Genomic DNA, 47248 nt, shown 5'->3' with positions numbered 1-47248 from the left:
AGCTCTCGGCCACACCACCCGACTACGACGCAACTCCCCCGAAGCCCGGACACCGGACGGCAAACTGATCTGGATCGAGGCCGCACGAGCACTGTTCCGTGAGGCGAACACCCACCGGGCACAAGCCGCCGCTGACCATGAACGTGACCGCAGACGTGCCGCCGGTGACCTGTTCGACTGGGGCCGGTTCACCAACCGCTGGCTGGTAAAGTACGCCGCCGCCTACTAACCCACGAACACCGGACTCTGCGTCACACCCGGGGCTCGACACGACAATCAACGCGCGCCCTTGAAGTCACTAACCCAAAGTCCACGACCGGTGGCGAGTCCGGCGGGAATGGACGCGACATGGGCGACGTGGTGGCTCTACGCGTACGAGCCGGACACAGGCAGGCATTCCTGCGTAACGAAGGAGATCCTGCGCGTCTTTCTTCACGAGGCCCGCCCATGCCGCACTTCGCATCAGCAACGGCAGCAACCCTGCCGCGACCGAGCAACAAGCCGATCTTCAACCACTATTCCGGCGACACGTTCTCAAGCCGCGATCCGCGTGCACCGTCAGGATTGCGGGACTTGGTCATCGTGGGGCCTGGGGTACCCGAGTAGGGCCATCGCCGCCTGGTTGTCGATCCGCGACCAGAAGAGCTGGTGCAACTCGGTGCGCATTTCGTCCCGATAGCTGCCGGTACGACCTCGGCGGAAGAACAGGTCGTCGTGCCCTCGTAGCTCGTCCAGAGACGGAACAGCAGCCTCCGCCCGCAGACCAAGCACGGGGGCCACCGTGGCGATGATCGGAGCTACCGTCGCATGCGGGTCACGGATCAGGTCCTCGTACCGCAGGACGACACGGTGCGGCACCGACGGCCGCACCCAGCTGAGAACGCTGGTTCCCCAACTGCCGGTCCCGCCCGCACTCACTCGCAGGATCTTTGACCGTAGTTCGTCCTCATAGGTGTTCGGGTCTTCCTCGCTCGCTTGGCGAGCCCACGAGACCAGGGCGTCACGGCCGTCTCGCACCAGGCATCTCGCACGATCTTCCTCGTCGACCTCGACATCTCGCTGCCGGTGGGTCTTGACGAAGTGCGGCTCGTCTGCGGCACGCATCTCGGGAAGGCTTCCCGGACGATCAGTGAACCCGATCAGATCTTTTCCGAGACGCTCAGCAACACCGTCGACGTCATAGACAGTCGAGGTTCTGACGCCATACAGCCGATGAAGAACGATCCGCAGAAAGGTGTTGCCAGAACGAGGAAACGACGCCACCACACGGTCATCTCCGAACCGTAGCCAGCAGCAAACCGTATGAGCCAGCCAACGCGTTACCGGCATCCTCATCTGCCGCCGACCGCGCTCGGCGCACCCGGCTGACTGTTACGCTGCGTCCACGGAGCAGCGGGCGCGGACATGTCGAATTGAGTGCATCGAGTCACGGCGTCGCCGCGGGGTTAGTCAGGGCCGACGACCCGGCCGATTCAGGATTGCGTGCGAATCGCCTTTTGGGGCGGGGGCTCGGATGCTGTACCGACTTGTTGTACCACTCGAGCAGCCCCTCCCGCTCGTGCGGCGCCGCCGCGCAGGTCGCATCGTCACCTCGAGTGTTGGTAACGAGCGGAAAGGTAGCGGGAGCCTCTCCGCTCCTGTGACCTGATGCATCTGTTGCTCTGGGGATTGCACATCCGATTGCTTTCGGTCGGTCTACGACTCACTGAGGTAAGGGCGCCGGCTGTCGCACGGCATGCTAAGGGTTGGCAGTTGTCTGGATGAACGACAAGACCCGTGGTAGGACGTGACAGAACTCGCCGCCGCCCCATGCGTCCACGAGGCCACCGGCTCGTTCCATTGCGTCCCAGAACGGCTCGGTCGATCGAATGATGTCCTCCGCGGTGGCCGTATCGACGTCGATGGCGGCGCACACGGCTGCTGTCAGCTCTTTGCGGGATTCGGCAGGCATGTCTTCCAACGGATCACGATGCATTCGCACAAGCTACTCGCCAGACGTGCACGTTCATGGCCGCGATCCGCGCGCCTGGCGAGACACTCCAGCTGGGCAGCTTCGAAGCTGAGTTCAGCGATGCGGCCACAGCACCCTCGTCGACCGGCCAAGGTCTGCGACAATTCCGTCATGTCACACCTTTATCGTGTCGGTGGCGTCGTCGCAGTTTGCGTGATCGCGGGCGGTGCCGGGGTGGTGGCGTCCCGGCAGGATGAGCCGGTCAGCGTGTCTGCTCCCGCCGAGGTGACTTCTGCGCCCCCGGCCGAGGCGTTGACCCGTCTCGACGACGGCCTCGGGATCACCGGCGGCCACGAGGGCCTGCAGGCTCTGGTCAGGGGCGCGGTGCAGCTCGTCGACGGGTGTTTCCTGCTCGCTGGGGACGTTGTCATCTGGCCTCATGGCACGCACGCGACGGGCGACGAGATCACGCTGCCGGACGGCGCCACGCTCAAGGTGGGCGACACCGTGCAGGGCGCGGGTGGCTACTACCAGGCCGACTATCAGGACCTGCGCCTGGTGTCGGATTCCCCGACGGTTCACCGCGTGGTGAGCTGCTCCCGGCGGACGAATGCGCGTTCGGTGGCGGTCTTCAACTCCTACTCCTACGGCCCGATCCGTCGTGACGAAGAGTGACCTGCGGCAGGGTATGTGTGTTGTGCTCAGACATGTCTGGCCTGCGCTTGACGGCCGCCGCCGCGAAAAGTTGCGGCATCCAGGCTCCCGGGGCAACATCTGATGGCCCGCCGCTGCTCCGGTAGCGGCGCCGCTACCGACCGCTTTAGGGTCTGCGTTATGAGACTCCATCCCGGTGAGCCTGAGGTCGTCGACTGGCGGGTGGTGCCGGTGGCCGAGGTCGTCCAGCGGCTCCGTGACGCGTCACCGGGCGTGACCGGACGGCCGCGGGTGATCGCGATCGACGGGCGGGGCGGCGCGGGCAAGACGACCCTGGCCGAGCGGCTGCGGCAGGTGGTGCCGGGCTCGGCTGTCGTACACACCGATGATGTTGCTTGGAATCAGGCGTACTTCGACTGGGGTGGGCTGCTCGCGGAGCACATCCTGCGACCCCTGCACCGGGGTGAGGCCGTGGACTTCCGCCCGGCGGCCTGGAGCGCCCACAGTCGACTCGGCTCGATCGTCGTCCCCGCCGGCACCGGCATCGTCTGGGTCGAGGGCACCGGCGTCATCCGCGAGGAGCTCGCCTCCTGGCTGGACGCCTCGGTGTGGATCCAGGGTGACCTCGACGAGCAGGAACGCCTGCTGGTCGCGCGCGACGGTGACTCTCCCGAGCAGCGGGAGCATGTGGCGAACTGGTTGAAGGACGAGCTGCCGTTCCTGCTCCGGGAACAACCCTGGGCCCACGCGACCCTGATCGTCGCCGGCCCCGCGCAGCTCGCCCACGATCCCGGCACCGAGCTGGTGGTCGCGCGCTGAGGGGCATACAGGCTGTATCTGCCTGCCCGGCGTCGAGCCGTATTCACTGGTTCTCGACGGTTTGCCGGAGAAAGGTACGTGAGGTCATGAATTCATTGAAGCCGCTGGACGGCCGGGTTGCTGTTGTCACCGGGGCCTCCTCGGGGATCGGTGCCGCCACGGCGGTGCGCCTGGCCGCTGACGGGGCCCGCGTCGCGTTGCTGGCCCGCCGGACCGACCGGATCGAGGCGCTGGCCGCGACCATCGGGGATGCCGCGCTGGCCCTGACCGTTGACGTCACCGATCCGGGGGAGCTGGATGCCGCCGCGCGGACCGTGACGTCGACGTTCGGGCCGGTGGATCTCGTCGTCGCGAACGCCGGTGTCATGCTGATCGCGCCGTTCGCCGAGGGGCGCCGGGACGAGTGGCAGCAGATGCTGTCGCTGAACGTGATGGGGGTGCTCGACACCGTACGCGCGTTCCTGCCCGGCCTGCTGGAGAACGCCGCCGCCGGCCGCACCGCGGACCTGGTGATCGTGTCGTCGCTGGGCGCGCGCCAGTTCTCCCCGGGGTTCGGCGTCTACTCGGTGACGAAGGCGGGTGTCAGTGCCCTGGCCGCCAGTCTGCGCGCGGAGTTCGCCGGGCAGGGCCTGCGGGTCACCAACGTCGAGCCCGGCGTGACCGACAGCGAACTCGGCTCGAAGATCTTGCACGACGAGTGGCGAGAGATGCTCGCCGCCCGCAAGGCCGGAATGAACCCGCTGGCAGCCGAGGACATCGCTGACGCCATCGCCGACGCCGTCGCGCGCGGGCGCAACGTGCACATCCGTGAGCTCATCGTTCACCCGACGAGCTGATCCGGATCCCGCCCGGCCGGCGCATCGGGGGCGGCGGGGAGGAAGACCAGGTACTGGTCGCGTTCGGGGATGTCCGTCACCTCGCAGGTGAGCGTGGCCTGCCCGATCCGCACCTCGGTCACCTCGACTGCGGTGTCCCGCAGGAAACCGACCGGGGCCTCCTGCCACATCTGCTCGAACCGTTCACTGCGGTCGCGCAGTTCATCGACGAGGTCCCGGGTGGTGAGGTCGTCTGGGTAGCGGGCTCGGGCGCTGCGCAGCCGGGCCGCAGCGAACCGCGACAGGGCGTTCAGTCCCGGTGAGCCCCAGACGTCGTCGTGGTCCGGCGGCAGGAAGTGCCGCCGGGCCAGGTTGCGGTCGGCCGCCCGGCCGGCGGCGAAGTCCTCGAGAAGCTCGACGGACGCCCGGTTCTGGCCGATGACGTCGAGGCGGGCGCTGCACACCAGCACGGGAACGGGCAAGCTCTCGATCAGCTGACGCGTACGCCCGCTGAGCTCCATGGCCGGCTCGGCGGGCCGCGGCGGTGCCTGCTCGGCGAGGTCGAAGAGATGCTGCGTCTCGCCCGTGGTGAACCGCAGCACCCGGGCAACCGCGCCCAGCACGTCGGGTGAGGGCTGGGAACCCCGGGCCTGCTCGATCTGGGTGTAGTGGATCTCGGAGATGTTCGCGAGCTCGGCGACTTCCGACCGGCGCAGCCCCGGTGTCCGCCGGTTCCTGAGCGGCAGGCCCAGCTCGGCGGGGTCGGTGCGCTCCCGCCGCGACCGCAGAAATTGGCCGAGTGCTTCGCGGTGCATGGCCGCATCGTGTCACACCACCGATCAACCCCCTCAATGTGGGAGATAACGCAGTGGCGCGCCCACCACCAGGCCCGCTTCGGCTGCTGCCGCGACGGCCTCCTGCAGGACGAGGCGTTCGGGGCGGCCCTGGGAGCGGGCGAGGGTGGCGACGTCCTCGAATTCGGGCATGACCTGCACCAGCACGCCGTCCCGATGGCCTGTCTTCACGGCGACGTGGCCGGTGCCGACCTTGACCGGCACGAACGCGCGCTCCAGTGCGGTCTTGTCGCGCGGGCTGCGCCGCACGCCGAGGGTGGTCGTGTCGTGGAAGATGCGGTCGGTCAGGGGCTCGGCGAGCTCAGGTGGGCAGAGGACGCTGAGGGTGTGTGCCGGGCGGCCCTTCTTCATCAGGATCGGGACCAGCCAGGCGTCCGAGGCGCCGAGGTCGAGCAGGCTGGAGAGGATGCCGGGCCACAACCGTGGGTCGAGGTCGTCGACGTTGGCTTCGAGCAGCACCGCCGGTTCGGCGATCGATGACGAGCGGGTGCCGATCAGGACGCGGACGACGTTGGCCCGCCCGGCAGGATCCCGGCCGCCCGCGCCGATCCCGACACCATCCAGCGTCAGCGGCGGCAAGGGTTCGCACGTGCCGGCCCAGGTCCGTAGCAGCGCCATCCCGGTCGGCGTCGCAAGCTCTCCATCACCACCGGCCAGGACCTGCCACCCCTTGGCCAGTTCGGCGACCGCGGGCGCGGGAACAGGCAACACCCCATGACGGGTACGCACAGAGCCCGACCCGACCGCCACCGCCCCGGCCGACACGCTCGTGATTCCCAGGTCCTCCAGCGCCGCACAGCACCCGACCACATCGGCGATCGCGTCCAGCGCCCCCACCTCATGGAAGTGCACCTCGTCTACGCCCACCCCGTGCACGTGCGCCTCCGCCTCGGCCAGCCGCTCGAACACCGCGTGTGCCGTCCCGGTCACCAGGGTGCGGATCTCCCGCCAGGTGCGCCGGGCCGGATCGGTGTCCTCCACCTCGACCTCGGCTTTCCAAGCGCGCAACCCACCCCGGCGCACCTCCCGCCCGCTGATGCGTACAGCCCCGCCGACCACCGCCGCAACCGCCTCCTGCACCACGCTCAACCGGGCACCCGCGTCGAGCAACGCCCCGAGCAGCATGTCCCCGGCTACCCCCGCCGACGCGTCGATCCAGGCATGCCGGCTCATGCCGCCCCCGCGACACAATCCGCGCGCCTGAGACCGCCGCTGCAGATCGAAGCCGCGCGTCTCATGCCGGCACCGGGGCGGCGATCTGGGCGGCGAGGTGGCCCGCGCCGTAGCCGTTGTCGATGTTGACCACGGCGACCCCCGGGGCGCACGCGTTGAGCATGGTCAGCAGTGGGGCGAGCCCCTCGAACGCGGCGCCGTACCCCACCGATGTCGGCACCGCGACCACGGGAGCGGCGATCAGCCCGGCCACGACCCCCGGCAGCGCGCCGTCCATGCCCGCGACAACGACGACCACCCGGGCCCGGCGCATGGGTTCCACGTACGACAGCACCCGGTGCAGCCCCGCCACGCCGACATCCACCACGAGGTCGGTGGTGCGGCCGAGATACCGGGCGGTCAGCGTCGCCTCCCACGCCACCGGCAGGTCGGAGGTGCCCGCCGCGATGACCATGACCGTCCCGCCGGTCGGCTTCGGCTCGGCGGCCGGCCAGGCGAGCATTCCCGCCATCGAGTCGTGGAAAGCGTCCGGCAGCACCCGCAGGACCGCCGCGGCATGCTCCGGCCCCGCCCGGGTGAACAGGGCGACAGCGTCAGCCCGGTCCCGCAGAGCCTCGGCGATCCCCGCCACCTGATCCGGCGTCTTCCCCGCGCAGTAGACAGCTTCGGGATAGCCGCGCCGCTGCACACGATCAAAATCCAGCTTTGCGTACGCCCCCAGCTCACTCACCGGCGACCGCGCCCGAGATCGCCGCGTGGGTGAAGGCGCCGGACTGGATGCCACCCAGGTCGAGCGTGACGAATTGGAACCCCGCACCCGTCACCGCGGCGTGGATCTGCGAGCGCAGCGGATCGGCGACCGCCCGTGCCACATCGGCGGCGGGTAGCTCGAGGCGGGCGATGTCGCCGTGGTGGCGTACCCGTAGGTCCTGGAAGCCGAGCCGGCGCAGCGCGGCCTCGGCCCGCTCCACCTGGCTGAGTTTGAGCGGGCTGACGATGGAGAAGTGCGGGATCCGGGAGGCGAGGCAGGGCGCGGCGGGCTTGTCGGCGCAGGGCAGCGCGAACGCCCGCGCGATCCGGCGGACGGCGGCCTTGTCGAGCCCGGCGGTCACCAGCGGGGTCAGCACGCGATGGGCGAGCGCGGCCTGCGCACCGGGCCGGTCGTTGCGGCGTACGTCATCGGTGTTCTCGCCGTAAGCGATCGCGTCCAGTCCGTGCGCGACCACCACCTCGTCGCCGATCCGGGTGAACAGCTCGTCCTTGCAGTGGAAGCAGCGGTCCGGCCCGTTCGCCTGGTACGCGGGACGGTCACCCTCGTAGGTCCGGAGCTCGGCGACGGCGACCCCGATGTGCCGCGCGACCGCGTGGGCGGCGGCCCGTTCGTCGGCGGCGAGGCTGGGGGAGACGCCGAGGATCGCCAGCACGCGGCCGGGGCCGAGGGCGCGGGCCGCCAGGGCGAGCAGCACCGACGAGTCGACGCCGCCGGAGAATGCCACGCCGAGCCGGTGGACCGTGGCCAGCTGGTGTTCGACGTCGGTGACGGCCCGCCCGGCCTCGTCCTGCTCGAAGGGGTTCATCACGTCATTGCACGCCGCGGGACCCGGCCGGTGGCAAGTGGTTGCCAGATGTTGCGGCGGTGGACCGGCGTGAGATGAGGCGGACCGGGAGGACGAGGGGGGCACCGCTGGTGTGGGCGCCCTGGGCGATCGCGATGCAGTTCTGCACGCCGGTGAAGCCCATCCGGTAGAGCGGTGAGGCGATCGTGGTCAGCGCCGGTTCGACGAGTTCGTCGAACATGATGTTGTCGAAGCCGACGACGCTGATCTGGGCGGGGACGCTCAGGCCCAGTTTGCCGAGGCCTTTCATCACACCGATGGCCAGGGGATCGTTGTACGCGAGCAGCGCCGTCGCCCCGGTGCGGGTGACCCGGCGGGCCGCGCTGAGCCCGGCGAGGACCGTCGGCTCGTACGGGCCAATGCGCCGGACGTCCAGCTCGAGGCCGGCCGTCGTCTCCTGCAGGGCCCGCCAGCGCATGCCGTCGGACCAGCTGGTCTCGGGGCCTGCCACGTAGAGGATGCGGCGGTGGCCCAGCGCGGCGAGGTGTTCCGTGGCGAGGCGTACGCCGCGGTGGATGTCCGTCACGACGCAGCTGGCCTCGGGGATGATCCGGTTGAGCAGGACGACCGGCTTCTGCTTGGCCACCATGCGCAGCGCGGAGTCCGTCATCCGCGAGCTGGCGATGACGAGGCCGTCCACATGGCCCAGCTCGCGTTCGATCGAGGAGCGTTCGACCTCGGGCGACTCGTTGGTGTGGGTGAGGATCAGGTGGTAGTCGGCCTCGCGGGCGGCCTGGTACGCGCCCTTGATGATGTCGCCGTAGAACGGGTTGGTGACGTCCGCGATGACCAGGCCGACGGCCTTGTGGGCGACACGGCCCGCGGGCTGGGTGTCGCCGGCGCGGCTCGGGCGGTAACCGATCAGCTCCGCGGCCCGGAAGATGCGCTGGGCGGTCTCGGCGTTGACCCGGCCGGGACGCGCGTAGGCCCGCGAGACGGTCGACGCGGCGACGCTCGCCTCCCGCGCGACGTCGTAGATGGTGGGCCGCGGGGGAGTCGTCATGGCGGATCTCCGATCGGGCCCGCCGGGCCTGCCCGCGGTGGGGCGGGAAGGTCCGGCGGGCCACAGCGTCAGCAGGCGTCGTACACGTACGTGCTGCTGCCGGGGGCGGTGACCGCCACGTCCCGGCGTACGACCGAGATTGTCGCCCCGACCGCACTGCAGGCCTTGGTGAAGGCCGACTTGGTGTATTCGATGTCGATCACGTGGGTGCCGTACACGTCGGTGTAGCCGTCACATTCGGTGTAGCGGCCGCACTCCTCGGCGATGGCGAAGTCGAGACCGGCGGACTTGCCCGCCGTACCCAGATCGGTGGTGTTCTTCTGCCCGATCGCCAGGCTCCTGGCGTGCGCCCGGGTCGCGAGCAGCTGCAGGTAGGAGACGGCGCCGGCCTTGGTCAGCAGGCCCTCGGAGCGGTCGTACGAGTCGATGTTGTCCGGCTCGACGGCCTTGAACCCGGCGGTCGCACAGCCGTCGATCCAGCCGCCGACGACCCCGGTCAGCGCGGTCCGCTTGGCGGCGGTGGACGTGTCGAGCAGGATCTCGTTCCAGTCGCCGTCCACGACGTACTCACCGCTGGAATCCTTGAGCAGCAGGTCGTCATGGTTCTGCTGCCACCAGGTGACCTCGTCGGGCTGCACCTGGAACGCGTTGACGTAACAGATGTTGTAGATCCCGGCTGCCGGAGTCGCCTTGCGGTCCCGGCTGACCACCGTCACCCCCGAGGGCGGGGTGTACGCCGCGCCGATCTGGTAGTCGAACTTGGCGTTGACCGGGGGCAGCGTGACCGCCGCCGCCGCCGTCCTGTCTGTCGTCGTCACCGCCGCGTCCGATGAGGAGGCGAGTGCGACGCCTCCGGCCAGGGCGGCGGATACCGCTACGGCGCTGATGACGAACTTTCTCGTGCGGAATGCCATGTTGGTTCTCCATGGTCTCAACGGTCTGCCCCGCCTCGGAGAACGGCCGCTGCCGTCGTCCTGGCGATCCGATGCCGGGCTGGTGATACCGGCTGGGTTCGACCGCATTCATCGACAAACTAACATATTTAGGCGCCGGTAATGAGGCGCTGCGCGAGGTTCGGGTCGAACGTGCCCGCCGGGGTCGCCGGCGCTGTGCCGCAGGTGCCGTCGGAGTTTCCGGGGTTCTTGATCCAGAGTTCGAGCGCGTCCGGGTTCGCCGTCGACCGCGTGCCGATCCGTGGCCCGGCGGGGTTGCACCACTCGCCGTTGTAGCCGTCACCGTTGCGGCTGGTGTCGACGAGATATCCGGCGGAGGTGCCCAGCGCCGCCCTGATCTTCGTGGCGTAGTCCTTGGAGCGGGTGGTGTTCACGAAGTTGGAGACGTTGACGGAGAAGCCGCGTACCCGCGTCACACCGGAGGCCTTGAGCCGCGCGGCCATCGTCGCGGGCGCACCCCAGTTCGCGTTGCCCGCGTCGAGGTAGGCCCACGTGTTCGGGGCCTTCTCGGCGAACATCCGCGTGGCGAAGTTCAGCAGCGTGGTCCGGGTGGCGATCTGCGCCGCCGTCATGCATGCGAAGTCGCCGAGCGAGTCCGGCTCGATGACGACGATCGCCGGGCTGCTGCCGATCGCCGCCGCGAACGTCGAGATCCACGACTGGTACGCCGCCACCGTGGCAGCACCGCCCGCGGACTCGGCACCGCAGGCATCGCGGCCGGGCAGGTTGTAGGCCACGAGCACGGGCAGCTTGTTGCCGGCCGACTTCGCGGTGCCGGTGTACTTCGCGACGGCCGCGCCGATGTCGGGGTCACTGGTGCCGGTGAACCAGTGGGCCATCGGCCGGGTCGCGATGTTCGCCCTGATCGTGGCCGCACGCCCGTCCGTGGGGTGCGCTGTCACCCACTTCATGGCGGGGAGCTTCGGATCGGCGAAGCCGCCGGTGGTCTGCGCGAGCGGGGATGCCGTTGCCGCGTCCGCCGACAGCAGCGGTACGGCGGCGACGCAGGCGGCTGCCACGGCGGCTACCAGCGACACGGTGATCGATTTACGCATCGGGGGAATCTTTCAGGTATGAGGAGACCCAGGACAGGGCCGAGTTCCAGTTGATGGTCAGTTCGTTGGTGGCGTAGGAGTTGATGTCGTCGAGGTAGCAGAACTGCGGGAGGCAACCGGCGAGCCGGCGGGCGGAGAGGGGATCCTGCAGCCCGGAGTTCGGGCCCCCGGCGAGGGTTCCGGCGGGCGGGTTCGGCAGGCGGGGGTCGAGCTGGTGGGCGTACATGCGGCTCTGCTGGTTCTTGGCGAAGACGGTGCCGTAACCGGTGACGTAGGAGATGTTCAGGGCGTCGCGGCCGAAGAGGAAGTCGGCGCCGGTGAGCACGGCGTCGTGGTAGCGGCGGGCACCGGTGAGCTCCGCGGCGGTGGCCAGCACGACGATGTTGTTGAGGATGTTGCCGTTCGAGCCCCACGCCCACTTGCCGCTCGCGGGTGCGTAGGGCTGGCCGTAGGGCTGCTTGCGCTGCAGGGCGATGAGGCGTTCGGCGGCGGCGATCACGGAGAGCTTCGCTAGCGGGTCGTGGGCCTCGGTCGCCAGGTCGAGCCGGCCGAGCGCTGCCACGGAGCCCCAGTAGAAGCCGTCGGGGTCAAAAGCACCGGGGCGCAGGTGCGGGGGCGGCCGCCGGGTGGTGATCGAGAGCTCGGCGGCGGCCCAGTAGAACTCGTCGGTGACGTCGGTGTCCGCGTACGCGCCGCCGCCCGAGGTGTCCGCGGCCGGCGCGTAGAGGGCGGGGTTTGCCTGTGCCGCGGTGTAGGCGATCTCGGCGGCATCGAGGAGGCGGGCGGCGTACGCGGGATCGCTCTTCCGGAAGACCCGGGCGCCCTGTGCGGCGGCAGCGGCGAGGTTGAGGGTCGCCGCGGTGGACGGGCGGTGCAGGGCCCGGGGTTTCGCGTCGGCCGCCGGGTCCAGGGGCAGCCCGGTCCAGCTCGTGTCGGTGATCTTGTGGTACGCCATCCCGGCCAGGGGCTGCCCGTCCGGGACCTGCATCTTCAGCAGGAAGTCGAGCTCCCAGCGGATCTCGTCGAGCAGGTTCGGGGCGGTGTTGCCGTGCTCTGCCTCGGACAGCAGCTGGGCGACGGCGATCCCGCCGTTGACGACGTATTTGCCGTGGTCCGCGGCGTCGTACCAGCCGCCCGTCACGTCCCGGGTGTAGCCCGCCGGGCAGGTCCAGTTGTCCGCGAACGCCGCCGGGGGCAGGCAGGGCACCGCCGTGTCGCCCTGGTTGGGGGCGACGCCGATGTGGCCCGCGGCCCGGCCGTAACCGGGGGTGACCGAGTCGAGGATCGGTGTCCCGCTGCGCTGCGTGTAGAACAACGTTTTGCTGTCGCGGGCCAGCTCGTCGTAGATGCCGGCGCGGATCGGGAACGGATAGCTGGTGGCGCCGTCGGCGCTGATCCGATAGCCGTCGCTTTCTGAATGAAAGCTGGTGAAATCGAGGGTCTGCACGTTCTGGCCAGACGTCGGGTCGACGCCGCGCGGTGTGGTGCGGCCGGTCCGGACGACGCGGCCGGCGGCGTCGGTGAGCCGCCAGGGCAGGGGACCGGTCGCGTCGGTGACCAGGGTCGCGCCCTTCGGGCCGCCCGGCAGATAACCGACCTGGTTGACCCGCATCCGGGGGCCGGTGTCCGGAACGTACGGCGGGAGCGGCTCGCCACCGGTGAGGCTGACGTCGTCGATGCAGAACGTCGTCTGCGCCTGGCCGCCGAACTGGAACCCCAGCTGCCCGTCGAGGAACTCGCCCTTCCCGGTCCCGGTCAGCGTGTACGTCGTCAGCGTGCCCGGCACGGTGATGCTCGACGCCAGCACGGTCGAGTACGCGGGCGAGTTCTGCTGGAACACCACGGACACCGGGATCGGTACGGTCGTCCGCGCCGAGAATGTGAGTGTGTAGCCGACGCCGTTCTGGATGCGAAGGAACGGCAGCGCGAGCATGGAGTCCCACGGGTTGATCGTGCCGGTCCCGGTGTCCACGCACGCCTGCCCGTCGACAGCGCGCAGCTTCCCGGAGGCGCCTCCGTACGCGACCCACGGCGTGGTCGCCGTGTCAAAAGTGCCGTTGGTGACCTGGTCGTACGGCGCGGCGGCCGGGGTGTCGAGCGGTGCGGCAGCGTCGTACGGCGCGGCGGCCAGGGTCAGGCTCAGCAGGACGACTCGAAGCATGACCTGTTGGTAAAGGAACCTTGCCACTGAGCGCCACGACCTGATCGGGCCCGATCGGAAACGATCAGAAGTGATCAGTGCCGGCTGAGCGACGACTGGCGCACGATCAGATCGGGCACGAGCAGCAGCCGGTTCGCCGGTCGCCGATCACCCTCACCCAGCCGCGACACGACCATCTCCACCGCCATCCGCCCGATCTGCCCCTTCGCCGGCCGCACCGCGGTCAGCGGCGGTTCCCCCAGGTGCGCCGTCTCGTCGTCATAGGAGATCAGAGCCAGATCATCAGGAATATGTACGCCGTGAGCGGCCGCCGCCCGGCTCAGCGCGATGGCGTCCGGGTCGCTGTGCACGATCAGGGCCGTGGTCCGCGTCAACCGGCACAGCCGCAGCACCTCGACAGCGAGCGCGGTGTCCGTACGCAGCGAATCCCGGATCCTGATCTCCGCACTGAGCCCCGCGACCGGGCACCCGAGCTCGAAAGCGTGCTCGATCAACTCGGCGTTCGGGCTCAGCGGCGTGGCGATCAGCCCGACCCGGCGGTGCCCCTGCGCGGCGAGGTGCCGCAGCGCGACCTCCACCCCGGCGTCGTGATCGTTGCGCACCGACTCCAGCGGCCGCGGGTTCGGCCCCCAGGCCGGCGCCGCCCGCTCCACCAGCACGCACGGCACGGGCAGCGCGCCGATCCCGCTCAGGTCGTCGCGCATGTCCGGGGCGACCAGCAGGCCGTCGAGGCGCTCGGCATCCATCAGCTGGGCGATCTGCCGCCGATCCTCGGCCGGGTCGTAGCTCGAGCCCCGCAACCGCAGGTCGACACCGAGCATCGCGGCGGCGGTCCGGGCGCCCGTGATGACCTGCGGCCAGAAGAAGTCCAGACTGGGCACGATCATCCCCAGCGTCAGCCGCTGGACGGGCTGGGGGCTGCGCGCCGCGTCCAGAGGCAGCATGGCGCCGCCGTGCACCCTGGTCAGCCGCTTCTCCCTCGCGAGGGTGGCGATGTCGCGCCGGATCGTGATCGGGCTGACCCGCAGCAGGACGGCCAGCTCCGTCACGCGTACGGCGCCGTGCTTGTGCAACTCCGCGAGGAGCCGCTCGCGCCGCTGCACGTTGAGGAAGTTCGCCGTGTTCACGTTTGATCCGATCTGATCGAGATTGACCACTTCATTGGCCACCCCACGCATTCCTGTTCATCGTTGTCATCCCTGCTTAACACGGGAGAAGCCATGATGAAACGTGCCCTCACCCTCGCTCTCGCCGCTCTCCTCACCGTGACTGCCGCTCCTGACCCCGCTTTCGCAGCTGCGGACCCGCTCGGCGCCACCAACGGCTTCCTCGTCGACCCGGACTCCGTCCCCAACACCTGGGTGAAGGCGAACCCGTCAGACTCGCGAGCCGCGACCATCAAAGCCCAGATCGGGAACTATCCCATCGCGAAATGGTTCACGAACTCCTCCGGCAGCATCGGCACGGCGGTCGGCGCCTACGTCGGCCGCGGCGCCAACGCGGGCAAACTCCCCATCCTGGTCGCCTACAACCTGCCCGGCCGCGACGCCTGCGGCGGCCACTCCGGAGGCGGCGCCGGCTCCGACGCCGCCTACCGCACCTGGATCGCCGCCTTCGCCGACTCCATCGGCACCCGCCCGGCAATCGTCATCATCGAACCCGACGCGTTCGGCGACTACTCCTGCATGACGTCCGCCCAGATCACTGCCCGCAACGCCCTGCTGAACTTCGCCGCCAACCAGTTCGCCACCCGCTCCACGAACACCTGGGCCTACCTCGACGCGGGCAACGCGGGCTGGGTCGCGCCGGCCACCATGGCGACCTATCTGCGCAATGCCGGCGTGTCGGCCCTGCGCGGCTTCGCGGTCAACGTCTCCAACTACTACACAACCGCGTCGTCCATCACCTACGCCAACAACGTCAACGCCGCCCTCGGCTCAGCAAAACCCTTCATCATCGACTCGAGCCGCAACGGCAACGGCAGCAACGGGGTCTGGTGCAACCCGGCCGGCCGCAAACTCGGCACCCACCCCCAGGTGGGCGGCGGCGCCGAAATGCTGTTGTGGATCAAAACCGTCGGCACCTCGGACGGCCTCTGCGGCACCGCCCCCACCATCCCCGCCGGCACCTTCAGCCCGGACCTCGCCATGCGCCTGATCTCCGGCCCGTGAAACGCGGCGGCCGTTCGGTGTGGGGTGTGGTCTGTTCGGGCCACTTGTTTCCCCTGGCTCAGCACTAATGTGAGGCTCCCTGCACCACAATTGCGCGGGAGTCCTGAATGGATTCGACACCGGTGCTCAGCGATGCCGTGATTTCGGTGCTGCGGCTCGCCGCCGGCCGGCAACCTGCCGGTCTTCCGCTGAGCACCGCGGCGGTATTCGCGGCGCTGCCCGATGTGGATCACCGGGCGAGCTGGGAACGGCTCTGGCTGCACACCGGTGAGCCGCGCGCCCTCGACCTCGCGCATTACCCGGATGATGATTCGCGGGCGGCGACCCATTGGGAAAACATTTCCGTGACCGCGGAGCTGGCCGATGCGCTCGCTTTTCTCGAGTCGGTAAGACGGGCCTACGACCTGCCGCCTGCATCGACGGGCCTGCTCGCCGTCGCGCTCGTCGCCGCCCCGGGCTGTGGCGCGACCCGGGGGCTGACCCGGCACGGGCTGACCCCGGACGCGCTGCTGGAACTCGTGCAGTCGGAGATCCTGGGCACCACCCTCGAGGCTCTGCCCGCGCTGACCGCCCGGGAAGATCCCAAGGCTCCTCCCGAGCCAGTGCCCGAGCCAGTGCCCGAGTCAGTGCCCGAGTCAGTGCCCGAGGCGGTTCAGGGCGGGTCGGGGCGGCGCCGGGCCGCGTGGATCGCACTGAGCGTGGTGTCGCTGCTCGGCATCGGGCTGGCGATCCGGACGTCGCCGGGCTTCAACGCCGCCCCGCCGCCGGCTCCGGAAGTGCCCTTCCGCCCGCCTGCCCTGGCCTCGCGGATGCTGACCACCGCCGACGTGACATCGGCGCTGGGCACCGACATGATCGCCCTGCAGGATCGGCCGCCCGATTCGAAGATGTGGACCAGTAACGGTCCTCTCGTCGCCGACACCCGTAATGCCGCGATCGTCGCGGGATGGCAGCGGGAATGGGTCAGCACGGATCAGGCGCGTTATGTGCTCCTGCGTTCCGTCGAGGTGACCCGGCCCCGCTATCACCGGATGTTTCACGAGAACTGCGGGATCGAGACACCCGTTCCCGTTCCCGCCGCCCTGGCGGCTGCCAGCGCCGGATTCGTCGATAAAGGGGATAATCATGCCGCATTCTGCATGCTGTCCGAGAAAGGCAACATCGGCATTCTGGTCTCGGTGAGAATGCGTGGCGCGAGCGCCGCCGAAATGGTGCCGCAGGTGGCGCAGCGGCTGATGACCCGGCAACTGAGCCTCGTCGGCGGATATGTGCCCGCACCGCCGGTGGTCAATTCCCAGCACTATGCCAAGGCCAGCATCGACCGCTGGTTGCTGCTGACCGCTCTGATCCTGCCGCTGGTGCTCGCGCTCCCGCTCGCCCTGGTCGATCGGGCGACCTGGCGGCGGCTGCGCCGGCGGTTCCGGCGGCGGGAAGCGGGCGACCCCTACCTGGTCTCCGTCGACCCGGCAGCCCGGCTCGCGCTGTCCGAGAGCACCGCGCTGACCCTGTTCAAGCTCGCGGTCTACGTGTGGCTCCTACGGTGGATCGAAGCCCTCCCCATCGGCCTGTACGCGACCGCGGCGCTGCTCCTGGCGGCGTTCTGCCTGATGACCGTGGCCGAGTCGCGGATCCTGCACGGCACCCGGGGGCGTTACACACCGCGCCCGTTCCGGGGGCTCAGCCGGCTGTTCGCCGTCGGCGGACTGGTCGTCACGGCAGCCTTCGTCGCGGGGGCGTTCCTGATCGCCGGCGTGTCGCTCGCGTACGCCGGGCTCGGCCTGAACCCGGCCGGACCCGACTATCAGATCGCGAGGATCGCGTCCCTGGGAATCGTGGCCGCGCTCGCTGTCCTGGCCGGCGCTGTCATCCCCCTGATGTTCGTGCGGCGCCTCGCGATGCGCCGGGTCAGCCAGGAGGCGCAGAGCTCGCCCGGCCGGCACATCGTGCTGTTACGTTCCTTCGCCGACGACAAGCGACGGGTCCGCGCCCGGCGCCTCGACCGGGCCTCCATCGTCGACCGGATCTGCCTGCGCCGCTGGGAGCGTTTCGAGGAGATCATCGCCACGGCACTGTCGACGATCGGCCCGGTCATCGCGCTCAGCCGCCCCGGCGAACGCCTTCCCCCGGCCCTCGGCGCGGTGCGTCAGCAGTTTCCGATGGACGGCTGGCGGGCGGGCGTGCGCGACCTGATCAGGGACTCTGCCCTGGTGTGCATGGTCGTGGGCCGCACCGAGTCACTGGTCATCGAGCTGCGCGAGGTGCAGGCGCTCGGTGCGCTGCACAAGGCCTTGTTCCTGGTCCCTCCATGCGGCCGGCGTGAGCAACGCCGTCGCCTGGCCCTGCTCTCCCGCGAACTCGGCATCCCCTGGGACCGGATGCTGCGGGCGACCCGCGGCACCGATGTGCTGCTCATCATGCAGAACGCCGGCCCGGAACGAGCGGTGATCTTCACCGCGCGGGCGCCGGACGACGTCGGGTACGAGGCGGCCGTGCACGCCGCGGTGCTGCTGACCGGTCAGCCGGCCCCGGCGACCGCGGTGGTCCGCGAGATCATGGCCGGGTTCCGGCACCGGGCGGCGGGCGACCGGCCGGTGCCGTCGGCCGGCCCCACGCCACCGCCGGCGGTCGAGGTCTACGCGCCGGGCCGCGCCCCGGTCTACGTGCCCGTGTACCGCAGGTGGACGGTCATGCCCTGGCTGCTCTCCTCGGTGCTGACCGCCGTCGTGCTGCTCGTGACGACGTTCGTCACCGGGATCAACACGCACGACTTCCCCGTCGTGACGACGGGGCAGGGCACCGCCACCTGGCTGGCGGAGGACGACGTCACCGGCGAGCTCTACGCGGTCATCGACCGGTTCGGGATCGTCAAGGTCGATCCGGCGGAGAAGGAGGTGAAGCTCCTCGGTACGTCGAACGACGCCGTCGACGATCTCATCGTGCACGACGGGGTGGCGTACGGGGAATCCCCTGTCACCGGCGTCGTGACAGCGGTGAGCCTGTCCACCCACCGCCCGCTCTGGACGGCGAGGCTCCTCCCGGGGTTGCGGGGCCTGGCGCTGGCCGGGGACCTTCTGGTGACCACCGTGCCGGGCCGGCGTGAGGTGATCGCGGTGTCGGCCCGCGACGGCAGGCAGGTCGGCAAGCGGACGGTCGCGGGCATCCCCTGGGGCGTGACGGTCTCCGGCGACCGTTTCGTGGTGCCGCTCGTCGACCGCGGCAAGATCGTGTCCCTGAGCACGCGGGACCTGACGCCGGCCGGCACGGTGGCGACGGTCACCGGCCCGCAGCAGGTGGTCGCCCAGGGCCCCGTGCTGTGGGTGCTCGCCCCCACACAGGACCGGGTCGTGCGGCATCAGTCGGGCACGGTCGCGCCGGGTGGCCAGCTCCTGCTGTCCGACCCCGGGGCCCTGGTCGCCGCGAGCAACGGCTGGTTCGCGGTGCAGGGACACGAACGGGTGACCCTGGTGTCCGCGACGGGCCTGCTCGTGCGGGTGCCGCTGCCGTACACCGGCGTCACGTCGATGTGTGTCACCCGGGCCGGGCATCTCTTCGTCGGCGTGGAGGGAAGCGTCGCCCAGCTGCACTGAGCCACCCGGACGAGCCACGGAACAGGGAGACGGATGCGCAAGGCACTGATCGTCGGCATCGACCACTACACGCACCTCCCCAGGCTGACCGGCTGTGTCAACGACGCGCGGGCGGTGAGTGCGGCACTCGGACGCCACGCGGACGGCAGCGTGAACTTCGCCGATCCGCGGGTCCTCACCAGCTCGTCACCGTCGGGCCGGGTCCTGCGGGCCGGGCTGCGGGATGCGGTGCGCCGGCTCTTCAGCGGCGACGCCGAGATCGCGCTGTTCTACTTCGCGGGCCACGGCTCGGTGGACGACGCCGGTGGCTTCCTCTGCGGCAGCGACAGCAGGGACGGCAACGACGGGCTCGCGCTCGCCGAGGTGATGACGTTCGCGAACAGGTCCGCGGCGACCAACCGGGTGATCATCCTCGACAGTTGCCGCAGCGGGATCGCCGCCGACCACCCGCTCACCCGGGGTCTGGCGGAGGTCACCAGCGGGATGACGGTGCTCACGGCCTCGACCGAGGACCAGTTCGCCGAGGAGACGCCCGGTGGCGGGGCGGGCGTCTTCACCAGCCTGCTCGTCGATGCTCTCCACGGTGCGGCCGCCAATCTGGTCGGCGACATCACCCCGGGCAGTGTCTACGCGCACATCGACCAGTCGCTCGGCCCGTGGATGCAACGGCCCGTCTTCAAGACGAACGTCCGGCGGTTCGTCTCACTCCGGACGGTGCCACCGCCGCTCGCGTCCGACGAACTGCGCGCCCTGACGACCCACTTTCCCGAACCCGGCCACGACTTCGCACTCGATCCCTCGTACGAACCGGAGCGTTCGGCGGAGCAGGCAGCCGACCCGGCGATCCCGCCGCCCGATCCGACGCACACGGCGACCTTCCGGGTCCTGCAGAACTATGTGAAAGTCAACCTGTTGCTTCCCGTCGGCGCCCCGCACATGTGGCACGCGGCCATGCTGAGCAAGTCGTGCCGCCTGACCCCGCTCGGGCGGCACTACTGGCGCCTCGTCGACAAAGGACTGCTGTAGATGACCGGACCGGACGTGGTCGAGATCCTCGCGGCGATGGAACACGAGCGATGGTCGCACTGGCAGCGTTACCTGCACTCCCGCTGCGCCCGGACCGCGGACGGCTCACTGGTGATCCCGGCCGAGCTGGTCGCGCGATGGGAGCGGCAGATCGCCACGCCGTACGCCGACCTGACCGAACCGGAGAAGGACAGCGACCGCGAGCAGGTCATGCGCTACCTTCCGATCATCGAAGCCGCCTGGGGAAGCGCTGGGTGAGGCGGGCAGCGCGGCCGGTGGGTGGTAACTCAGGCCCGTTACTGGACGCCGTCCCGGGCGTCCGGCAGGCATGGTGGAGCTGCAGTCCGGGATCTATGCGATCGGCGAGCAGGGCGAGATCGGGATGAAGCGCCTTCTGCCCGGTGAAGTGCCACCGGAGAGGGCCGTTGCGCAGGCCGAGAGCTTTCCTGCAGGGCCCGGGTCGGTAGAAGATCTCGCGCTGTTCTTCTACGACTGAACAGCGGACCGGTCGAGCACGCAGCCAGGCAAGCCACTCACTCCGCGCGAGTGGGAGAAGATCACCTTTGATCTACGCATCGTGGTCGCGTTGGGCCCACGTGTAATGGACTACAGTTAGTGAGGCTGAATATTGCGTCGAAACTTGAATTGGCACAACTTCTGATGGTGTCTGATGTCAACAATGCGGCAATTATTGTTCAGCGCATGACATACACAATCTGGCCGCGGTGACGGGTCGTGATGATCGCGGTGTCGGGCGCGCCGTGACCGGCTTGCTGTGCGAAGCCGGTCACCGCCGAGGTTGCCGAGGACATCAGCGCCGCCGCCTATCTGGAGCCGATAGCTCAGGCGTGCCGCGCTACATGGACGGCGAACGGTCCAGGCCGACCTCGGCCCGCCGCTGATCCATGCCACCAGCCACGCCCTGCGGGCTGCCTCCTGGCCGACGAGTTCCTCGGTGGCCACCCGTGTTCGTCGAGGATCTCGGCCAGCCGGTCGCCGTTGCGGACGGTGATCCGCCGATGGGCCAGCTGCGCGGCGAAGTCGTCGCTGAGGGCGCCGGGCTGCAGGCGCCGGTCCTCGTCGGTCATGTTGATCAGTTCCTGCGCGAGCGCGTCATAGAGCAGGCATGTACTGCCAGGGCATGGTTACGGCTGTTCCGCAGCGCGACCCTTTGAGGAAATACCCCTCATCGAGGAGCAGTTGTGGAACAAGTGCAGGATCTGCGGCAGAAGCTCGTGGTGGTGACCGGCGGCAGTGACGGTGTCGGGTTCGCGCTGGCGGGGCGGCTGGCGCAGGCTGGTGCCGAGGTGGTGCTTCCGGTGCGTAACCCGGTGAAGGGCGCGGCGGCCGCCGAACGGCTGAGGTCGCAGGTCCCCGGGGCGCGGATCCGGTTGGAGACGCTCGATCTGGCGTCGCTCGAGTCGGTGGCCGGGTTCGCGACGACCATGAACGGCGAGGGCCGGCCGATCGACATCCTCGTCAACAACGCCGGGGTGATGGCGCCGCCCGTGCGGCACACGACCAGCGACGGGTTCGAGCTGCAGTTCGGGACCAACGTTATCGGTCACTTCGCTCTCACCGGGCGGTTGTTGCCGTTGCTGCGGGCCGGGCACGCGCGGGTCACCACGCTGACGAGCAGCGCGGCGCGGCAGGGGCGGATCGACTACGACGATCTGCAGGGCTTGGGGAAATATGGGCCTGTCCGGGCGTACGGTCAATCCAAGCTCGGGAATTTGATCTTTGCTCTGGAGCTTGACCGGCGCAGCAATCTGGCGGGCTGGGGCATCGTGAGCAACGCGGCCCACCCGGGCACGACCCTGACCAATTTGTACGCGTCCGGCCCGAACCTGGGCCGCGCCAAGCCCTCGCCGCACGACGCGATCATGCGCCGCCTGGCCGGGTGGGGCCTCCTCGCCCAGACCGTGGATCGCGGCGTCCTGCCCGTCCTCTACGCCGCGACCAGCCCCGAAGCCCACGGCGGCCGCCTCTACGGCCCCGACGGCCTCGGCCAGTTCACCGGCGCCCCGACCGAACTCAAGGTCTACCCCTCCGCCCAGCGACCCGGCGACCAGGAAAGGCTCTGGCAGGTGCTGGAGGACTTGAGCGGCACCACGTCAGGAGAATGGCAACGCGGCGATCCGATCAGGTAGCTCCGCCAGGGAGTCGATCCGAAGCGTCGGTAGCCTGGCGGAGTCGGCGTCGTCCTGCTGGATCGTCGCCCACGGTCCCCGCCGGATCAGCGCCGTCCTGAAGCCCGCCAGCGCCGCCGGCCGGATGTCGTTGTCCAGGCGGTCGCCCACGTACAGCGTCTCGTCCGCAGCGGCCGGCACTTCCCTGGCCAACGCTTCGAAGAAGCCCGGATCAGGCTTCGCGACACCCCAGTCGTCCGAGGTCGCGATCAAGTCGCAGGGGAGTGCCAAGGACCGCAGCAGGCCACCCGACGTCGAACACCACCGCGCGGATCATGCGCCGAGCCTAACCTGAGGGTCTCGGCGGTCGGCGGACGAGAGGAAGGTGACCAGCATGGACCGGGCCAGGCTCGCGGAGTTTCTGCGTAGTCGTCGCGAGGCGTTGCAGCCGGAGGATGTCGGCCTGCCGCGCGGGCAGCGGCGCCGCACGGGTGGGTTGCGCCGGGAGGAGGTTGCGGTGCTGTCGGACATGTCGATCGACTACTACAACCGGCTCGAGCAGAAGCGGGGGCCGCATCCGTCGGAGCAGATGCTGGCCGCCCTGGCGCGGGGGCTGCGGTTGTCGCTGGAGGAGCGCGACCACCTGTTCCAGCTCGGCGGGTATGCGGTGCCGCAGCGGGGGCGCCGGGCCGATCATGTGAATCCGGGCATGATGCGGATCATGGATGGGCTCGACGGGGCGGCGGCGCAGGTGGTCAGCCATGTGGGGGAGACGTTGCGGCAGACGCGGCTCGCGGTGGCGTTGCTCGGCGATGACAGCGTCCACACGGGATTGGCGCGGAGTCAGCATTATCGGTGGTTCACCGATCCCGCTGCCAGGGCGATCTTTCCCGTGGAGGATCACGCTGCGCAGAGCCGGGCGGTCGCGGCTCATCTGCATGCGGCGTACACCAGGGACGGGTCCGGGTCGCAGGCAGCCGCGCTGGCGGAAGCGCTGCTGGCGCGCAGTCCGGAGTTCGCCGAGCTGTGGCGGGGGCACCCGGTGTCCGGGCCGTACTGCGCGCCGAAGCGGCTCCTGCATCCGCAGGTCGGGCTGCTGGAGCTGCACTGTCAGATGCTGGTCGACCCGGATCAGTCGCAGTCGCTCGTCGTCTACACGGCGACGCCGGGCAGCGAGAGCTACGACAGGCTGGAGCTGCTCTCCGTGGTCGGGGCGGCGACCTCGCGCTGAGCTTCCGGGGCGTGGCGGAGGGCGTCGCGGGCGAGGACCTGCTGGGAGGTGATGACGGCTTCCGAGCGGCCGCGGCCCAGGAAGCTGACCGCCCAGCGCAGCAGGACCGTCACGCGGTTGCGCATGCGGGGCAGGTAGAAGAGGTGGACGGCGAGCCAGCCGAGCCAGCCGATGAGCCCGGTCAGGCGTACGGGTCCCAGGTCGGCGATGGCGTAGAAGCGGGACACCGCGGCCATGTTGCCCTTGTCGAAGTAGGAGAACGGCTTGGTGGTGGACCGGCCGGTGAGGCGGCGGGCGACGGTGCGGCCGGCGTACGTGCCGCCCTGCATCGCGACCTGGGCGACGCCGGGCAGGTCGCGCAGGCTCATGGCCTCGCCCAGCACGAAGATCTCCGGGTGGCCGGGGACGGTGAGGTCGGGACCGACGAGGATGCGCCCGGCCCGGTCGGTCTCGGCGCCGACCGACGCGGCCAGCCGCCGGGCCAGGGTGGTGCCCGCCACGCCCGCGGCCCAGATCTTCGTCAAGGCCTCGATCCGTTCGGTGCCCTGCGCGGACTCCACCTTGACCCCGGTCTCGTCGAGGTCGACGACCTTCTCGCCGAGGCGGACCTCGACGCCGATCTTGCGAAGCTTCTCCAGGACGTGTTGTGACAGGCGCGCGTCGAAGGTCGGCAGGACCCGGTCGACGGCGTCGATGAGCACGACGCGAGCGGTGCGCGGGTCGATGCGGCGGTAGCGGCCGGGCAGGGTGCGGTGGGCGATCTCGGCGATCTGCCCGGCCATCTCCACGCCCGTCGGCCCGGCACCGACGATCACGAACGTCAGCAGGCGCTGGACCTGCCGGGGGTCGGTTGCGAGCTCGGCCTCCTCGAACGCTCCGAAGATGCGGGCGCGGATCTCGAGGGCGTCGTCCATGGTCTTCAGGCTCGGGGCCCACTGGCCGTACCCGTCGTGGCCGAAGTAGGACTGGGTGGCGCCGGCCGCCAGCACCAGGGTGTCGTACGGCACCTGGTAGCGGGTGCCGTCGGGCCCTGCCGCGGTGACCGTGCGCCCCTCGGCGTCGATGTCGGTCGCCCAGCCGACGAGCACCTCGGTGTTCTTCTGGTGCCTGAGTGCCTCGCGGATCGGGACGGCGACCTCACCGGGGGAGAGGACACCGGCGGCTACCTGGTAGATCAGCGGCTCGAAGATGTGGTGGTTGGTCGCGTTGATCACCGTGACGTCGACCGGTGCCTTCCGCAGCGCCCGGGCGGCGTTGAGACCCCCGAAGCCCGCCCCGATGATGACGACCCGGTGCCGGTGGTTCTCCGTCATGTCACACGCTCCCTGTTTCCCAGTGGTTCCACCTACAGGACCGCGTAGCCCCCCGAAACGTGACAGCTGCCGGTGATATCGCTCTGACCAGGGGTATCCCGCCGGGCATGGACCTGACTGAGCCGCTCGCCCCCGATGCACCGGCGGCGCCGCACAGTGCGAGCGGCGAACGCATGGAACTCCACGATCTGGCCGGGATCGCCCCACCGGCCCGCGCGGCCGGTCCGGGGCGGCGGTGGATGCCGCGGCGGGTGGTGGCGACGCCGGCGGCGTACGACCACCCGCACGGGTTGCGGATCATGCGGCGGCTCGCCGAGCGGGGCCTCGAGGTCGAACGGCTGAGCGGGAACAGGCTGACCGGGGTGCGCGGCGAAACAGACCGCGAGACGTACGCCCGGGCGAAGTCGACACTCGCGATCGTGGTGAGCCCGCCGTCGCGCCGCACCCTGCAGCCGATCGCGCCGAGCGCGGACTGGCGGGTCGACCTCGCGGAGGGCTGCCCGGCCCACTGCCAGTACTGCTATCTGGCGGGGTCACTGAGCGGACCACCCGTGACCAGGGTGTACGCCGACCTCGACGACATCCTGGAAGGCCTCACGGCGTACGCCGGAACCGCGAAACGCCGCCCCGAGGAAGGCACCACCTTCGAGGCGTCCTGCTACACCGACCCGCTCGCCCTCGACCACCTGACCGGCAGCTGGCAGCGCGCCGTCGAGTTCTTCGGCGCGTGGGACGAGAACGTGCAGCTGCGGTGGACCACCAAGTTCGCCGGTGTCGACGACTTCCTCGCGCTACCGCACGCGGGCCGCACCCGGGTCCGCTTCAGCGTCAACTGCCTCTCGGTGACGACAAGATTCGAAGGCGGCACCGTACGCCTGGAGGACCGGCTCGCCGCCCTGCGCCGCCTCGCACTCGCGGGTTACCCGGTGGGCCTGACGATAGCGCCGATCATGGCGTTACCGGACTGGCAGGAGCACTACGGCCTGCTGCTCGACGAGGTGGCGCACGCGGTGGACGGCGTGCCGGGGCTCGACCTGACCGCCGAGCTGATCACCCATCGCTTCACCCCCGGCAGCAAGGACGTCCTCACGAGCTGGTACCCACGCACCCAGCTGGAGATGGACGAGAGCAGCCGGGACCGCAAACACGGCAAATTCGGAGCGGTGAAGTACGTCTACCCGCGCGCGACCATGACCGCCCTGCGCACCTGGTTCGAGCAGGAACTGGCCACCCGCATCCCGTCCTGCCGCATCCTCTACTGGACCTAGATCGGCAGCGTGACGGTGAACAGGGTGCCGTGATCCGGCTCGCTCTCGACGGCGATGGTGCCGCCGTGGGCTTCGGCGATCTTGCGGGCGATGGCCAGGCCGAGGCCGCTGCCGCCGGTGGCTCTGCTGCGGGACTCGTCGGCGCGCCAGAACCGGTCGAAGATCTTCGGGAGGTTCTCGGGGGCGATGCCGATGCCGGTGTCGCGTACGGTGATCGTCCCCTGATGGGCCGCGACCGTGACCGTGCCGCCGGGTGGGGTGTGGCGGATCGCGTTCGACACGAGGTTGCCGATCAGCTGGCGCAGGCGGACGGCGTCGGCGGGCAGCACCGGGTCGCCGCGGACCAGGGAGACCAGCTCCACCCCGGCCGCGTGCGCCGTGCCCCGGTGACTCTCGACCGCCTGCGTGAGGACGTCACGGATCGGGGTCGGCTCGGGGTGGATCCGCAGCGTGCCCGCGTCCGCGGCGGCCAGGTCGCTCAGGTCGTCGATGATGTGCTGCAGGAGCAGGGCCTCCTCGTGCAGCAGGCCGAGCAGCTGGGCGTCGGTCGGGGCGAGGTCGTCCTGGGCGGCCTCCAGCCAGCTGCGGATGTTGGTCAGCGGGGTACGCAGCTCGTGCGCCACGTCGCTGACCATCGCCCGCCGCTGGGCCTCCGCCCGGTCCCGGCGGCTCGCCGAGTCGTTGAGGGCGCGCGCGAGCCGGCCGATCTCGTCGTGCGTCGACACCGGGGCGGTGGTCTGCCCGTCGGCGGCCACGGTGAGGGCGCGCAGCGGCCGGACCAGCCGGCGGCCGGCGAGGACCGTGGCGAGGATCGTGGCGAGCAGGACGGCGCCGGTCACCCCGATGACCCGGGTCCGGTTCTCGCCGGACAGGGTGAACGTGGTCTGGTCGGTGCCGGTGGCCGGGTTCGTCACGAACAGCAGTGCGGGCGGTGCGACGTACGGCCGGAGTTGAGCCTGCCGCGACTTCTCCACACAGCCGCTGACCCGGCCGGTGGCGCCCACGTCCAGCAGCTCCTGGGCAGCGGCGATCTGGGTTCTCGGCAGGTCGCGCTGCGGGACCTTGTACATGTACGTGGTGAAGTCGGGCCGGATCCCCACCCCCACCATGTTCTGCACGCCGAGGCAACGGGCCACGGACTGCCCGAGCGTGGTCAGCGCCTTGTCCTCGGACTTGGTCGTGGCTTCGGCCAGTTCCTGCCGGCACCGGGAGGCCACGCCGTCGGGGTCCGGCGTGGTGAGAGTGGTCGTGGGACGGCCGCTCGGCAGCCGCACCACCTTGGCGTCCAGGCTCACCTTGCGCAGGCAGTTCAGCTGATCGGCGGCCATCTTGTCCAGTACGTTCCGGTCGGCGGGCGCGACCTTGAACGGCCCGACGACGCGGGCGTCGATGCGTTCGGTGCCCCCGGTCAGGCCGAGGTCCAGGTCGAGCGGGTCGACCTCGGCCGACGGGCGGGCGCCGCGCAGCGACGGGCCACCGGGGCCGCTGTCGGCGATGACCGCCCGGTCACCGGTCATCAGGGTGATCCGCCGGCCCAGCTTCGCCGCCCGCGCGTCGATCAGCGCCGGGGCGCCGGACCAGTCCGCGTGGGTCGCCGCGTAGCCGATGAGCATGTCGTAGACGCCCTTGTCGTCGGTGAGCGACTGGCCCCGTTCCTGGGTGATCGCCCGGGTCGCCGTGGTGGTGGCGAGCCAGGCGGTCGCCGCGATGGCCGCGACCGCGATCAGAACCGACGTCACCAGCAGCCGCGTCACGAGGCTGTGCCGCAACGGCACCCGCTTGGGCATCAGGACAGGCCGCTGGTGAGCCGGTAGCCGACGCCGAAGACAGTGAGCAGCTGGGCGGGGCGCTGCGGGTCGGTCTCGATCTTCCGGCGCAGGTTCATCACGTGGACGTCGATCGTGCGCTCGGTCGAGCTGCGATCGATCCCGCGGGTGTGGTGCAGCAGCTGTGCGCGGGTGAAGACGCGCTCGGGCTGCTCGGCCATGGCGGCCAGGATCGCGAACTCACCCCGGGTGCATTCGACGGGTACGCCGTCCACGGTCACCTGGTGCCGAGCGGGGTCGAGACCGATCCGCCCGATCCGGCGTACGCCCAGCACGGCCTGCTCGGGTGCCCCGCGCGACGCCCGCCGCAGCAGGGTCCGGACCCGGGCCATCAGCTCCCGCGGGCTGTACGGCTTGGTCAGGTAGTCGTCGGCGCCGAGCTCCAGCCCGAGCAGCAGGTCCTCCTCGCTGGTCCGCGCGGTCAGCATCAGCACCAGGACGTCCGACTCCGCCCGCAGCGTCCGGCACACGTGCAGCCCGTCGAGCTTCGGCATCATCACGTCCAGCACCACGAGGTCGGGGCGCAGCCGGCGGGCCTGGTCGAGGGCCTCGCGCCCGTCGTGCACCACGACGGCCGTGTGACCCTCGGCGGTCAGGTAGCGGCGCACCACCTCGGCCTGGCGGGGATCGTCATCGGCTACCAGGACCTGAGCACCCATGGCGGCGATGATAGGCCCGCCCCGCCCGCGCGAGATCATTCCCGGCGTTACCTGACATCTTTCTAACGAGTCCCGGCCAGTCTCGTCGGCATGCCTCCGTTGCCAGACGCCGTCACCGAGCTCATCCCGATCGTCACCGAACCGCCTCCGCGGCGGCGGGGCAGGCTCGGCCGGTGGCTGATCGCGGGTCTCGTCGTGGTGGCGCTGACGGTCGGGGCGGTCGTGCTCGTGAGCCGGCACCGGGCCGCCACGGCACCCCGGCCGGAGCAGACCGTGGCGGCCTCGACGGCGCAGCTCGAACGCAAGGACCTGTCCACGACGATGTCGCTGCCCGGCACCCTCGGCTACGGCACGCCACGGCCCCTCGCCGGGCACAAGGAAGCCACGGTGACGTGGCTGCCGCAGGTCGGTGCCACGATCAAGCGGGGCAAGCAGCTGTTCCGCGCGGACGACCGGCCCGTGACGCTGTTCTACGGGAGCATGCCGCTCTACCGCGACATCACCGGCACGAACCTCGTCGGCCGCGACGTGAAGATCATCGCCACGAACCTGTCGGCGCTCGGCTACTCGATCGGCCACCAACCGTCGGAGGGCGCCTGGGTCTCCGTGCCCCAGCCCACGGCAGCCACCCCGCCGAGTACGCCGCCCACTCCGCCGCCCACCAAGCCGGTGGAGGTGAAGGATGGCGAGGGCGTGCTGACCGCGTCGTTGAAGAATGCGATCAAGAGCTGGCAGGACGACGCCGGCCTACCTCAGACCGGGACGATCACGGTCGGTGACGTCGAGGTGCTCAGCGGCGCGGTCCGGGTCGACGGCGTGGCCGTGCAGCCCGGCTCCCCGGCGAACGTGGACCTGATGACGGTGACCCCGACCCGCAAGGTCATCACCGTGGCCGCACAGCTGACCGAGGCCGGCTCGATCAAGCAGGGCGCGAAGGTCACGGTGGTCCTGCCCGACGAGAAGACGGTCAAGGCCCGGGTCACCGCCGTCGGCCGCAAACTGGCCACCGAGGGTGACGCCGGCACCGGCCCGCCGACGCTGACCGTGACGGTCACCGCCGACCAGCCGAAGGACCTCGACAAACTCGACGCCGCCGACGTGAACGTGACCTTCCCCGGGCGTTCGGCGAAGGGCGTGCTCGCTGCCCCGGTCGAGGCGCTCGTGGCGCTCACCGAGGGCGGCTACGCCGTGCAGGGCCCGGCCGGCCTGATCGCGGTGCAGACCGGCATGTTCGCCGACGGCTGGGTCGAGCTGACCGGCGACGGGCTCACCGAGGGCATGCCCGTGGTGGTCTCCTCATGACCGAAGGACCCGTCCTGGAAGTACGCGACGTGAGCATGATCTATCCCGGCGGCGTCACCGCCCTCGCCGGCGCCACCCTCGACATCGCCGCCGGGGAACTCGTCGCGATCGTCGGCCCGTCCGGGTCGGGCAAGTCGACCCTGCTCAACATCATCGGCACCCTCGACCGGCCGACCTCGGGCACCGTACGCATCTCCGGTCACGACGTCGCGAAGCTCAGCGACCGGCAGCTGTCCGCCCTGCGCGCCCGCGAGATCGGCTTCGTCTTCCAGCAGTTCCACCTCGCCGACGGGCTCAGCGCCACGGACAACGTCGCCGCGGGCCTGCTCTACGCCGGGGTTCCCCGCCGGCAGCGCCGGGAACTCGCCCGGCAGTCCCTGGCCCGGGTCGGTCTCGCCCACCGCACCGGCCACCGCCCGCAGCAGCTGTCGGGCGGCGAGAAACAACGCGTCGCGATCGCGCGGGCTCTGGTCAACGAGCCGTCGCTGGTGCTGGCCGACGAGCCCACCGGCGCGCTCGACACCGTGACCGGGCAGGCGGTGCTGGGGCTCCTGCGCCGGCTCAACGAGGAGGGCACCACCATCGTGCTGATCACCCACGACCGGGACATCGCCGCGTCGCTGCCCCGCCAGATCGAGATCCGCGACGGCCGCCTGGTCCGCGACGGCAAGCCCCTGGTGAACAAGTGAGCGCTCAGGTGCGTACGGTCAGGCTGGCGCCCTTGGATCTTCTGGGTCTGGGTCTGATCGGCCTGCGGACCCGGCCGGCGCGGGCGATCCTGTCGGCGCTGGGCATCGCGGTCGGCATCGCGACGATGGTCGTGGTGACCGGCATCCCCGCGTCCAGCCAGGCGAAACTGCTCGAAACCCTCACCGCGCTGGGCACGAACACGCTGCAGGCCACGGCCGTGCAGGATCAGGACCCCCCGGCTCAACTGCCGGAATCGGCCATGGGAATGGTCCGGCGCATCGGCCCGGTCACGGCGGTGAGCGGGGTCGGCAACACCCACACACGGGTACGCCGTAACGACCGCACCGACGAGACCGACGGGAGCGGGCTGACCGTACTCGCCGGGCAGATCGACCTGCTCCCCGCGATCAACGCGCGGGTCCGTTCCGGGAAGTGGCTGAGCCCGGCCACTGCCGCGTTCCCCACCGTCGTGCTCGGCTCGGTCGCCGCCACCCGCCTCGGCATCACCGAGGTCACCGGCCGGACCCCCGGACCCCAGGTGATGATCGCGGACCGCCTGTTCACCGTGATCGGCATCCTCGCCACCACGCCCCTGTCGCCGGACATCGACCGCTCGGTGCTGGTCGGCTGGGACACGGCCCGCACCGAGCTGCGCTTCGACGGCCACCCGACCGTCCTCTACATCGCGTGCGAGGAGTCGCAGCTCGAGGCCGTCCGCGGCGTCCTGGCCGAGACGATCTCCCCGGAACGCCCGGGCCAGGTCGTGGTCACCCGCCCGTCGGACGCGCTCGCCGCCAAACGCGCCACCGAGAGCAGCCTGTCGGTGCTGTTCCTCGCCCTCGCCGGGGTCGCGCTCGTCGTCGGCGGCATCGGAGTGGCCAACACGATGGTCGTGTCCGTCCTCGAACGCCGCTCCGAGATCGGCCTGCGCCGCGCCCTCGGCGCCACCCGCGGCCAGATCCGCGGCCAGTTCCTCACCGAATCGGTCGTCCTCGCCACGATCGGCGGCCTGGCCGGCACGCTGCTCGGCCTGCTCGCCACCGTCGGCTACGCGAGCTGGCAGCGGTGGCCGATCGTGATCCCCGCGTCGTCCCTCGTCGCCGGGGTCGCCGGGGCGGTGGCCGTCGGCGTGCTCGCGGGCGTCTACCCCTGCGTGCGCGCTGCCCGCATGACACCGACGCAGGCCCTCGCCACGGTATGACAGACACAGAAGCGGCGGCCGGGTTCCGGCCGCCGCTTCTGCGCGTGGTCACTTCTTGGCGGCTACCTCGCGCTCGCAGTCCGGCGCGAGATCCATGCCCTTGCTGATCGACTCGGGGTCGTTCTGGTCGCCGCCGAGCGCATAGCTGAGGCCGTCATCGGCGACCTCCACGTACTTGACGCCCTTGCCTTTCAGGCACTTCACCACGGCGACCGCGAAGTCCCGGGCCTCCGGATTCGCGGGGTCCTTCTCCCACGGGGGCAACGGGAAGTACTGCGGCTCGCAGATCTTGCTCGCCGCCGTCAACTTCTCCTCCTCGGCCGAGGTCGCGGGCCGGGCCGCCGCGTCCTGGGCCAGTTTCCGCTTCTCCATCGTGTCGACGCCGTGCTCCTTCATGCACTTGTTGTACGGCGCGAGCAGGGCCTCGTACTCCTCGCTCGTGGTGTCGAGGCGTTCCCGGGGCCGCTGCGACGTGGGCGACGGCTTCGCCGAGGGGGCAGCGCTGACCAGGGTGGCGACCTTGGCATCGTTCTTGGCAGGGGCTTCGGCCTGCTGCGGCGATCCGCACCCCGTCAACGCCGCCACCGCGATCGCGGCCACCAGTACGTGACTCCTGCGCATGCAACTGCCTCCCGGTCGGGTCCGGCCCGGGGCATTCCCGGGCCGGCGGCCAGCCTCTCGACCGGAAGTCAGAATCGTGTGAGGTTCTGTCCTACTTCTTCGCGGCGGCCGCCTCGCGCTCGCATTCCGGCTCGAGCCGCATGGCCTGGACGATCGACGCCTCGTCGTCCTGGCCGGCACCGAGCGAATAGCTGAGGCCGTCGTCGGTCGGTTCGAGGTGCTTGACGCCCTTGGCCTTGAGGCACTTCATCACGGCGAGGTTGAAGTCGCGGGCCTCCGGGTTGGCGGGGTCCTTCTCCCAGGGCGGCAACGGTGCGTACAGCGGTTCGCAGAAGCGGAACGCCGTCACCGCGGTGGTGTCCCCCTTGGACGTCGCGGGCCGCTGCGCCGCGTCACTGGCTTTCTTGAGCGTCACGGTGTTGTTTCTGGGGTTGTCGATGCCGTGTTCCTCGAGGCACTTGTACAGGGGATCGAACAGCGCCTTGAACTCCTCGTCCGTCTCGTCGAGGCGATGCCGGGGCCGCTGCGACGTGGGCGACGGGCTCGCCGAGGGGGCAGCGCTGACCAGGGTCGCGACCTTCGGTGGGGCTTCGGCCTGCTTCGGCGATCCACACCCCGTCAACGCGGTCAGCGCGAACGCGGCTACCAGTATGTGACTCCTGCGCATTGCGGTTGCTCCCTGTCCGGCCCGGGACGTCCCCGGGTCCGTCGGAAAGCCTCCCGGCGGGAAGTCAGGTCTTTGTCAGATCGCCCTGCCACTGCAGCAGCAGGATGGTGGCGTCGTCCTGCAGGCAGTCCTGCTGGTATTCGAGGATGGCGTGCACGAGCCGCCGCGCGGTCTCGGCAGCGGGCAGGGCGTCGGCCACGGCGCGGGTGGCGAAGTCGATCAGCCGGTCGATGCCGAACGGGTCGCCGTCCTTGCCGCGGGCCTCGGTGATGCCGTCGGTGTAGAGCAGCACCTGGTCGCCCGGCTCGAGGGCCTCCTGGATCACCACCGGGGGCCGGCGGTCACCGAGGGTCACGGGCAGCGCGGTCGGGGTCGGCAGCACGGTGACGACCCGGCCGCCGCGCAGCACGATGCCGCTGGGGTGCCCGGCCGAGATGACCCGCAGGATCCCGGTGTCCTGGTCGAGCTCGGCGAGCACGGCGGTGATCATGCCGGTGCGGTCGTGGTCGCGGACGGCATCGTCGAGATGGTGGTACGTCGCGGTCAGATCCAGACCACCCCGGCGGGCATTTCGGTACGCGGCCAGCGCGATCGACGCCAGGATGACGGCGCGCATCCCCCCGGCGGAGCCGTGCCCGACGGCGTCGAACAGCGCCAGGTGGGCGGTGTCCTCGTTGACCGCGTAATCGAAGGCGTCCCCGCCGACGTCGTAACACGGCTCGAGGATGCCGGCGATCACGACGCGGCTCGTCGCGAACGTCAGCGGGGGCAGCTGGGCGCGCAGCATCTCGGCGGCCAGCCGCATCGGCTCGCGCCGGCGCAGCCGCTCGATCGTGTCGCTGTAGAGGTCGCACGTCACCACCAGCTCACCGACCAGCGCGGCGACGGTCGCGTAGTCGTCGACCGCCTGCTCGTCCAGCGGGCCGCCGGTGACGACCTGCAGGACACCCATCCGCTCGCTGCCGTCCAGCAGCGGGATCCATACCACGTGACCGCCGTCGCCGGCCTCGACGACCTGCGGCGTCCCCGTGGTGTACGCGCGGCCCGCGACGGTGCCGTCGACTGCGACGGGCTCCGGTTGCGGCTCCCGGTCGCCGGGCAGCGGCAGCAGCTCCCGTTGCCGATGATCGACGACGTAGATGACCAGCGCGGTGACACCGAGCAGGCCGGCCGCCTGCATGGCCATGGCGGAAAGATCCTCGGGGCGGGCCTGGTAGCCCTGCCGGATCAGTTGCCGGAGCGCCGCGAGAGTGCTCACCGGGACCTCCTCCTCCGGCAGCGAACCGGCTGGGCTGCGGACTGACTTCCTCCGGCAGCGAACCGGCTCGTTCCCGAGTGAACCAGACGGTGATCGGAACGCGAAATGAGCCGTCGTCACCCGTCGATATGGTGGCCAGTGGGGACTTTTGTCCATTAGCGTGGTGGGGTGCCCGATTTTCCCCGAGCGCGGGTCGCCGCCTGTGGTGGCCTGGTCGCTTTCGTGCTCATCATCGGCGCCGGTGCCCTGGCCATCAACCGGGCGGCCGGCCGGGACGGCGTCATGGCGCAGGCCGATCCCGTCGTCACCCCGCAGGCCGCCGTGGTGCGGACGGTCCCGCCGCTGCGGGCAGCGCCCGCCCCCGCCGGGCTGCCGAAGATCGACTACTGGGGTGCCGCGGCCGGCTTCCCCGCGGACCGGGCCGCGTCGTCGGTGCAGACGGTCCTCGAGGGACTCAGCCCGGACCGGAACCTGGTCGTCTATGACGCCGAGGGTGGGCGGCCCCGGGCCGTGCTGCCACCGAAGATCAGCGGGATGCCGGTGGTCGTCCCGATCGTGGAACGCGCCAACGGCTGGGTCGGGGTGCTGCTGCCGACGCTCAACCGGCGGGTCGGCTGGATCCCCGACGGCGGCTGGACCCCGTCCGCGCTGCGCGATCAGCTGATCATGAAGCTCAGCACCCACCGCCTGACCTGGCTGCGGGACGGTGTGCGGCAGGCGGAGTGGAAGGTCGCCACGGGCACCGAGCGGACACCGACACCCCTCGGCCGTACGTTCGTGCTGGGCCGGACCGGGACGGACGGGGCGGCGTACGCGCAGCTCGATGCCCTTGTCCTCGGCTCGATCCCGGAGCACCCCGCGGCGCTGGCACCCAGCCTGCGCGACGGCCACACCGCGATCCACGCCTGGTACCGCCCCTCGGCCCTGGGCCGCAGCACCTCGAACGGGTGCATCCGCATGTCGCCCGCCGCCCAGCGAACCGTGTTGCAGCAGGTCAAGCCCGGTGTCGTCGTACATGTCATCAACTGACCGTGTCGCCGGGGACGACGGTGTGCTAGCTTGGGCCCGTTGCAGTTTTGGTTTCCTTAGACGTTCTCAACGCCTGGTGGGTTACTCAACCCGCCGGGCCATCGGTGTTTCGTCGCTTTCAGGGTTCCCCGGACAGCAGCGCGGGTTCCGCACAGTGCGGAAGCCACCAGTTGGCAGGAGAAGGTTATGGCTACAGGCACCGTAAAGTGGTTCAACGGCGACAAGGGCTTCGGCTTCATCACCCAGGACGATGGGGGCTCTGACGTGTTCGCGCACTTCTCCGCCATCCAGTCCTCCGGTTTCCGGAGCCTCGAGGAGAACCAGCGCGTCGAGTTCGACGTCGCCCAGGGCGCCAAGGGCCTCCAGGCGGAGAACATTCGCCCGCTCTGATGTAATGCAGCCCAGTGACCCCCGCAACGGGGACATCGGGTGTGGTGGCGGCCGGTCGCCCCAGGTTGAGATCCGCGTTCTGCGCGTGATCTCCCAGGGGAGATCGGCCGTCTCCTTTCTCCGGCTCTGAACCATCGCTGTGCCCCGAAGGTGGTAACCCGATCCTTGGTGCGGGCGGACTGAAGGTGCCGACCTGAGCGAGCGGCCATCACCGATGTCCCGCCGGGTCGATGTATCCAGGACATCGTTTCCTTCGGCCCCGGGACGTCACCATGCCGCTCTGGATGAGGAGCCTCCTCCGCCTGCTGTTCCAGGCGATGCTGGCGGCAGCCCTACTGGCGGCGTGTCTGGACAATGTCATGGCCGTTGTCCCGGAGCGCATACGGTGGCAGGTCCGGCTCGGACTCGTCGTGGTCGCGCTGCTCGGGCTCGGGGAAACGATCCGTCGCTGGCTGCGCCGGCTGACGCAGCAGATGCCGGCCGCCGCCGCCCCGGATCCCTCCGGCGCGTGCGGGCCATCTCGCCGCGACATCCTGACCAGCGCCAACCTTGTACTGGACCGGTACGAATCGGCGGAGCGGTACGCGACCGGAGAGCGTCCGGACGAGGACCCCTCGCCGATCTACCTGTTCGCACGGCTCCTGGTCGAGTTGACGCACCTTGCGCGGGTCTCCGAGGACGTGCGGCTCAGCGGCGACCTGATGGCCATCGACGTCACCGTGGAGGTGTCGATCGACGCCTTGCGTCACGAGCCGGATGAACCGGGCCGGGGGCTGAAACTCGACGGCAAGATCGTCGTCCCGATCCTGCGGCGCAAGGACCTGGTCCTGGAGACCTTCGAGGCTCGCGACAGCGCCGACAACAAGCTGACGCCACTGCCGCAGCGCCTGACCGACGGCCTGCTCGCCTGGACGGTCAAGAGTCTCTACGAGCTGACCTACGGCGAGGACCTGAGCCCCGAGGACCTGAAGAAGATCTACAAGCTGACGGCGCTGTTCTGCCGGACCGACATCGTCGACCCCGACGTCTTCGCCCGCGAGTACGACGCGATCGTGGGTGCGGCCGGCGAACAAGGTGGGCTCGACCTGCTGCGGTCGGTGCGCGGGTACTTCGCCGTGAACACGGTGTCCGCGTTCGAGGTCGACGTGGCGGAGGCCGACCTGATGGTCGTCCGGTACCGCTATCTGGCGACGGCGGACCGGATCACCACCGCGCACGACCGGTACCGGACCAGGCTGGGGCTCCGGCCGTACCGGTATGTCGTCCCGATCAGCCTCGCCTACCAGGCGCACAGCTACGACCTGCGGATCACCGGCCCGGATTCACATTTTGTCTATCGCCATCTGCTGCGAGAGGCAGGCACCACCGGCAAGCGGACGTGTACGCCCGCCGAGCTCGCCCCGACCGCCGGAATGGGTGTCCGGCTCGACGCGGACCACGGCGCCCCGTACGCCGGGGTGCACACCAGGGGCCTGAATCGAGCGGAGCAGGTCCGCAACGTGGAGTGCGCGGTGGAGTTCGAGGAGATCCCTCCCGGAGCGCTGCGGAGGTCCCTGGTCATTTCAGCGGTAGGAAGCCTGGTTCTGATCGCCTTCGCCTTCGCCGTGCCGGCCGCGGTTCAGGACTCCCGGGGCACCGACCTGGCGGCGTTGCTCCTCGCCGCGCCCGGTCTGGTGGCGACGCTTGTCGGCTTCTCGACCGATCGGGTACAGCAGTCGTCGCTGACGGCCTTCGGGGGGCTTGTGGTCTCGGCCGTGCTCTCGTTCACCGCGTCCGTGCTGTATTTGCTGCAGACCCTGGTCTGGCCCGGCTCGCCGACGGTACGGCTCTCCCTGCTCTACCTGGTGCGGTTGCCCGCCGCTGATGCGATCTGGATCGGTCTGGCGTTCGTCTCCCTCAGCACGACACTGTTCCTGGCGTTGCAGGGGGTCCACCGGATGCGGCGTTACCTCTTCACCCTGCGGCGCCGTTCCGCCGTCGGCCGCACCACCTAGCACGCTTGTCCGAAATGGAACGCAGACCCGATGGAAGGATCCCCGTGACCGGAAGATTACGTTACGTTGGCGGCATGGCAGCGAGTGGCGAGACTGCAGAGTCCGGCACGGCCTTCGTGCACAAGGGTGAGCCGTCCGCTACCGACATGGCCCAGTTGAGACGCGGGCTTACCACCGAGCAGAAGACGACCTTGCAGGGGATCATCTCGCGCAGCATTCGCCGGGGTTTCGGCGCTGATGCGCGTGCCGAGAGCGAAGCCTGAGAGCGGTTCACCCGCCCGGCGTATCCGTCTCGCAGAGAGAATTCCTGCTTTCGTGACCCACGATCAACCCGACCCCGCGCCGCATCCGTACGTGCCGCGCCACCTCCGCCCGGACGACGCGCCCGCCCAGCGGAAGTCGTTCCCGTTCTTGAAACAGCGGCGCCGCGACGGCAAGCGTTACCCGTCCCACCCCGACGACACCGGCGACACGGGCGACATCATGGAATGAGCCCTCTCGGCATCGGCGTTTTCGCAGGTGAGGGCGGTTCGGAGCCGGTAGTGTCCGGCTGATGATCACCGTGCCTGCGGGGAGCAGTCTCACCCTGCGTTGCCCCGGTACGCAGGACCGCGTACTCGTCACGCTGGCCGAGGTGCGGGCCGACTTCATCGCGGAGCTCCCGCCGATCCCGGTGCTGAGCCTCGACGGTCCCGGCGTACGCAGGTTCGGCATCCTCGAGCTCGTCACCACCGCCGGGCTGACCTGGGTCGAGGGCGAGCTGCGCGACGACCAGTTCCGGGTGATCGGTGACGCGCCGACGGACATCGTGCAGCGCCGCTCGGCACCCCGGCGCTCGGGCGCGCTGCCCGCCGTCGGGACCGCGCAGATCCAGACCGCGGACGGGCGTCGCCTGGTCCCCCTGACCGGTCGCGTGGAGGACATCTCGACGGTCGGGCTGCTGCTACGTGCCATGCCGTCCCTGCCGCCGGATATCGAGCGCACGATGGTGCACGTCGCGATGCCGTGGGGGGAGCTGACCGCCACGGTCAGCACCGTCGCGCAACGTGCCGACCTGTTGCGCGGCACCTACGAGTGGATCGGCTCCTCCGACGCGGTGGAGCTGGCCGGTTTCTGCGCCCGCTGATTCTTCTGGGCCGGCAGGTTCTCTCGCAGGGCCGCGGCTATTTCTCCCGCGGCGGTGAGCTGCTCCGGCGTGAGCGCGTCGACGAACAACTCCCGCACCGCCCGCAGATGCGGCACCGTCGCCGCCTGGAACGCCTCCGCGCCCGCGGCTGCCAGGCTGATCTCCGCGCCCCGGCTGTCGGCAGGCGTCTTCTCCCGGCGGATCAACCCCCGCCGTTCCATCCGCCCGAGGTGGTGCGACAGCCGGCTGCGTTCCCACCCGAGCGTCGCGGCCAGCTCCGACGACCGCATCCGGGTCCCCGGAGCCTCGCTCAACGCCAGGAGTACGCCGTAATCGCCCGGTGAGAGCCCGGTATCGCTCTGCAGGCGCGTGGCGAGCACCGAGCGCAGGGCCTCCGTGGTCTCCAGAAAGTCGCGCCATGTCCGCAGCTCGTCACGGGTCGGCAGCCGGCGCCGGGAACCGGGCATAAGAACCCACCCTTCTCTGTTTGACCTGTCGATCGTATAGCTGACACGTCAATTACTGGAGGACAGCGCCATGACCGACCTCGTGATGGGCCTCGACACGTTCGGTGACGTCCCGGACGACGACTCCGGCGTGCCGCTGAGCCACGCCGCGGCGATCCGGCAGGTCATCGACGAGGCCGTGCTCGCCGACGAGCTCGGCGTCGACGTGATCGCGCTGGGGGAGCACCACCGCCCCGAATACTCGATCTCGACCCCGGAGACGGTGCTCGCCGGGATCGCCGCGCGTACCAACCGGATCAAGCTCGCCTCCGGCGTGACCGTGCTCAGCTCCGACGACCCGGTCCGGGTGTTCCAGCGCTTCGCGACCGTCGACGCCATCTCGGGCGGCCGCGCGCAGGCGATCCTCGGCCGCGGCTCGTTCACCGAGTCCTTCCCCCTCTTCGGGTACGACATGAGCGACTACGACGTCCTGTTCGAGGAGAAGCTGGACCTGTTCGTGAAGCTGCTCGACGAGAAACCCGTCACGTGGGACGGCACCACCCGCGCCGCGCTGACCGACGCCGACGTGTTCCCGAAGACCGAGTCCGGCCGGCTCGACACGTGGGTCGGCGTCGGCGGGTCACCGCAGTCGGTCGTGCGTACCGCCCGCTATGGACTGCCTCTCATGCTCGCCATCATCGGGGGAGCCCCGGAACGCTTCGCCCCGTACGTCGACCTCTACCGCCGGGCCGCCGACCAGCTCGGAACGCTCGCCCACCCCGTCGGCATGCACTCGCCCGGTTTCATCGCCGACACCGACGAGCAGGCCCGCGAGCTCTACTACCCGACGTACAAGGTGATGCGTGACCGGATCGGTGCCCTCCGCGGCTGGCCCCCGCTGCGCCGCGCGGAGTTCGACGCCGAGGTCCAGGACGGCTCCATGTACGTCGGCAGCCCCGAGACCGTGGCCCGCCGGATCGCCGCGGCGGTGAAGTCCCTGGGCGTCGGCCGTTTCGACCTCGTCTACACCGCCGGTGCACAGCCGGTCAGCGCCCGCATGCACGCCGTCGAGCTCTACGGTTCCAAGGTGATGCCCATGGTCCGCGACATGCTGGCGTGATTTTCTTTCGGACGGCCGGGCAGAAGTCGGGCGCTTTGCCGTGAGGGTGGCCGCCGGGGTTGGGTTTGCACTGCTCAGGGCGGTAGCGTCCGTCGCTGTTGCCTAGGGAAGAGGGTGCACCGCATGTCGCGGGTGTCGCGTCGCAGTTTGCTCACGCTGGCCGCCGTGGCCGCCCTTCCGGCGGCCTGTTCGCGCCAATCGCCCGAGACGTCCGCGTTGCCCACTTCGGCGGGCTCACCGTCCACGTCGCTCGCCCCCTCGGCGTCGGCGTCACCGGCGGCCTCCGCGTCCGCGGTGAGCAGCCTCGGCCCGGCTGCCACCGTTACCGCCTCCCCGTCGGCGTCCGCGTCGCCCACCGCGTCGAAGAACGCCAAGGTGGCCCGCGACACCAGCCGGGGCGGTCCGGTGTCGCCGGCCACCGGCAAGGTCATGCTCGGCGCCTACCTCAGCCTCAGCGGCCGCTCGGCGAGCGAAAGCCTGGCCCTGCGCCGCTCCCAGCTCGGCCGCGACCAGCGGATCGTCCACCAGTTCTGGGCCTGGGACGAGGCAATGCCACGCACCCGCTTCAACGTCCCGTCCAGCAGCACGCTCATGATCTCCTGGCACGGCGTCGCCTGGAACAAGATCAACGGCGGCGGCTCGGACAAGCTGATCGCCGCCGCGGCCCGCAACCTCGCCGCCCAGAGCAAACCCCTGCTCGTCCGCTGGGCCTGGGAGATGAACGGCGACTGGTTCGAATGGGGCGGCGCCGGCAACGGCAAAAATGCCGACGGGTACGTCTCCGCGTGGCGCAGAATCCACGGCATCTTCGCCGACGAGGGCGCCACCAACGTCTCCTGGGTCTGGAGCCCGAACTGGAACTCCAGCCCCGGCGACTCCTGGAACAAAATGCAGAACTACTACCCCGGCGACGACTATGTGGACTGGGTCGGCGTCTCCGGCTACGACTTCTACAAGGAATCCCCCGCCACCCTGTTCAACCCGATCGTGAACGCCTACGGCGCCAGGAAGCCCATCATCGTCACGGAAACCGCCGCGATCGACTTCGGCGGCAGCACCAAGGCGGACTGGACCGACGACCTCGCCGCCTACGCCCGCCGAACCCCCGAACTCAGCGCCATGGTCTGGTTCGACACCGACACCCACAACGACACCAACTTCCGCATAGACAGCACCACGGCATCCCTCGCGGCCTACCGAAGAATGGCCGGTAACGCGCACTTCCAAGGGTGACCGGTAGGCCCGGCCGGGGCCTCTCGGCACTGACCGTCATGGATGGCGGAGATCTGGCAGAACGGCCGTATATCGGACGGCCGAAGGATCTACGGTGATGCAGCAGGGCCACGGTGTATCAGTGCGGCGTGTCGAGCCGGGTGTCCCGTTCGTCTTCGACATCGACGGCGCGGCGTGGGTCACGGATCTGATCCCGGTGCTTCCGGAAGGCCTGACCGACGTGCATCTGGTCGGCGGGAGATCCTGGGCCGGGTCGATCAGGGGCGCCTGGCGACGCGGGCCGGGCGGGAGTCGCCCACCGAGTACGTGAAGGTCGTCCTTTTCGGACCAGCCGACGCCGTGCCGGCCGAGCCGGCAACCGTGGGCTGGTGATGCACCGGCACATCGCCGAGGACCTGGTCGACCTGTCGCCGATGGCCGTGGACAAGGCCCTCGTGCTGGCGGCGTTCCCCATCGGTCTCGGGGAATACATCGCGTTCGGCAACGACCACAACGATATGCAGCTCTTCCAGAATGCACGGTTCGCGGGCCCCGCGGCAGTCGTCGGCACGGCGGCCGGCACATTGAGCTCCTGCTGCCCGGACGGGTGCGGGTTGAGTTCGGCCCGGCTCTGCTTCACCCCGGCGGACAGCTCCTTGGGGTCGCCCCGTGCCGCCGTGTCGGCGAGGAGCCGCTCGTCCTGCGCCGGGAGCATCCCCGGTGGGGGGAAGAGGAGCTTGAACATTGGGTCGTCGGGCACGTGTTTGTCGACGCGGAACGGCAGCACCAGTCACACGATGCGGATGGTGTCCAGGACCTACGGAGAAAGGTGGTAGCGGTCGGCGATCTCGTCGAGATGATGCGCGCCGATAACCTTGAAGCGTTGCTTTGTGGGCAGCGGAGACATGGATCCTGTCCGGAATGGCGAATGAGGGGTGGTCCGGACTGACAGCAGGATGTGGAACCGGGTTTCGCCGCCCCGTCTGGGGCCGGGGAGCGGCACTGCCGGAGGGCTTGCGCGTGTGCCCCACTGGACCCGGGCACACCGGATAGGCTGACGGCCGTTGTCACCGGACGGAGTCTATCGATGTTGACCATGCAAGACGCGCTCGCGCGGCTTTCCGAGTACTGGGCCCGTCAGGGGTGCCTGACGGTTCAGCCCATGAACACGGAGGTCGGTGCGGGCACCTGGAATTCGGCCACGTTCCTGCGTTCTCTCGGCCCGGAGCCCTGGCGCGTCGCCTACGTGGAGCCCTCCGTCCGGCCGGATGATTCGCGCTACGGCAACAACCCGAACCGCCTGCAGACCCACACTCAGTTCCAGGTGGTGCTGAAGCCCGAGCCGGGTAACGCCCAGGAGCTGTATCTCGACAGCCTGACCGCGCTCGGCATCGATGTGGCGGCCCACGACGTGCGCTTCGTCGAGGACAACTGGACCTCGCCCGCGCTCGGCATGTGGGGCCTCGGCTGGGAGGTCTGGCTGGACGGCCTCGAGATCACCCAGTTCACGTACTTCCAGCAGGCCGGCGGCCTGCCGCTCGACGAGTCCGCGGTGGAGATCACCTACGGCGTCGAGCGCATCGTCATGGCGCTGCAGGGGGTCACCGACTTCAAGGACATCGAGTACGCCCCCGGCGTCCGCTACGGCGAGATGATCGGCCAGGCCGAGTACGAGATGTCCCGGTACTACCTGGACGACGCCGACATCGCCGCCAACCGTTCGCTGCTCGAGCTTTACTCCGCCGAGGCCGACCGGATGCTGGATCTCGGGCTGCCCGTCCCGGCCCACACCTACCTGCTCAAGTGCTCGCACGCGTTCAATGTGCTCGACGCCCGCGGGGCGGTCTCCACGGCCGACCGGGCTGCGGAGTTCGGGCGGATGCGGCGGCTCTCCCGCCGGATCGCCGAGCTGTGGATCAGCCGCCGCGACGAGCTCGGCCACCCGCTGGGCCTCGCGCCCGCGGTGCCGCCGGCGCAGCCCGCGCCCGCCGTGCAGACCGAGCAGAGCGCATCACGCCTGCTCGTGCTGGAGGTCGGTTGCGAGGAACTGCCGCCCGGGGAGGCGCTCCACGCGGCGGAAGGGTTGGGCAAGGAGGTCCGGTCGCGGCTCGATGCCACCCGCCTCGCGCACGGTGCGGTCCAGGTGCTCGCGACGCCGCGCCGGCTGATCGTGCTGGTCGACGAGGTCGCGCCCCGCGAGGAGGACTTCACCCGTTCGGTCAAGGGCCCCAAGGTGGCCGCCGCGTTCGACGCGGCCGGCGAGCCGACCGGAGCGGTCAAGGGCTTCGCCCGGTCCCAGGGCGTCGACGTGGCCGGCCTCGGCCGGATGGACATCGACGGTGTCACCTACGTCGCGGTCACCCGGGAGGTCCAGGGCCGTTCGGCGCTGGAGGTGCTCGCCGAGGTGACCGGCGCGGCGGTGGCTACGCTGCGCTCGGCCAAGAACATGCGGTGGAACGACCCGGCGCTCACGTTCAGCCGTCCCATCCGGTGGTTGACGGCACTCTGGGGATCCGATGTGGTGCCGACGGTCGCCTCCGGCCTGGCCGCTGGGCGTGACACGAGGCTGCACCGCACCGCGGAGCAGTCCGTGGTCGCCGTCGCGACCGCGGAGGAATACCTCAGCGTGCTCGCGGCGGGCGGCATCGTCGCCGACCCGGCCGAGCGGCGCCGGACGATCGTGGCGGAATGTGTCCGGCTCGCCGCCGAGGCCGGTGGCCGGATCGACGTCGAGCGGGAGTCGCGCCTGATCGACCAGATCACGTTCCTGGTCGAGCAGCCCGTTGCCCTGCTGGGGACGTTCGCCGAGCGCTACCTCGAGCTGCCGTCCGCGGTACTGACCACGGTCATGCGCAAGCACCAGCGTTACCTGCCGGTCCTCGACGCCGACGGGCAGCAGCTGCCCTTCTTCATCACGGTCGCCAACGGCGACATCGACGTCGACCTGGTGCGGGCCGGCAACGAGCGGGTGCTGCGCGCCCGGTACGAGGATGCCGCCTTCTTCTACCGCGCCGATCTGGCCCTTCCGCTACCCGAGATGCGCGACCGTCTGGAAAAGCTCACGTTCACCGAGGAGCTCGGCTCGATGGGCGACCGGGCCCGGCGGGTCGGCACCCTGGGCGTGCGCCTGGCGGAGCAGGTCGAGCTGACGGCGGAGCAGCGCAAGGATCTGGAACAGGCGGCCGCCCTGGTCAAGTTCGACCAGGGGTCGCAGCTGGTGACCGAACTCACCAGCCTCGCCGGGGTCATGGCGGAGGACTACGCGAGGCACGGCGGGGCGAGCCCGGCGGTCGCGACCGCTGTCGGCGAGGCGGAGATGCCCCGGGCGTCCGGAGCCGCCCTGCCCGGGTCAACGATCGGTGCGCTCCTGTCGGTCGCCGACCGCCTCGACCTGATCGTGGGCCTCGCGGCGACGGCGGGGCTGCCCACCGGCTCCAGCGACCCCTTCGCGGTGCGCCGTGCCGTGCTCGGGGCGCTGTCGGTGCTCAGGCAGCACCCGACGCTGGCCGTGCTGGACCTGCGGGCGGCGCTCGCGCTCGCCGCGGATCAGCAACCGGTCGGGGTCCGCCCCGGTCTGCTCGACGAGGTGCTCGAGTTCTTCGTGCGCCGCTACGAGCAGACCCTCGCCGAGGCCGGCACCCCAGCCGATCTGGCTCGCGCGGTCGCGGTGCGGGCCGATCGCCCGTGGCTCGCGGACCAGACGCTGAAGCAGCTCACCGCGGCGGTGGAGGACGAGTCCTTCCAGCAGCTCGCGGCCGCGATCGGGCGATGCAGCCGGATCGTCCCCGCGGGCCACCCGTCGGACTACGACCCGGCCGCCCTGGTGGAGCCCGTCGAGCTGCGGCTGCACGAGGTCTTCACCGAGGTGCGGTCCGAGCTCGGCCGGGGTGCGGACCTCGCGGAGTTCCGGCGTGTCACGGGTGACCTGGTCCCGGTGGTGAACGCGTTCTTCGACGAGGTCTTCGTGATGGCGGAGGACCCCGCGGTACGCGCCGCCCGGCTGGGGCTGCTCGCCTCCATCCGTGACCTCGGCACGACCGTGCTGGACTGGTCGCAACTGCGCGGCTGAAACACGCGACAGGAACCGCCGTCCGGGGCATCCCGGCCGGCGGTTCCTTTGTGCGGGAAAACCGTTTGTCTTTCACGCCGCCGCCCGGTCTGATTCCTCTTTGATGAATGTTCGGGGACGTCGCTAGTCAATGGACGCTGAGAAATTTCCCATCCGAAAGAATCGCGGCCTGGCGCCAATGGCTGGATGACTCTCAACGTCCACTATGGCCGGACGGTACGGCTCGGCGTGATGACCAGGTATCCATCACTGTCTTGCGACGGTTCTGTGACCCGTCTTATTCTGACCCGTCTATTCGTGGCCCGTCCTGTTTGGGCAGCCACATGTGTGGTTAGCGCCATTTGGCCGGCAGCGCTCCGAGCATTCCACCTTAGAGCAATTAATGGGCGAACTGTGTCTACTTACCACCACGGAGGTTGGCGTCCTGCACCAGATCGTTTCCCTTCGATCATCGGTGACCCACGCTTCAAACTGATCGTCGATCTGCAGGATCTCATCACCTATCGGACGACGCAGTTCTGGCACGAGCGCCGGGCGCGCAACATCCACCTTCCGATCACGACGAACAGTATTTCCAGCCCGATGGGCTGGGCAGCGATTCGCTCCCGGTGGCGGTCGACCTCTTCGGACAGAAGACCTACGTCGCCGACTCCATGCAGTTCATGCTGGAGTACGCCTGCCGGTTCAGCGACTCCGGTGCGTGGTACCTCATGCCGAGATTCCGGGGCGAGGACGCGGACGAGACCCATCTCAACGTACCGGTCCTGATGGACCTGCCCTTCGGGCACACCGAACCGTCGGTGACAGTGCCACTGGGCGCGTCCGGCGAGGTACGAACCGACCCGGTGACAGTCACGGCCTTCATCGACCGGTGACTGCCGTCAGGCCCGCCAGCCGCCCACCGGTGAGCATCGGCGCGACCATCAGGCGCACGTTCGAGTATGGACACAGCACGCCCGGCCCTCGGAGACCGACGTCATAGTCCGCACCCCGCAACGATTGGCATGAAAACCTGTCAATACGGTTGCCCCGTGACAGATCAGCCCCCCAACCCCTATCAGCAACCCCTGGCCACGCCGGTGGATCCCTTCGACCCACCCCTGCTCGAAGCCGGCGCCCAGCACCCCGGCGCCCAGCACCCCGGCGCCCAGCACCCCGGCGCCCAGTACCCCAGCACGCAGTACCTTGGCTCCTCCGAGGATTCCGTAGGCGCCCGCACCGTGCGCAACGTCCGCGGCCTCACGGGCATAGTCATCGGGCTCAGTGCCCTGCTCCTGGCCGGCGCCGCGATAGTCGTCATCAGCCTTTGGCAGCACAGCAAGGCGGCAGGCCAAGCCCCCGCATCCGCAGCCTCGTCCGCACCGGCCCCCGCACCCCCAGCCCCCGGCCCCTCCGATCCCACGCCGTCCGGCCCCACGCCATCAGATCCCGCCCCCTCGGATCCCACGCCGTCCGATCCCACGCCGTCCGATCCCACGCCGTCCGATCCCGAGTCGTCCGGTTCCGGGCCATCCGGCTCCCCGGGCAATGACGATGTCGCGTCCTGGCCGGAACTGCGTGCGCTGCCCGGAAGCGCCGAGCCGTCGCTACGTTTTGCGAAGGACGGCCCGGAAACCCAGGTCGCCTTCGTGAACACCACCGCGGGCACCGTGAGCATCTCGTGGCTGGACACCGACGGCAAACGAGTCGAGTACGCGACCTTGAAACCGGGCGACACCTACACCCAGCAGACCTACGTCGGCCACTTCTGGGTCGCCGCCCGCACCGACGACGGCACAGCGATCGCGGTGTTCCAGCCGACAACCCAACCCTGCCGAGCCATCATCCGCTGACCCCGGCCCGGCCCGGCACACCCGGCC

General features: G+C 70.0%; 48 protein-coding genes. 28 read left to right on the top strand and 20 right to left on the bottom strand.

Going from position 1 to position 47248, the window contains the following annotated elements; all coding sequences use genetic code 11:
• A partial coding sequence (locus Aco04nite_RS22485; RefSeq protein WP_212999223.1) for a hypothetical protein occupies window positions 1-229 on the top strand: 229 nt, incomplete at its 5' end.
• 329 nt (window positions 230-558) lie between these two features.
• On the opposite strand, the gene Aco04nite_RS22480 is transcribed toward Aco04nite_RS22485, so the two are convergent.
• A complete protein-coding gene (locus tag Aco04nite_RS22480; protein WP_244876201.1) occupies window positions 559-1266 on the bottom strand; it encodes a sulfotransferase domain-containing protein in 708 nt (235 codons plus the stop codon).
• Between the two features lie 472 nt (window positions 1267-1738).
• Window positions 1739-1975: a hypothetical protein gene (locus Aco04nite_RS22475; RefSeq protein WP_212999221.1), complete on the bottom strand. Its 237-nt coding sequence runs from the start codon at window positions 1973-1975 to the stop codon at window positions 1739-1741.
• Window positions 1976-2122: 147 nt separating this feature from the next.
• Here Aco04nite_RS22475 and Aco04nite_RS22470 point away from each other — a divergent pair, with 147 nt between their 5' ends.
• The 3 genes from Aco04nite_RS22470 to Aco04nite_RS22460 all read left to right on the top strand — a co-directional run bounded on the left by Aco04nite_RS22470 (window position 2123) and on the right by Aco04nite_RS22460 (window position 4260).
• Window positions 2123-2626 (top strand): hypothetical protein, encoded by a 504-nt coding sequence (locus Aco04nite_RS22470; protein WP_212999220.1) that lies wholly within the window; start codon window positions 2123-2125, stop codon window positions 2624-2626.
• Between the two features lie 159 nt (window positions 2627-2785).
• Window positions 2786-3424 (top strand): uridine kinase family protein, encoded by a 639-nt coding sequence (locus Aco04nite_RS22465; protein ID WP_244876200.1) that lies wholly within the window; start codon window positions 2786-2788, stop codon window positions 3422-3424.
• Between the two features lie 86 nt (window positions 3425-3510).
• On the top strand, window positions 3511-4260 hold the full coding sequence (locus Aco04nite_RS22460; protein ID WP_212999219.1) for an SDR family oxidoreductase: 750 nt from the start codon (window positions 3511-3513) through the stop codon (window positions 4258-4260).
• On the opposite strand, the gene Aco04nite_RS22455 is transcribed toward Aco04nite_RS22460, so the two are convergent.
• The 9 genes from Aco04nite_RS22455 to Aco04nite_RS22415 all read right to left on the bottom strand — a co-directional run bounded on the left by Aco04nite_RS22455 (window position 4245) and on the right by Aco04nite_RS22415 (window position 14181).
• Window positions 4245-5054: a helix-turn-helix domain-containing protein gene (locus Aco04nite_RS22455; protein WP_212999218.1), complete on the bottom strand. Its 810-nt coding sequence runs from the start codon at window positions 5052-5054 to the stop codon at window positions 4245-4247. The two genes, Aco04nite_RS22460 and Aco04nite_RS22455, sit on opposite strands and share 16 nt — an antisense overlap.
• A gap of 33 nt (window positions 5055-5087) precedes the next feature.
• Window positions 5088-6266, bottom strand: a complete 1179-nt coding sequence (gene larC, locus Aco04nite_RS22450; RefSeq protein WP_212999217.1) for a nickel pincer cofactor biosynthesis protein LarC — start codon at window positions 6264-6266, stop codon at window positions 5088-5090.
• A 61-nt stretch (window positions 6267-6327) separates the two neighbouring features.
• Window positions 6328-6996 (bottom strand): nickel pincer cofactor biosynthesis protein LarB, encoded by a 669-nt coding sequence (gene larB / locus Aco04nite_RS22445; protein WP_212999216.1) that lies wholly within the window; start codon window positions 6994-6996, stop codon window positions 6328-6330.
• A complete protein-coding gene (larE, locus tag Aco04nite_RS22440; protein WP_212999215.1) occupies window positions 6989-7843 on the bottom strand; it encodes an ATP-dependent sacrificial sulfur transferase LarE in 855 nt (284 codons plus the stop codon). The genes larB and larE overlap by 8 nt, the downstream gene beginning before the upstream one ends.
• A gap of 4 nt (window positions 7844-7847) precedes the next feature.
• Window positions 7848-8885 (bottom strand): LacI family DNA-binding transcriptional regulator, encoded by a 1038-nt coding sequence (locus tag Aco04nite_RS22435; protein WP_212999214.1) that lies wholly within the window; start codon window positions 8883-8885, stop codon window positions 7848-7850.
• A gap of 68 nt (window positions 8886-8953) precedes the next feature.
• Window positions 8954-9799, bottom strand: a complete 846-nt coding sequence (locus Aco04nite_RS22430) for an endo alpha-1,4 polygalactosaminidase (protein ID WP_212999213.1) — start codon at window positions 9797-9799, stop codon at window positions 8954-8956.
• Between the two features lie 128 nt (window positions 9800-9927).
• Window positions 9928-10893 carry a glycoside hydrolase family 6 protein gene (locus Aco04nite_RS22425; protein ID WP_212999212.1) on the bottom strand — a complete coding sequence of 322 codons (966 nt, stop codon included), beginning with the start codon at window positions 10891-10893 and terminating at the stop codon, window positions 9928-9930.
• The gene (locus Aco04nite_RS22420; RefSeq protein ID WP_212999211.1) at window positions 10886-13054 is read right to left on the bottom strand and encodes a glycoside hydrolase family 9 protein; all 2169 of its coding nucleotides are present in this window, start codon (window positions 13052-13054) and stop codon (window positions 10886-10888) included. The genes Aco04nite_RS22425 and Aco04nite_RS22420 overlap by 8 nt, the downstream gene beginning before the upstream one ends.
• Before the next feature lie 74 nt (window positions 13055-13128).
• Window positions 13129-14181, bottom strand: coding sequence for a substrate-binding domain-containing protein (locus Aco04nite_RS22415; protein WP_244876199.1), 1053 nt, complete (start codon window positions 14179-14181; stop codon window positions 13129-13131).
• A 93-nt stretch (window positions 14182-14274) separates the two neighbouring features.
• Between Aco04nite_RS22415 and Aco04nite_RS22410 the strand changes: the two genes are divergently transcribed.
• From Aco04nite_RS22410 to Aco04nite_RS22380, 7 genes are all read left to right on the top strand, one after another.
• Window positions 14275-15225 (top strand): glycoside hydrolase family 6 protein, encoded by a 951-nt coding sequence (locus Aco04nite_RS22410; RefSeq protein ID WP_212999209.1) that lies wholly within the window; start codon window positions 14275-14277, stop codon window positions 15223-15225.
• Between the two features lie 107 nt (window positions 15226-15332).
• Window positions 15333-18812: a PQQ-binding-like beta-propeller repeat protein gene (locus tag Aco04nite_RS22405; protein ID WP_212999208.1), complete on the top strand. Its 3480-nt coding sequence runs from the start codon at window positions 15333-15335 to the stop codon at window positions 18810-18812.
• 33 nt (window positions 18813-18845) lie between these two features.
• A complete protein-coding gene (locus Aco04nite_RS22400) occupies window positions 18846-19838 on the top strand; it encodes a caspase family protein (protein WP_212999207.1) in 993 nt (330 codons plus the stop codon).
• A complete protein-coding gene (locus Aco04nite_RS22395) occupies window positions 19839-20096 on the top strand; it encodes a hypothetical protein (RefSeq protein ID WP_212999206.1) in 258 nt (85 codons plus the stop codon).
• Between the two features lie 70 nt (window positions 20097-20166).
• Window positions 20167-20334 carry a hypothetical protein gene (locus Aco04nite_RS22390; protein ID WP_212999205.1) on the top strand — a complete coding sequence of 56 codons (168 nt, stop codon included), beginning with the start codon at window positions 20167-20169 and terminating at the stop codon, window positions 20332-20334.
• 469 nt (window positions 20335-20803) lie between these two features.
• The gene (locus Aco04nite_RS22385) at window positions 20804-21013 is read left to right on the top strand and encodes a hypothetical protein (protein ID WP_212999204.1); all 210 of its coding nucleotides are present in this window, start codon (window positions 20804-20806) and stop codon (window positions 21011-21013) included.
• 27 nt (window positions 21014-21040) lie between these two features.
• A complete protein-coding gene (locus tag Aco04nite_RS22380; protein WP_212999203.1) occupies window positions 21041-21988 on the top strand; it encodes an SDR family oxidoreductase in 948 nt (315 codons plus the stop codon).
• Here the strand turns inward: Aco04nite_RS22380 and Aco04nite_RS22375 are convergent.
• The gene (locus tag Aco04nite_RS22375) at window positions 21953-22258 is read right to left on the bottom strand and encodes an HAD family hydrolase (RefSeq protein WP_280519368.1); all 306 of its coding nucleotides are present in this window, start codon (window positions 22256-22258) and stop codon (window positions 21953-21955) included. The two genes, Aco04nite_RS22380 and Aco04nite_RS22375, sit on opposite strands and share 36 nt — an antisense overlap.
• A gap of 103 nt (window positions 22259-22361) precedes the next feature.
• Between Aco04nite_RS22375 and Aco04nite_RS22370 the strand changes: the two genes are divergently transcribed.
• On the top strand, window positions 22362-23198 hold the full coding sequence (locus Aco04nite_RS22370) for a helix-turn-helix transcriptional regulator (protein WP_212999202.1): 837 nt from the start codon (window positions 22362-22364) through the stop codon (window positions 23196-23198).
• On the opposite strand, the gene Aco04nite_RS22365 is transcribed toward Aco04nite_RS22370, so the two are convergent.
• Window positions 23147-24511, bottom strand: a complete 1365-nt coding sequence (locus tag Aco04nite_RS22365; RefSeq protein WP_212999201.1) for an NAD(P)/FAD-dependent oxidoreductase — start codon at window positions 24509-24511, stop codon at window positions 23147-23149. The two genes, Aco04nite_RS22370 and Aco04nite_RS22365, sit on opposite strands and share 52 nt — an antisense overlap.
• A gap of 107 nt (window positions 24512-24618) precedes the next feature.
• On the opposite strand from Aco04nite_RS22365, the gene Aco04nite_RS22360 reads away from it, so the two are divergent.
• The gene (locus Aco04nite_RS22360; protein WP_212999200.1) at window positions 24619-25779 is read left to right on the top strand and encodes a spore photoproduct lyase family protein; all 1161 of its coding nucleotides are present in this window, start codon (window positions 24619-24621) and stop codon (window positions 25777-25779) included.
• Here Aco04nite_RS22360 and Aco04nite_RS22355 read toward each other — a convergent pair.
• Together Aco04nite_RS22355 and Aco04nite_RS22350 are read right to left on the bottom strand one after the other, a co-directional pair.
• Complete coding sequence (locus Aco04nite_RS22355; protein WP_212999199.1) at window positions 25776-27566, bottom strand: sensor histidine kinase; 1791 nt, start codon at window positions 27564-27566, stop codon at window positions 25776-25778. The two genes, Aco04nite_RS22360 and Aco04nite_RS22355, sit on opposite strands and share 4 nt — an antisense overlap.
• Complete coding sequence (locus Aco04nite_RS22350) at window positions 27566-28264, bottom strand: response regulator transcription factor (protein ID WP_212999198.1); 699 nt, start codon at window positions 28262-28264, stop codon at window positions 27566-27568. The genes Aco04nite_RS22355 and Aco04nite_RS22350 overlap by 1 nt, the downstream gene beginning before the upstream one ends.
• Window positions 28265-28354: 90 nt before the next feature.
• Here Aco04nite_RS22350 and Aco04nite_RS22345 point away from each other — a divergent pair, with 90 nt between their 5' ends.
• The 3 genes from Aco04nite_RS22345 to Aco04nite_RS22335 are packed head-to-tail and all read left to right on the top strand — an operon-like array spanning window position 28355 to window position 31457.
• On the top strand, window positions 28355-29566 hold the full coding sequence (locus Aco04nite_RS22345) for an efflux RND transporter periplasmic adaptor subunit (protein ID WP_212999197.1): 1212 nt from the start codon (window positions 28355-28357) through the stop codon (window positions 29564-29566).
• Window positions 29563-30255, top strand: a complete 693-nt coding sequence (locus tag Aco04nite_RS22340; protein WP_212999196.1) for an ABC transporter ATP-binding protein — start codon at window positions 29563-29565, stop codon at window positions 30253-30255. Before Aco04nite_RS22345 ends, Aco04nite_RS22340 begins: the two co-directional genes overlap by 4 nt.
• A 32-nt stretch (window positions 30256-30287) precedes the next feature.
• On the top strand, window positions 30288-31457 hold the full coding sequence (locus Aco04nite_RS22335) for an ABC transporter permease (RefSeq protein ID WP_244876197.1): 1170 nt from the start codon (window positions 30288-30290) through the stop codon (window positions 31455-31457).
• A gap of 48 nt (window positions 31458-31505) precedes the next feature.
• Here the strand turns inward: Aco04nite_RS22335 and Aco04nite_RS22330 are convergent, their stop codons facing one another.
• From Aco04nite_RS22330 to Aco04nite_RS22320, 3 genes are all read right to left on the bottom strand, one after another.
• The gene (locus tag Aco04nite_RS22330) at window positions 31506-32078 is read right to left on the bottom strand and encodes a hypothetical protein (protein ID WP_212999194.1); all 573 of its coding nucleotides are present in this window, start codon (window positions 32076-32078) and stop codon (window positions 31506-31508) included.
• Between the two features lie 91 nt (window positions 32079-32169).
• On the bottom strand, window positions 32170-32745 hold the full coding sequence (locus tag Aco04nite_RS22325; protein ID WP_212999193.1) for a hypothetical protein: 576 nt from the start codon (window positions 32743-32745) through the stop codon (window positions 32170-32172).
• Between the two features lie 64 nt (window positions 32746-32809).
• Window positions 32810-34003 (bottom strand): PP2C family protein-serine/threonine phosphatase, encoded by a 1194-nt coding sequence (locus Aco04nite_RS22320; RefSeq protein WP_212999192.1) that lies wholly within the window; start codon window positions 34001-34003, stop codon window positions 32810-32812.
• Between the two features lie 168 nt (window positions 34004-34171).
• On the opposite strand from Aco04nite_RS22320, the gene Aco04nite_RS22315 reads away from it, so the two are divergent.
• The 6 genes from Aco04nite_RS22315 to Aco04nite_RS22290 all read left to right on the top strand — a co-directional run bounded on the left by Aco04nite_RS22315 (window position 34172) and on the right by Aco04nite_RS22290 (window position 38542).
• Complete coding sequence (locus tag Aco04nite_RS22315; protein ID WP_244876196.1) at window positions 34172-35032, top strand: L,D-transpeptidase; 861 nt, start codon at window positions 34172-34174, stop codon at window positions 35030-35032.
• A 186-nt stretch (window positions 35033-35218) separates the two neighbouring features.
• A complete protein-coding gene (locus Aco04nite_RS22310; protein ID WP_203842079.1) occupies window positions 35219-35422 on the top strand; it encodes a cold-shock protein in 204 nt (67 codons plus the stop codon).
• 284 nt (window positions 35423-35706) lie between these two features.
• Window positions 35707-37416, top strand: a complete 1710-nt coding sequence (locus Aco04nite_RS22305) for a hypothetical protein (protein ID WP_212999191.1) — start codon at window positions 35707-35709, stop codon at window positions 37414-37416.
• Window positions 37417-37490: 74 nt separating this feature from the next.
• Window positions 37491-37679, top strand: coding sequence for a hypothetical protein (locus Aco04nite_RS22300; protein ID WP_212999190.1), 189 nt, complete (start codon window positions 37491-37493; stop codon window positions 37677-37679).
• A gap of 52 nt (window positions 37680-37731) precedes the next feature.
• Window positions 37732-37908 carry a hypothetical protein gene (locus Aco04nite_RS22295; protein WP_212999189.1) on the top strand — a complete coding sequence of 59 codons (177 nt, stop codon included), beginning with the start codon at window positions 37732-37734 and terminating at the stop codon, window positions 37906-37908.
• A 61-nt stretch (window positions 37909-37969) separates the two neighbouring features.
• Window positions 37970-38542, top strand: coding sequence for a hypothetical protein (locus Aco04nite_RS22290; RefSeq protein ID WP_212999188.1), 573 nt, complete (start codon window positions 37970-37972; stop codon window positions 38540-38542).
• Here Aco04nite_RS22290 and Aco04nite_RS22285 read toward each other — a convergent pair.
• On the bottom strand, window positions 38485-39009 hold the full coding sequence (locus Aco04nite_RS22285; RefSeq protein WP_212999187.1) for a MarR family winged helix-turn-helix transcriptional regulator: 525 nt from the start codon (window positions 39007-39009) through the stop codon (window positions 38485-38487). The genes Aco04nite_RS22290 and Aco04nite_RS22285 overlap by 58 nt on opposite strands.
• Window positions 39010-39079: 70 nt before the next feature.
• Between Aco04nite_RS22285 and Aco04nite_RS22280 the strand changes: the two genes are divergently transcribed.
• The gene (locus Aco04nite_RS22280) at window positions 39080-40108 is read left to right on the top strand and encodes an LLM class flavin-dependent oxidoreductase (protein ID WP_212999186.1); all 1029 of its coding nucleotides are present in this window, start codon (window positions 39080-39082) and stop codon (window positions 40106-40108) included.
• A 74-nt stretch (window positions 40109-40182) separates the two neighbouring features.
• Here Aco04nite_RS22280 and Aco04nite_RS22275 read toward each other — a convergent pair whose 3' ends face one another.
• A complete protein-coding gene (locus tag Aco04nite_RS22275) occupies window positions 40183-40539 on the bottom strand; it encodes a hypothetical protein (protein ID WP_212999185.1) in 357 nt (118 codons plus the stop codon).
• On the opposite strand from Aco04nite_RS22275, the gene Aco04nite_RS22270 reads away from it, so the two are divergent.
• The 5 genes from Aco04nite_RS22270 (at window position 40514) to Aco04nite_RS22250 (ending at window position 47221) form a co-directional block, all read left to right on the top strand.
• Window positions 40514-41341: a glycoside hydrolase family 26 protein gene (locus Aco04nite_RS22270; protein WP_212999184.1), complete on the top strand. Its 828-nt coding sequence runs from the start codon at window positions 40514-40516 to the stop codon at window positions 41339-41341. The two genes, Aco04nite_RS22275 and Aco04nite_RS22270, sit on opposite strands and share 26 nt — an antisense overlap.
• Before the next feature lie 121 nt (window positions 41342-41462).
• Window positions 41463-41651: a hypothetical protein gene (locus tag Aco04nite_RS22265; RefSeq protein WP_212999183.1), complete on the top strand. Its 189-nt coding sequence runs from the start codon at window positions 41463-41465 to the stop codon at window positions 41649-41651.
• 756 nt (window positions 41652-42407) lie between these two features.
• Window positions 42408-45389, top strand: coding sequence for a glycine--tRNA ligase (locus tag Aco04nite_RS22260; RefSeq protein ID WP_212999182.1), 2982 nt, complete (start codon window positions 42408-42410; stop codon window positions 45387-45389).
• Between the two features lie 608 nt (window positions 45390-45997).
• Window positions 45998-46264 carry a hypothetical protein gene (locus Aco04nite_RS22255; protein WP_212999181.1) on the top strand — a complete coding sequence of 89 codons (267 nt, stop codon included), beginning with the start codon at window positions 45998-46000 and terminating at the stop codon, window positions 46262-46264.
• A 156-nt stretch (window positions 46265-46420) separates the two neighbouring features.
• Complete coding sequence (locus tag Aco04nite_RS22250; protein ID WP_212999180.1) at window positions 46421-47221, top strand: VHL beta domain-containing protein; 801 nt, start codon at window positions 46421-46423, stop codon at window positions 47219-47221.
• The last annotated feature ends 27 nt before the right edge of the window (window positions 47222-47248 follow it).

This window comes from Winogradskya consettensis, from assembly GCF_018332715.1.
Lineage (GTDB): Bacteria > Actinomycetota > Actinomycetes > Mycobacteriales > Micromonosporaceae > Actinoplanes > Actinoplanes consettensis.
The sequence above is the reverse complement of the archived record's forward strand: the minus strand, read 5'-3'. Positions and strand labels throughout refer to the sequence as shown.

Bases quoted from the DNA above. Each gene is read 5' to 3' on its own strand.
- Aco04nite_RS22260 (WP_212999182.1), top strand. From the start codon at position 42,408: ATGTTGACCATGCAAGACGCGCTCGCGCGGCTTTCCGAGTACTGGGCC.
- Aco04nite_RS22355 (WP_212999199.1), bottom strand. From the start codon at position 27,566: ATGCCCAAGCGGGTGCCGTTGCGGCACAGCCTCGTGACGCGGCTGCTG.
- Aco04nite_RS22305 (WP_212999191.1), top strand. From the start codon at position 35,707: ATGAGGAGCCTCCTCCGCCTGCTGTTCCAGGCGATGCTGGCGGCAGCC.
- Aco04nite_RS22290 (WP_212999188.1), top strand. From the start codon at position 37,970: ATGATCACCGTGCCTGCGGGGAGCAGTCTCACCCTGCGTTGCCCCGGT.
- Aco04nite_RS22400 (WP_212999207.1), top strand. From the start codon at position 18,846: ATGCGCAAGGCACTGATCGTCGGCATCGACCACTACACGCACCTCCCC.
- Aco04nite_RS22360 (WP_212999200.1), top strand. From the start codon at position 24,619: ATGGACCTGACTGAGCCGCTCGCCCCCGATGCACCGGCGGCGCCGCAC.
- Aco04nite_RS22405 (WP_212999208.1), top strand. From the start codon at position 15,333: ATGGATTCGACACCGGTGCTCAGCGATGCCGTGATTTCGGTGCTGCGG.
- Aco04nite_RS22390 (WP_212999205.1), top strand. From the start codon at position 20,167: ATGGTGGAGCTGCAGTCCGGGATCTATGCGATCGGCGAGCAGGGCGAG.
- Aco04nite_RS22370 (WP_212999202.1), top strand. From the start codon at position 22,362: ATGGACCGGGCCAGGCTCGCGGAGTTTCTGCGTAGTCGTCGCGAGGCG.
- Aco04nite_RS22285 (WP_212999187.1), bottom strand. From the start codon at position 39,009: ATGCCCGGTTCCCGGCGCCGGCTGCCGACCCGTGACGAGCTGCGGACA.
- Aco04nite_RS22460 (WP_212999219.1), top strand. From the start codon at position 3,511: ATGAATTCATTGAAGCCGCTGGACGGCCGGGTTGCTGTTGTCACCGGG.
- larC (WP_212999217.1), bottom strand. From the start codon at position 6,266: ATGAGCCGGCATGCCTGGATCGACGCGTCGGCGGGGGTAGCCGGGGAC.
- Aco04nite_RS22345 (WP_212999197.1), top strand. From the start codon at position 28,355: ATGCCTCCGTTGCCAGACGCCGTCACCGAGCTCATCCCGATCGTCACC.
- Aco04nite_RS22455 (WP_212999218.1), bottom strand. From the start codon at position 5,054: ATGCACCGCGAAGCACTCGGCCAATTTCTGCGGTCGCGGCGGGAGCGC.
- Aco04nite_RS22470 (WP_212999220.1), top strand. From the start codon at position 2,123: ATGTCACACCTTTATCGTGTCGGTGGCGTCGTCGCAGTTTGCGTGATC.
- Aco04nite_RS22300 (WP_212999190.1), top strand. From the start codon at position 37,491: ATGGCAGCGAGTGGCGAGACTGCAGAGTCCGGCACGGCCTTCGTGCAC.
- Aco04nite_RS22410 (WP_212999209.1), top strand. From the start codon at position 14,275: ATGATGAAACGTGCCCTCACCCTCGCTCTCGCCGCTCTCCTCACCGTG.
- Aco04nite_RS22475 (WP_212999221.1), bottom strand. From the start codon at position 1,975: ATGCATCGTGATCCGTTGGAAGACATGCCTGCCGAATCCCGCAAAGAG.
- Aco04nite_RS22395 (WP_212999206.1), top strand. From the start codon at position 19,839: ATGACCGGACCGGACGTGGTCGAGATCCTCGCGGCGATGGAACACGAG.
- Aco04nite_RS22310 (WP_203842079.1), top strand. From the start codon at position 35,219: ATGGCTACAGGCACCGTAAAGTGGTTCAACGGCGACAAGGGCTTCGGC.
- Aco04nite_RS22280 (WP_212999186.1), top strand. From the start codon at position 39,080: ATGACCGACCTCGTGATGGGCCTCGACACGTTCGGTGACGTCCCGGAC.
- Aco04nite_RS22330 (WP_212999194.1), bottom strand. From the start codon at position 32,078: ATGCGCAGGAGTCACGTACTGGTGGCCGCGATCGCGGTGGCGGCGTTG.
- Aco04nite_RS22350 (WP_212999198.1), bottom strand. From the start codon at position 28,264: ATGGGTGCTCAGGTCCTGGTAGCCGATGACGATCCCCGCCAGGCCGAG.
- Aco04nite_RS22365 (WP_212999201.1), bottom strand. From the start codon at position 24,511: ATGACGGAGAACCACCGGCACCGGGTCGTCATCATCGGGGCGGGCTTC.
- Aco04nite_RS22275 (WP_212999185.1), bottom strand. From the start codon at position 40,539: ATGACCTTGCCGGTGGCCGGCGACACCGGACCGCCCCGGCTGGTGTCG.
- Aco04nite_RS22420 (WP_212999211.1), bottom strand. From the start codon at position 13,054: ATGCTTCGAGTCGTCCTGCTGAGCCTGACCCTGGCCGCCGCGCCGTAC.
- Aco04nite_RS22435 (WP_212999214.1), bottom strand. From the start codon at position 8,885: ATGACGACTCCCCCGCGGCCCACCATCTACGACGTCGCGCGGGAGGCG.
- Aco04nite_RS22465 (WP_244876200.1), top strand. From the start codon at position 2,786: ATGAGACTCCATCCCGGTGAGCCTGAGGTCGTCGACTGGCGGGTGGTG.
- larE (WP_212999215.1), bottom strand. From the start codon at position 7,843: ATGAACCCCTTCGAGCAGGACGAGGCCGGGCGGGCCGTCACCGACGTC.
- Aco04nite_RS22425 (WP_212999212.1), bottom strand. From the start codon at position 10,893: ATGCGTAAATCGATCACCGTGTCGCTGGTAGCCGCCGTGGCAGCCGCC.
- Aco04nite_RS22340 (WP_212999196.1), top strand. From the start codon at position 29,563: ATGACCGAAGGACCCGTCCTGGAAGTACGCGACGTGAGCATGATCTAT.
- Aco04nite_RS22325 (WP_212999193.1), bottom strand. From the start codon at position 32,745: ATGCGCAGGAGTCACATACTGGTAGCCGCGTTCGCGCTGACCGCGTTG.
- Aco04nite_RS22430 (WP_212999213.1), bottom strand. From the start codon at position 9,799: ATGGCATTCCGCACGAGAAAGTTCGTCATCAGCGCCGTAGCGGTATCC.